The sequence below is a fragment of the Oceanobacillus sp. HCA-5259 genome (genome assembly GCF_037892815.1).
Taxonomy (GTDB): Bacteria; Bacillota; Bacilli; order Bacillales; family Amphibacillaceae; genus Oceanobacillus; species Oceanobacillus indicireducens.
Genome location: NZ_JBBKBV010000013.1, coordinates 1 through 57,671 on the forward strand (window position 1 = coordinate 1; position 57,671 = coordinate 57,671).

50 protein-coding genes and 2 pseudogenes (1 of these 52 running past the window's edge) are annotated in these 57,671 nt (G+C 35.0%); 44 read left to right on the forward strand and 8 right to left on the reverse strand.

Annotated elements, in window-relative coordinates; genetic code table 11:
* The first annotated feature begins 175 nt into the window (after nt 1–175).
* Both istA and WKU33_RS09290 read left to right on the forward strand, forming a co-directional pair.
* A complete protein-coding gene (gene istA / locus WKU33_RS09285) occupies nt 176–1,735 on the forward strand; it encodes an IS21 family transposase (protein WP_340454234.1) in 1,560 nt (519 codons plus the stop codon).
* Nucleotides 1,732–2,475: an ATP-binding protein gene (locus tag WKU33_RS09290; RefSeq protein WP_336253689.1), complete on the forward strand. Its 744-nt coding sequence runs from the start codon at nt 1,732–1,734 to the stop codon at nt 2,473–2,475. The genes istA and WKU33_RS09290 overlap by 4 nt, the downstream gene beginning before the upstream one ends.
* A 272-nt stretch (nt 2,476–2,747) precedes the next feature.
* Here the strand turns inward: WKU33_RS09290 and WKU33_RS09295 are convergent, their stop codons facing one another.
* From WKU33_RS09295 to WKU33_RS09305, 3 genes are all read right to left on the reverse strand, one after another.
* Nucleotides 2,748–4,832 carry a UvrD-helicase domain-containing protein gene (locus WKU33_RS09295; protein ID WP_340454237.1) on the reverse strand — a complete coding sequence of 695 codons (2,085 nt, stop codon included), beginning with the start codon at nt 4,830–4,832 and terminating at the stop codon, nt 2,748–2,750.
* A gap of 15 nt (nt 4,833–4,847) precedes the next feature.
* Nucleotides 4,848–6,953, reverse strand: coding sequence for an AAA family ATPase (locus tag WKU33_RS09300; RefSeq protein WP_340454238.1), 2,106 nt, complete (start codon nt 6,951–6,953; stop codon nt 4,848–4,850).
* Nucleotides 6,954–7,609: 656 nt separating this feature from the next.
* Nucleotides 7,610–8,998, reverse strand: coding sequence for a sigma-54 interaction domain-containing protein (locus WKU33_RS09305; RefSeq protein WP_340454240.1), 1,389 nt, complete (start codon nt 8,996–8,998; stop codon nt 7,610–7,612).
* Between the two features lie 242 nt (nt 8,999–9,240).
* Here WKU33_RS09305 and WKU33_RS09310 point away from each other — a divergent pair, with 242 nt between their 5' ends.
* The 15 genes and pseudogenes from WKU33_RS09310 to WKU33_RS09375 all read left to right on the forward strand — a co-directional run.
* Nucleotides 9,241–10,887 (forward strand): amidohydrolase, encoded by a 1,647-nt coding sequence (locus tag WKU33_RS09310; RefSeq protein WP_340454242.1) that lies wholly within the window; start codon nt 9,241–9,243, stop codon nt 10,885–10,887.
* Nucleotides 10,888–10,983: 96 nt separating this feature from the next.
* The gene (locus WKU33_RS09315) at nt 10,984–12,591 is read left to right on the forward strand and encodes an amidohydrolase (RefSeq protein WP_340454244.1); all 1,608 of its coding nucleotides are present in this window, start codon (nt 10,984–10,986) and stop codon (nt 12,589–12,591) included.
* 84 nt (nt 12,592–12,675) lie between these two features.
* On the forward strand, nt 12,676–14,232 hold the full coding sequence (locus tag WKU33_RS09320; protein WP_340454246.1) for a BCCT family transporter: 1,557 nt from the start codon (nt 12,676–12,678) through the stop codon (nt 14,230–14,232).
* A 1,362-nt stretch (nt 14,233–15,594) separates the two neighbouring features.
* A complete protein-coding gene (locus tag WKU33_RS19080) occupies nt 15,595–15,786 on the forward strand; it encodes a UTRA domain-containing protein (RefSeq protein ID WP_445321691.1) in 192 nt (63 codons plus the stop codon).
* A gap of 602 nt (nt 15,787–16,388) precedes the next feature.
* The gene (locus WKU33_RS09325; RefSeq protein ID WP_340454248.1) at nt 16,389–17,297 is read left to right on the forward strand and encodes an HAD family hydrolase; all 909 of its coding nucleotides are present in this window, start codon (nt 16,389–16,391) and stop codon (nt 17,295–17,297) included.
* 195 nt (nt 17,298–17,492) lie between these two features.
* Entirely contained in the window at nt 17,493–18,260 is a 768-nt protein-coding gene (locus WKU33_RS09330) for a DeoR/GlpR family DNA-binding transcription regulator (protein WP_340454249.1), read from the forward strand.
* A gap of 11 nt (nt 18,261–18,271) precedes the next feature.
* A complete protein-coding gene (lacA, locus tag WKU33_RS09335) occupies nt 18,272–18,700 on the forward strand; it encodes a galactose-6-phosphate isomerase subunit LacA (protein WP_340454250.1) in 429 nt (142 codons plus the stop codon).
* 13 nt (nt 18,701–18,713) lie between these two features.
* Nucleotides 18,714–19,229: a galactose-6-phosphate isomerase subunit LacB gene (lacB, locus tag WKU33_RS09340; protein WP_340454252.1), complete on the forward strand. Its 516-nt coding sequence runs from the start codon at nt 18,714–18,716 to the stop codon at nt 19,227–19,229.
* A gap of 47 nt (nt 19,230–19,276) precedes the next feature.
* Nucleotides 19,277–19,753 (forward strand): PTS sugar transporter subunit IIA, encoded by a 477-nt coding sequence (locus WKU33_RS09345; protein ID WP_340454254.1) that lies wholly within the window; start codon nt 19,277–19,279, stop codon nt 19,751–19,753.
* Nucleotides 19,753–20,055, forward strand: coding sequence for a PTS fructose transporter subunit IIB (locus WKU33_RS09350; protein WP_156854457.1), 303 nt, complete (start codon nt 19,753–19,755; stop codon nt 20,053–20,055). The genes WKU33_RS09345 and WKU33_RS09350 overlap by 1 nt, the downstream gene beginning before the upstream one ends.
* A 28-nt stretch (nt 20,056–20,083) precedes the next feature.
* A complete protein-coding gene (locus WKU33_RS09355; protein ID WP_156854459.1) occupies nt 20,084–21,502 on the forward strand; it encodes a PTS galactitol transporter subunit IIC in 1,419 nt (472 codons plus the stop codon).
* 82 nt (nt 21,503–21,584) lie between these two features.
* Nucleotides 21,585–21,686, forward strand: a complete 102-nt coding sequence (locus WKU33_RS09360) for a class II fructose-bisphosphate aldolase (RefSeq protein WP_255454322.1) — start codon at nt 21,585–21,587, stop codon at nt 21,684–21,686.
* On the forward strand, nt 21,673–21,915 hold the full coding sequence (locus WKU33_RS09365) for a class II fructose-bisphosphate aldolase (protein WP_255454320.1): 243 nt from the start codon (nt 21,673–21,675) through the stop codon (nt 21,913–21,915). Before WKU33_RS09360 ends, WKU33_RS09365 begins: the two co-directional genes overlap by 14 nt.
* A 92-nt stretch (nt 21,916–22,007) precedes the next feature.
* Nucleotides 22,008–22,139, forward strand: a pseudogene (locus WKU33_RS09370) (tagatose-6-phosphate kinase); the annotation flags it as partial.
* 216 nt (nt 22,140–22,355) lie between these two features.
* A pseudogene (locus tag WKU33_RS09375) lies at nt 22,356–22,457 on the forward strand (transposase); the annotation flags it as partial.
* Between the two features lie 557 nt (nt 22,458–23,014).
* Here the strand turns inward: WKU33_RS09375 and WKU33_RS09380 are convergent.
* Nucleotides 23,015–23,587 carry a sigma-70 family RNA polymerase sigma factor gene (locus tag WKU33_RS09380; RefSeq protein ID WP_232334288.1) on the reverse strand — a complete coding sequence of 191 codons (573 nt, stop codon included), beginning with the start codon at nt 23,585–23,587 and terminating at the stop codon, nt 23,015–23,017.
* 647 nt (nt 23,588–24,234) lie between these two features.
* On the opposite strand from WKU33_RS09380, the gene WKU33_RS09385 reads away from it, so the two are divergent.
* From WKU33_RS09385 to WKU33_RS09410, 6 genes are all read left to right on the forward strand, one after another.
* Nucleotides 24,235–24,558: a hypothetical protein gene (locus WKU33_RS09385; RefSeq protein WP_340454259.1), complete on the forward strand. Its 324-nt coding sequence runs from the start codon at nt 24,235–24,237 to the stop codon at nt 24,556–24,558.
* Nucleotides 24,559–24,694: 136 nt separating this feature from the next.
* Nucleotides 24,695–26,197, forward strand: coding sequence for an argininosuccinate lyase (gene argH, locus WKU33_RS09390; protein WP_156854463.1), 1,503 nt, complete (start codon nt 24,695–24,697; stop codon nt 26,195–26,197).
* A gap of 12 nt (nt 26,198–26,209) precedes the next feature.
* Nucleotides 26,210–26,935: a GntR family transcriptional regulator gene (locus WKU33_RS09395; RefSeq protein ID WP_340454262.1), complete on the forward strand. Its 726-nt coding sequence runs from the start codon at nt 26,210–26,212 to the stop codon at nt 26,933–26,935.
* A 16-nt stretch (nt 26,936–26,951) separates the two neighbouring features.
* Nucleotides 26,952–28,016, forward strand: a complete 1,065-nt coding sequence (locus WKU33_RS09400) for a TAXI family TRAP transporter solute-binding subunit (protein WP_340454264.1) — start codon at nt 26,952–26,954, stop codon at nt 28,014–28,016.
* Between the two features lie 35 nt (nt 28,017–28,051).
* Entirely contained in the window at nt 28,052–30,010 is a 1,959-nt protein-coding gene (locus WKU33_RS09405) for a TRAP transporter permease (protein ID WP_340454265.1), read from the forward strand.
* Between the two features lie 29 nt (nt 30,011–30,039).
* Complete coding sequence (locus tag WKU33_RS09410; RefSeq protein ID WP_156854471.1) at nt 30,040–31,104, forward strand: NAD/NADP-dependent octopine/nopaline dehydrogenase family protein; 1,065 nt, start codon at nt 30,040–30,042, stop codon at nt 31,102–31,104.
* A 1,535-nt stretch (nt 31,105–32,639) separates the two neighbouring features.
* Here WKU33_RS09410 and WKU33_RS09415 read toward each other — a convergent pair.
* Both WKU33_RS09415 and WKU33_RS09420 read right to left on the reverse strand, forming a co-directional pair.
* Nucleotides 32,640–33,488, reverse strand: a complete 849-nt coding sequence (locus WKU33_RS09415; RefSeq protein ID WP_156854473.1) for a MurR/RpiR family transcriptional regulator — start codon at nt 33,486–33,488, stop codon at nt 32,640–32,642.
* Nucleotides 33,489–33,633: 145 nt separating this feature from the next.
* Nucleotides 33,634–34,698, reverse strand: coding sequence for an NAD/NADP octopine/nopaline dehydrogenase family protein (locus WKU33_RS09420; protein ID WP_198042549.1), 1,065 nt, complete (start codon nt 34,696–34,698; stop codon nt 33,634–33,636).
* A gap of 174 nt (nt 34,699–34,872) precedes the next feature.
* Here WKU33_RS09420 and WKU33_RS09425 point away from each other — a divergent pair, with 174 nt between their 5' ends.
* Nucleotides 34,873–35,823: a hypothetical protein gene (locus WKU33_RS09425; RefSeq protein ID WP_370459684.1), complete on the forward strand. Its 951-nt coding sequence runs from the start codon at nt 34,873–34,875 to the stop codon at nt 35,821–35,823.
* A 46-nt stretch (nt 35,824–35,869) separates the two neighbouring features.
* Nucleotides 35,870–37,267 (forward strand): sodium/glutamate symporter, encoded by a 1,398-nt coding sequence (locus tag WKU33_RS09430; RefSeq protein WP_340454270.1) that lies wholly within the window; start codon nt 35,870–35,872, stop codon nt 37,265–37,267.
* Nucleotides 37,268–37,782: 515 nt separating this feature from the next.
* Here the strand turns inward: WKU33_RS09430 and WKU33_RS09435 are convergent.
* Nucleotides 37,783–38,175, reverse strand: a complete 393-nt coding sequence (locus tag WKU33_RS09435; RefSeq protein WP_156854479.1) for a helix-turn-helix domain-containing protein — start codon at nt 38,173–38,175, stop codon at nt 37,783–37,785.
* A 367-nt stretch (nt 38,176–38,542) separates the two neighbouring features.
* Between WKU33_RS09435 and WKU33_RS09440 the strand changes: the two genes are divergently transcribed.
* From WKU33_RS09440 to WKU33_RS09475, 8 genes are all read left to right on the forward strand, one after another.
* On the forward strand, nt 38,543–39,517 hold the full coding sequence (locus tag WKU33_RS09440) for a LacI family DNA-binding transcriptional regulator (RefSeq protein ID WP_156854481.1): 975 nt from the start codon (nt 38,543–38,545) through the stop codon (nt 39,515–39,517).
* A 62-nt stretch (nt 39,518–39,579) separates the two neighbouring features.
* On the forward strand, nt 39,580–40,335 hold the full coding sequence (locus tag WKU33_RS09445; protein WP_340454274.1) for an energy-coupling factor transporter transmembrane component T: 756 nt from the start codon (nt 39,580–39,582) through the stop codon (nt 40,333–40,335).
* Nucleotides 40,326–41,177 carry an energy-coupling factor ABC transporter ATP-binding protein gene (locus WKU33_RS09450; RefSeq protein WP_156854485.1) on the forward strand — a complete coding sequence of 284 codons (852 nt, stop codon included), beginning with the start codon at nt 40,326–40,328 and terminating at the stop codon, nt 41,175–41,177. Before WKU33_RS09445 ends, WKU33_RS09450 begins: the two co-directional genes overlap by 10 nt.
* 3 nt (nt 41,178–41,180) lie before the next feature.
* The gene (locus tag WKU33_RS09455) at nt 41,181–42,005 is read left to right on the forward strand and encodes an energy-coupling factor ABC transporter ATP-binding protein (protein WP_156854487.1); all 825 of its coding nucleotides are present in this window, start codon (nt 41,181–41,183) and stop codon (nt 42,003–42,005) included.
* On the forward strand, nt 42,002–42,934 hold the full coding sequence (rbsK, locus tag WKU33_RS09460; protein ID WP_156854489.1) for a ribokinase: 933 nt from the start codon (nt 42,002–42,004) through the stop codon (nt 42,932–42,934). The genes WKU33_RS09455 and rbsK overlap by 4 nt, the downstream gene beginning before the upstream one ends.
* A gap of 48 nt (nt 42,935–42,982) precedes the next feature.
* Nucleotides 42,983–43,594, forward strand: a complete 612-nt coding sequence (locus WKU33_RS09465) for an ECF transporter S component (RefSeq protein WP_156854491.1) — start codon at nt 42,983–42,985, stop codon at nt 43,592–43,594.
* A gap of 33 nt (nt 43,595–43,627) precedes the next feature.
* The gene (locus tag WKU33_RS09470; protein WP_340454279.1) at nt 43,628–44,581 is read left to right on the forward strand and encodes a nucleoside hydrolase; all 954 of its coding nucleotides are present in this window, start codon (nt 43,628–43,630) and stop codon (nt 44,579–44,581) included.
* Nucleotides 44,582–44,584: 3 nt separating this feature from the next.
* Complete coding sequence (locus WKU33_RS09475; protein ID WP_156854495.1) at nt 44,585–45,934, forward strand: amidohydrolase family protein; 1,350 nt, start codon at nt 44,585–44,587, stop codon at nt 45,932–45,934.
* An 84-nt stretch (nt 45,935–46,018) separates the two neighbouring features.
* On the opposite strand, the gene WKU33_RS09480 is transcribed toward WKU33_RS09475, so the two are convergent.
* Nucleotides 46,019–46,147, reverse strand: coding sequence for a hypothetical protein (locus WKU33_RS09480; RefSeq protein ID WP_255454321.1), 129 nt, complete (start codon nt 46,145–46,147; stop codon nt 46,019–46,021).
* Between the two features lie 451 nt (nt 46,148–46,598).
* On the opposite strand from WKU33_RS09480, the gene WKU33_RS09485 reads away from it, so the two are divergent.
* The 11 genes from WKU33_RS09485 to lacD all read left to right on the forward strand — a co-directional run.
* A complete protein-coding gene (locus tag WKU33_RS09485; RefSeq protein ID WP_156854497.1) occupies nt 46,599–47,510 on the forward strand; it encodes an ROK family protein in 912 nt (303 codons plus the stop codon).
* A 78-nt stretch (nt 47,511–47,588) separates the two neighbouring features.
* Nucleotides 47,589–48,839: an ABC transporter substrate-binding protein gene (locus WKU33_RS09490; RefSeq protein ID WP_340454282.1), complete on the forward strand. Its 1,251-nt coding sequence runs from the start codon at nt 47,589–47,591 to the stop codon at nt 48,837–48,839.
* 43 nt (nt 48,840–48,882) lie between these two features.
* Complete coding sequence (locus WKU33_RS09495) at nt 48,883–49,803, forward strand: carbohydrate ABC transporter permease (RefSeq protein WP_340454284.1); 921 nt, start codon at nt 48,883–48,885, stop codon at nt 49,801–49,803.
* An 83-nt stretch (nt 49,804–49,886) separates the two neighbouring features.
* On the forward strand, nt 49,887–50,648 hold the full coding sequence (locus WKU33_RS09500; RefSeq protein ID WP_156854540.1) for a carbohydrate ABC transporter permease: 762 nt from the start codon (nt 49,887–49,889) through the stop codon (nt 50,646–50,648).
* Between the two features lie 49 nt (nt 50,649–50,697).
* The gene (locus WKU33_RS09505) at nt 50,698–51,963 is read left to right on the forward strand and encodes a Gfo/Idh/MocA family protein (protein WP_156854503.1); all 1,266 of its coding nucleotides are present in this window, start codon (nt 50,698–50,700) and stop codon (nt 51,961–51,963) included.
* Nucleotides 51,964–52,189: 226 nt separating this feature from the next.
* Entirely contained in the window at nt 52,190–53,185 is a 996-nt protein-coding gene (locus tag WKU33_RS09510; protein ID WP_156854505.1) for a LacI family DNA-binding transcriptional regulator, read from the forward strand.
* Between the two features lie 396 nt (nt 53,186–53,581).
* Entirely contained in the window at nt 53,582–54,301 is a 720-nt protein-coding gene (locus WKU33_RS09515; protein ID WP_232334289.1) for a GntR family transcriptional regulator, read from the forward strand.
* A gap of 102 nt (nt 54,302–54,403) precedes the next feature.
* Nucleotides 54,404–55,558: an SIS domain-containing protein gene (locus WKU33_RS09520; protein WP_156854509.1), complete on the forward strand. Its 1,155-nt coding sequence runs from the start codon at nt 54,404–54,406 to the stop codon at nt 55,556–55,558.
* A 258-nt stretch (nt 55,559–55,816) separates the two neighbouring features.
* Entirely contained in the window at nt 55,817–56,056 is a 240-nt protein-coding gene (locus WKU33_RS09525; RefSeq protein WP_156854511.1) for an amidohydrolase family protein, read from the forward strand.
* Nucleotides 56,057–56,116: 60 nt separating this feature from the next.
* Nucleotides 56,117–57,052 (forward strand): tagatose-6-phosphate kinase, encoded by a 936-nt coding sequence (gene lacC / locus WKU33_RS09530; RefSeq protein ID WP_156854513.1) that lies wholly within the window; start codon nt 56,117–56,119, stop codon nt 57,050–57,052.
* A gap of 14 nt (nt 57,053–57,066) precedes the next feature.
* Nucleotides 57,067–57,671 carry the 5' portion of a tagatose-bisphosphate aldolase gene (lacD, locus tag WKU33_RS09535; protein ID WP_156857873.1) on the forward strand. The gene runs 367 nt beyond the window's last position, so the window shows 605 of its 972 coding nt (coding positions 1–605); it begins with the start codon at nt 57,067–57,069; its stop codon lies beyond the right edge, outside the window.

The window sequence follows — 57,671 nt, forward strand, 5'->3', positions numbered from 1 at the left end:
CACCAATATCCATGCTGAGTCCACTAATTCATTCGATCGAGTCCACTTCACTTTAAAATAAATACACACATCAAGTCCACTTTTTCACGGTTCAGGTCCACTTCTTGTCCTTCTTTCGGTATATTTAATTTTGGGAGCATTCGCTTTCAAACAATATCCGAAAGGAGACCTTTTTATGGCCAGAAAAATTCCAGCTAAGTTAATTCTCGAATACCGGGCAATGGGACTGTCTCGCAACATGATCGCCAAAACAAAGAATATAGGGAAGAGCTCTGTCAGTGACGTGTTCCACCGTGCAGATGAATTACATTTAGCGTATGAAGACATTAAAAAATTATCAGATGAGGAGGTGTACCGTCGGCTGTTTCCTGAAAGGCATCAGTCAGAATTACTTTATGAAATGCCAGATTACAATGCCATACACCGCGAATTGAAGCGTGTAGGTGTTACCTTAAAATTACTTTGGCAGGAATACAAAGATACTTGTGACCAATCTGGTGCGGTATCAATGGGCTACACCAAATTTTGTAAAGGGTATCAAGATTATATTTTACAATTCAAGCTGACAAACCACTTAAAACATAAGCCTGGTGTAACCGCAGAGGTGGATTGGAGTGGCTCGACTATGCAAATCACAGATCGTGTGACTGGAGAAATCATTACCATCTATTTATTTGTCGGTTCTTTACCTTACAGTCAATATACGTATGTTGAACCAACATTCGATCAAAAAAGTGATACATGGCTTCAGTGTCATGTCAACATGTTTCGTTTCTTTGGAGGATCTGCCGTTCGTTTGGTTTGTGATAATTTAAAGACTGGTGTTATCCACCACCCCAAAGAAGGGGATATTATTCTAAATAGCCAATATGAAGCATTAGGAGATCATTATATGACCGCAATCATGCCAGCACCAGTACGTAAACCGAAAGGAAAAGCATCGGTAGAAAGTGCCGTAGGAAAGATTGCGACAGCGATTATTGCTTCATTGAGAAACCAGCAATTCTTTTCACTCAATGACTTGAAACAAGCGATTGATATCAAGCTATATGATTATAATGATCGACCATTTCAAAAAAGGACAGGCAGTCGAATGGAAGTGTTTGAAAAAGAGGAAGCACCCTCTTTAAGAAAGTTACCAAGTGTCCCTTATGAAATCGCAGATTGGGTATATGGACGAAAGGTAAACTTAGACTGCCATATCCAATATAAGAATAACTATTATTCTTGCCCTTATCAATATGTAAAAAAGTCAGTGAATTTAAAAGTCACGAAAAATACATTAGAAGTCTATCATCAGGATCAACGTATTGCGACACACAAGAAAATGAATGACTACCAGAAGTACCAATGGTCAACGCAGCCGGAACATCTACCTGATCAATTTCATCGTCCAGAATGGGATGATGTTCGCTTAATTCAATGGGCAGAATCTATTGGCCCCTCTATGCATGAAGTAATTAAACGAGTATTTGATAGTGTCAAAATAAAAGAACAAGGTTATCGGTCAGCATTATCTATTTTAAATTTGACGAAAAAGCACGCAAAAGAATCGGTAGAATCAGCATGTAAACTCGCACTTACAAAAGTATATTCACCGCGCTATAAACAACTAAATACGATTCTTTCGTCTGGTGTATTAAATCAACAGAAAGATACTACAAAAAATAAACATGATCAAGCATCATACGGTTACGTGAGAGGTGCATCGTATTATGGAGGAGACGAACAATGATGAATGATGAAACAAAACGCAAATTACGTGAAATGAACTTACCAGAAATGATACAAATGATCGAACAACAAAACCAGGATTCCATCACAGTTTCCATGACTTTTGAGCAACGCTTCCAGCGTATTGTGGATTTTGTTTATCAAGAAAAATATAATAACAAAGTGCAGGGTCTTATTAAACGAGCAAAATTCCGTATCCCAAGCGCAGATATCACAAGCATTTACTACGACCAAAGAAAGATAGATCGGCACGTCATTCAAGAGTTAAGTACTTGTCAGTTCATTCACAGAAATGTAAATGTGATTTTTGCAGGATTTACCGGTTCAGGTAAGACATTTTGTGCATGTGCTTTAGGCAGAGAAGCATGTAAGCAAGGCGTGCGCACACGTTACATTAGAGTTCCTGACTTATTAATCGAAAGAGATGAAGCAACTCTTGTCCCAAAAGGAGTTACTAAATTACTTAATAAATATGCCAACTACGGTCTTCTTATTTTAGATGAGTGGTTATTAGATAGCTTTTCCGAAGAAGAGGTCCACTTCTTATTTGAACTGATAGAACGCCGTTATGATTCTGGTTCAACCATTTTCTGTACACAGTTCGGCAAGAAGGATTGGCATACCCGTCTTGGTGGAGGCGTTCACGCTGACGCAATGATGGACCGTATTGTACACAATGCCGTATGGTTTGAAACGGGCAATGTCAACATGCGTGAACATCTGGCTAAAAATAATTTATAAATCTATGAATCTAACAAAGACCACTTTTTTGTGGTCTTTTCCTATCTGGACTCCAATTGAATATTGGTGGACTCATGTTGAGAATCAGAAGACCCAACTTCATGTATTCATGGACTTATTTGCGTGAAATAATCAAGATATGAAAAGTTAGATCAATTCCTTCCATGGTTACGACCATTCCCGTGGAATGTCGTGTTCCTAATAAATCTAAATAAATCATAACAATAGTCCACATCTAAGGTAGCTATGGACTATTTTAAACTTACTAATATTCAAGAGTACACACGTTTTGTGAGCCCACCAAATTTAAGAGCCCCTCCAAATATCTGTGTTATATTACTCTCTATTTCAGTTATATCATCTAAATAAAGTATCCTCAAATTCTTGATAGCCCTTGAGCAAGCAACATATAATAAATTTTTTGCTTGCTCAAATTCTATTAATTCGTTCTTCCCCAGGTCTTCAATATTATCGTAGTGTTCAAAGTAAAAGTTAAAGAAATTCTGTTGTATACCAAACTTTTTTTCCATTATTATAAGAACATTATTAAACTCTAAGCCTTTAGTGCTGTGATACGTGTGATAATTTACCTTATCTTTTCTTTTACCAATGTCTTTTTGGATATATTGATACCAATTTTCATAGCTACTTATATCAATGGCTAATAATTTAGATATTGATTCTTCAGCCTCCTTGTAACTATCATCTTTTATATCGGGAAATAACTTTACAAGCAAATAGTTATGAAACGATTCGTATGTTATTTTTTCCATACCGAATGTATCATCTATAATCTTTCGTAACTTTGCGTTTTCATTTTCTTTATACACTTTTATGATTGACTGGATATAATCATTTAAGGTAATGCCCTTTATTTGTTTTAATAAATTTATAACAAATTTTAATTCATCAAACGTCATCTCTTTATAAAATTCCATATCATCGTAAATTTGAACTATAGGGGTATCCCCTGACCTAATGTTTTTTATAAACCGTATAATATTGTAGAAGACCCTAGGGATTTCACCTAATTTAGTGAGGTCATTGCTCAACATTTCAGTTGTTAGTTGATTATAGTTCATTTTGTATTTTTTTGTTTGACTAAATTGTTCATAAACATCGCCAAATCCACTATAGTTTGCAGCAGTTTTATGTGTTAGAAAAAAACAATCTAATGGATTATCTTCACTGCAATCCCACTCTTCAAGATACTTGTTAATAAATTCGTTAACATCGTCACGTTCCCCATTATAAAACTGCACACTACCCCCTATGGAATCTTCGTATATAGATTCCTGAATTATATCATCCATTCTAATTTTGTTGGTCACATCTATAATTTCTTTACAAGATCTTCGATTAAATACTTTGACCACTGAGTTTAGGTTTGAATGGATTTCTTCCAAATTTTTACCTACACCATACTCATATATGCTTTGTACTGGGTCTCCGAAATATCCTATGAAAAGTTTACGATTAATCGCATTTGCATATTCATTTAAAGAACGCATCATTTCTATTACGTTCCTACTTGTGTCTTGATATTCATCTATTAGAATATATGGATATTGGTCAATGACGATTTGTTTTACTAAATCATATTTTTGGATAAGGGTTAATCCATATTCAAGTAATGTATCGTGACTAATTTGCATTCTATGGAGTCTGTCCCTGTTATACATTGAATTATAAATAACTTGTTGAAATCCTTTTTGTTTTCTTTCAATCATGTCTAGACAAGTTTTATAATCAGTAATCTTATAGATAGCGCTAACCGTTTGTCTGAATTTACTTTTGTTATTGAGTATATCTGGAATATTGATTAGTATAGGTTTAAATACCTTATCTACTTCTCTGGCTTTAGCGGAATAGACCTTATAGAAATTATCTTTTTGCTCTAGCATGATGCCCTTAAATAGTTCTTTTTCTTCCTCGGTCATTTCTCTATACGCTCTAAATTTATCATCTTCATTTATCTTTTTTTCTAAAGTAGAAATCTCATCAATTAGTTTTTCTTTGTGTATATCAACCAATTGTGATTTATAATCCTTTATTAGATCCCAAATTCTTTCATGTATAGTAGATATTTTTACAAGATGTGAAGCCCCCAGTCTTTCTCTCATTTCATTGGCTGCAACATTCGTATAAGTAATACACAATATCTTTTGACTATGTTTAGAAAGGGACTTACCATATTTATTAATAATGTATTTTAAGCTTTCAACCAATGCATAAGTTTTTCCAGCTCCTGCACCCGATTGAAATACTAAACTTTCCGATAAATCAATACCCAAGTTTATATCAGTCTGGATCTTTTCCTCTTCTTGCTGTTTAGCTGTAGATATTTCAGTGAACATTATTATACTTCCTCCTCACTTAGTAAGCTCTTTAGTCAGCCACTCAAGACCTTTTGTTATATAAATAGGTAATTTAAAATTGTCAATTTCCTCACTGATAATTAACTCACTTAGAATAGTATTAGCAAAATTGCTTTTAGCTTTATCTAATTTTTTTTGAAAATAATAGGAAGAATTTTTAACCTTGTTATAATCAACACCTGTTTCCGTTGCTGTAATGTTATTATAGATCTGTTTCCTGACTTTTTTTAATACACTGTTCATAAGAGGGTTATCATAGTTTGTTAAAATCAAGGCCTCTTCAAAACTGGTTGCATAATACTTTTCTATTTTTTCGCTCTGAAATGCAATATATATATTTTCTGTTTCAAAGAATGGTTCAATGCTATCTAGAGAGTTGGATTCATTATACTTTTCTATTGTTTTATTTGTCGTTACTCTACCCGTTAGTTCTTGTATTTGCTTAAATTCTTTTTTCTCATCTTTCTCACGTTTAATATCTATGTCAGTAATGATTAGTGTAGGTACTTGTAATAATTTTATTAAATCATGATAGACAAGCCCGTGGGAACCATCTATGTTAAAAATGGTAATATAATATTTATTTAACCCTTCATCGTTATCTATAAAATATTTGATGAGAGTTTCTTCTGTAATACCTTCGACAAAAATGATGGCATCAGCAAAAAATAACTCAGATACCTTGTATTTGATGTGCTTCTTCAGGAAATTTAGTTCTTCAAGTCTTGTATTGTCCTCTTTGGTGTCTTCCTTAGAAGCTTTCTTGACCTCATCTTTGTCGTTTTTTCCATTAATTACATTGTCATCATTAAGCTTTATTACTTGTGTATAATGGCCTTTTGTAGTTAAATAATTAATATTGTTAAATGTATTACCGCTATGTATTTTACTGTTAAGAATATGTGACGAGTGAGTTGTAATGATGAGTTGACTATTTATATTCTTCTCTTTACCTTCTAATAAGGATTTGATAGCCTCATTGATGTTTTTAATAAATAGCTCCTGCATCTGTGGGTGCATATAAGTTTCAGGTTCCTCTATTGAGATGATATTGACCATACTATTAAAAGATTTATCTGGATATCTTTCCATATAATCTACTAATTCTGCAATAATCATCATCAGGTTAGTATATCCTAAACCAAATTGATTTTCTGGGATATGTATATTTCCCTCAACATATTCATATTTTATTAGATTATTCATTACACTTTCTAAAGTTAAATCAGCGGTCAGAGAGAAGCTTAATTTTTCTCTTGACTCAATTTTAGATAGAGATTCGATGATGGACTTTGTGTGATGTTTTCTAATGTTATTTGTGAATTGAGTATTGGTGTCATCTAGCAATTTTTCAAAGTCTTCTTTTTCTTTGTCGTCTAAAAGTGATTTATAGCGGTATTTAATAATTTTATTAAAGGCCTTAGTCAGTGAAATATCTGAATCAACAATGTTTGCCTTAACTGCTGTTATGTCAATTAGGTTTTTCAAATTATATTTAACTAGATCACCGTTTTGCCTATAATAGTTAACTTCAAAGTCAGTTTCCCCCAATACTTTTATAAAAGATGTAAATTTCTTTTGATTATTTTCTTTTTCATCATTTTCTTTTTGTAAAAGTTTTATTAATTCCTGGCGAAATAATTCGGTTTCTTTAATTTCAACTTTAATCGTTATTTCAACTTCATTCTCTTTGGTAACGTTATCAATAATTAAAAATGGTGCAAGGTTGCCTAGCAAATCTGTTGTATGATTATCCTCGAAGCCTATCTTAATTATAAATTTTAAATATGGTATCTCTATGTTTTCTAACTCGTATGTTCTAGAAAAAGTTTCTTCATAGCTAACTAAAAGCTTTTTAAGATAGACGAAATTAAAATCATTAACATCGAAATTGTTTTCTTTTATTATTTTTTCTAAAGCTTGAACAATGGTTGTTTTTCCAGTGTTATTTTTTCCAACTATTAAAGTGGTTGTTGGAGCTACATTAATTTCGTTTTCTTCTAGTTCTTTCCGGTGACTAGTACCGTCGACAAACTCTATTGTGTTTTCTGTTGTTCCAAACTTGCGGAAATTATTGATTGTAAGACTTTTTAAGTACATATAAATCCCCCTTTTTTGATATTATTTTGCATAGGACAATTGCCCTGATTGTATTGTAACATGTTTTTATAAAAAAACTGACTTTTTTCTAGGTTGTCTGACAACCTTTGATTAATAGTCACCATTCAAATTAAACTTTAAGCTAAAGTTCTTTACGATATCTAACTCTAACAGAGAAGGTTATTTAGATAGCTAGCTGTAAATCTCCAAATTAAGTCGTATGTCGTCAATACCTTTAAATATCGTGATTCTTAAGAAGGTTTACTCGAAAATCCTTTCTTTTTTGAACCATTCCCGTTATCTTTTGTTTTCTCTACGTTACTTAGTTTTATTTTGGGTGGTTATAAAATAGCAAACTAGTGGCATAAGGCTAAATAAGATAAACCGGCTTGCGAAGGTTGCTTGGGGCTATTTGATTATGATTAAAAGTAAGAAAAAATGTGAGCGCAAAATAGTTTACATCGCACAAACAAAAACGAACGCATTTTTTAACTTGATATTCAGCAAGGATTCCGTATTCTTTAGCTAATAACCGCTATCTTAGACTGCCTTCGAAATATATATTCATTACCATTTTTAATTTTTTTCACTATACTTCGCCATATAAATATACCCCAGAAATTAGATTTTTAACTCTAACTTTTGGGGTGCAATACCTATGTAGTCTTTTTTATACCGTATTTTTGAAGCTTTCGAACAACGGTAGGTTGACTGACTCCTAATTGGCGTGCCATTTCAGTTGTACTTTTGCAGCGTGCGAAAACTTTTTGCAATATCTGAGTTTCCAACTCTTGCATCATCTCCGGCAAGGTTTTTTCCTCTAATACCTGGAATCTGAAGCTGTTTTCTTTTCGATAATTGGAGATAAACTCTTTTGGTATATGCTCTTGCTGTATAAGATTGTCCTCAACGGTTAAAACCAATCTCTCCATTAAATTTGCTAATTCACGGACATTCCCTGGCCATTCGTAATGAAGGAGGTGATCAATAACTGCATGATCCAATACCTTTTCTTGTTGATGTCGTTGATTAAATTTTTGTGTTAACTCGATAATTAGGGACAATAAATCTTCTCGTCTCTCTCGTAAAGAAGGAATCGGAATATGGATGACGGAAAGGCGGAAATAGAGATCTTCTCGGAATTTCCCATCTTCAATCCTTTCTTTTAAATTGACATTGGTAGCAGTGACAAGTCTGAAGTCTAACGATATAGGCGTCGTTTCACCAACACGGATAAACTCTTTCGATTGCGTAAAAGTGAGTAGTTTTGCTTGGAGATTTATCGGCAACTCGCCAATCTCGTCTAAAAATAAGGTACCGCCTTTCGCCTCTTCGACCAGTCCTTTTTTTCCTTTTGGATTAGCCCCGGTAAATGCACCAGCATCATAACCGAATAATTCCGATTCAAGCAGGGACTCAGGGATACTGCTGCAATTAATCGTGACAAACTTGCCCTTTCGCCCGCTTTGGTTATGTAAGTATTCAGCTAGTAACGTCTTCCCAACTCCTGACTCCCCAGTTAAAAGAACGGATGTGTTGGAACGTGCAACACGATTAATTAAACTAACGACATGTTTCATTGGTTCGCTTTTCGCGATAATATGGGGAGCCGCTGACTGCTTGCTTTGTAACTCCTTTAGTTCGCTTTTAATGGTTTCCATTTCACCTTCTATCATTTTTACATACAACTTCATTTTTTCTAATTCGGTGACGTCCTGAGCATAGGTTACAACATATTTGATGTTGTTCTTGTCATTATAAACAATATTTCCTGTAACAAGCAGTTTTTTACCACTTCTGGTTTCTTGAATGAGTGTTTGTTTTTCGCCTGTTTCCAGTACGCGCTTCACAACCGATGGGTAGAACACTCTCTCTTTTTCCAGCTGCATAACGGAAAGCCCAATGATATCGTTTTTCTTAATATTTAACCAAAGCTCGACGGAAGAATTCGAATATACAATGTTTCCTTTGGAGTCTGCTACAATGACATCTGTATTGATACTATCCACGATTTCCTCCCAGTCCCAATATTTATCCAAATTCATTAAAAATTCCCCCTTTAGTCTATCTTAGCAAATGTTATTTAACTCTGTATAGATTATTCACTTTTGTATAGAAATAAAAAAGCTCAATTTGATAGGGTTAATCAAAAAGAGGGGTTATACAGAAATGTATAACTGGTACAAGTCAATTTCTAAAAAGGTTATAAGTAAGGGATACGCTGTCTTGGCATAGTTTTTGCATATAAGTTATATGAGGCATAGCTAAACAACAAGGAGGAGTATCTGTGAAAGAACAATCAATTCTAATTTTTGGTGGAAGCATTTTAACGATGGAAGAAACGGAGCAGGTAGAAGCTATTTCGGTAAAAGGAGATCAAGTTGTTTGTGCCGGTACTGTTGAAGAATGTCGGCTTGCTCTTGAAGGGAGTGAAATTCAAGAAATAAATTTAAACGGTCAATGTTTATTACCAGGTTTTATTGATCCGCATTTACACTTAATGATGTTAGGGATGTGTCATACATGGATTGATATAAGTTATCCAAAGGTAAAAAGTATCAATGATTTAGTTCGGGAACTATCGATTCATACAGACCGATTACGTGATGGAGCGATTATTCGGGGATTCGGCTTTGACCAAAGAAACTTGAAGGAAAAACGTTATCCTACCGCGGATGACCTTGATCGAGTCAGTACCGAATATCCAGTTCAAATTATGCATGCAAGTGGGCACGCGAACGTCGTAAACCATTATTTCCTTGATATGTTGGAGATTGATGAACATACAAAAGATCCGATAGCAGGCGTGATTGGAAGAGACAATAATGGAAAACCGAATGGACAACTCTTTGATAGTGCTAATGATTTTTTTGCTGAAAAATCAGGTGTACTTGTTGGAAATCATGGGCCGAATATACACATGCCAGATACACCGGAAAACTTACAAACTCTTATCCAAGTCGGGCAAGAACAGTGTGTGACAGCTGGAATTACAACGATTAATGATCCACAGGTAACAAAGCAAGAAATGGAATCATTTGATGTAGCTAAAAAGAATGGAAATTTAAAAATGCGTGTCGTTATGTCCTTTTTATCTACTTATTTAGATGAGCTCATTCATCTTGGATTCCGTTCCGGATTTGGCGATAAACAGTTATCAATTGGGTCAATTAAGTTTTACGCAGATGGTTCTTTAAATTCTGGTACCGCTTATCTTTCGACGAACTACGCTGATAATGCGAGAAAGAAAGGATACTTATATCATGAACCCGAAGCTTTCAAAGAAATGTTCATCAAAGCGCACAAGCAAGGATTTCAAACGTTGACACATGCTCAGGGGGATAGTGCTATTCAGCTTGTAATTGGTGGGGTAAGGGAAGCCCTAGCAAATGAATCTTTTGACCGTCGACATCGCATTGAGCACTGCGGATTGCCGGCTCCTTCCCAAATGGATGCTATAAAGGAACTCGGAATTTGGCCGGTACCGCAACCACAGCATGTGTACCAATATGGGGAAGGAGTTATTCGTCAAGTTGGGGAACTAGGACAGAATTATTCGCCATACGGGTGGTTCAAAGAAAAGGGTATTCCAATTGTATTATCATCCGATGCACCAGTATCTCCACCGAATCCTATCCTTGCCATCTATGCGGCCGTAACTCGGAAGACCTTACAGGGGAACCTTGTCGGGGAGGAGCACCAAATCACTCTTACAGAAGCATTGCGTGGATACACGATTGAGGCGGCAAAAGCGGTAAATAAAGAGGACCTGATTGGTTCCATTGCAAAAGGAAAGCTAGCGGACTTTGCTGTTCTATCAAAGAATCCTTACGATGTGCCGGTGGAAGAGATAAAGGACATTGCTGTTACTGAAACTTGGATTGCTGGAAAGAAAGTATTTGAAAAAGAAGCAACCCTGTTAATGGGTAAATAGAGAGTTAGAAAGGTAATTTACCCTTCTTTGGAAAAAGGATATTTAGTGATAGAGCCCTGCAGGTACTTATATTAAAATGGTGAAAAGGTGGTTACTATGACAACGTTAGGAGAGAAGTTGATTACAGACGAAAAACAAATGATCATGGATTGGGTAGATAAAAACCAATCTAAATTTTCTGATTGGAATCAAAAGATATGGAATTATGGGGAAACGGCTTGGAGAGAATATAAATCCTCCAAGTGGTATATCAATCAGTTGCAGAAAGAAGGGTTTACTGTAGAAGAAGCAAGTGGAGGTATGCCTACTGCTTTTTGCGCGACATGGCAGAATGGCGATGGGCCTGTTATTGCCGGGTATGCTGAATATGATGCGGTACCAGGAAATTGCCAAGCAGCAGATACGGTTGAACGTCCAAGAAATGGTTTGAGTAAATACGCAGGCGGACACACGGATCCTCATTCTGCATTGGGTATCGGGTCCTTTGGAGGATTTCTAGCTGCAAAAGCGGTCATGGAGAAATTCGATATTAAAGGAAAACTAAAATTCTTTGGAGAGCCTGCAGAAAAAGTAAGAGGCTCGAAGCCAATTCATGCCGCGAAAGGATATTATGATGACCTTGATGCAGCAATTAGTTTCCATCCATTTTATATGTTGCCATTATGTAACACGACACGATGGAATACACATTGTGCAGTTGCTTACTCCGTTATGTACACGTTTACATGTGATGAACCGGAAACGTGGCTGTCTTCTGGAGATGATTCGCCAATCCCGGCATCTCATGCATCAGTTCGTGCACCGGGGGCGACGGATGCAGTTGTACAGATGTATACATTATCCAAGATGTCTAGGGAACACATGCTACCTCACAACTTGGGGTGGAGTGTGAATGAGACGATATTAAATGCCGGACAAGCAACTGCAGATAATATTCCTGGTCAAATGGCGCAAATCTACTATTTCATTCGGGTTCCAGACATTAAAATGGCGGAAGATGTAGTTAAAGTCCTTGATCAAAATGCGGAAAGTGCCGCTAAATCTGCACATTGTAACTGGAAGAAAGAATGGATAACCAAATCTAGAGCAGGCCTTGAAAACCATACAATGGCAACAGTCACATATGAGAACTTGGAAATTGCTGGTCCTCCGAAGTTTGAAAGGGATGCGATTAAGGTGGCGCAGGAAATTCAAGAAAACCTTGGATTGGAACCAATGGAGGAACCATATTTAGATGAGGTTGAAAATCTCATTCCACCGGAGGAAGCGGAAAAGAAGCTTCGGGAAACAATTCCAGATATCCAACGTCATTTCACTTCGGACGATTATACGGAATATTGCTGGCATACTCCAACAGTACGACTGTATATTGGTAGACCGGCACTAAAGTCACCAAAGCCGGGATATGCTTATCCAGCATGGGTGATGAATGCGTTGGGTGGAATTCGAGAATGTATCGATCCAATGATCGAGAGCGCATCCAAAACAATTGGAATGACGATTATTGATTTATTAACGAAACCGGAAGTATTAAAACAAGCACAGGATGAATTTAACGAAAGAACGGGTGGCGGCATGAAGGGTAATGAATGGCAAGAGCCGCTGTGTGACTATGAACCTCCTATTCACTACCGTTGGCCAGAATATGTAACAACTGCTCGTGGAAAGGATCAGTGGATCATACCAGCGGAAGGGGACAAGTAAGGGGAAGGGAAAGCCTACTAAAATAGTAGTCGGTGTAATCCTTTCTTGGAGTTTCTTATCTATAAAATCTAAAGGGGAATGGGGATGCGGAAAAATTTTGTTGTTATTGCGTCGCTTGCATTTACTGCTTTATTTGTAGGTTTTGGTATTGTTGCACCAGAAAAACTTGGTGATGTTGCTTCGTATATTTTATTTACTTTTATCGGGGAGTATTTTGGTTGGTTTTATATGTTTGTTGCTCTGTTCTTTGTTGTTACTTGTTTATTCGTAGCTTTTTCCAAATACGGGAATATTCGTTTAGGTAAAGATACAGACCGTCCCCAGTTCAATACATTTACTTGGATTGCCATGCTATACAGTTGTGGGCTAGCTATTAGTCTTTTCTTCTGGGGTGTTGCTGAGCCGGTATTAATGTACTTGGAACCACCATATGGTGATGGTGGAACAAAGGAATCTGCGGAAGTTGCGATGCAATATACGTTCTTTCACTGGGGGGTTCATAGCTGGGGAACCTATGCGATTATTGGGTTAATTATGGCCTATTTTCAATATCGGAAAAACACACCACCATTGATCAATCATACCTTACAACCTTTATTAGGGAAGCGGGCATTCGGTGCAATTGGAAAATTCATTAATATTTTAGCAATCTTTGCAGTAATTAGCGGCATTTCAACTTCACTAGGACTTGGCGTAAACCAAATGGGAGCAGGTTTTGAATATCAATATGGTATTGCAAATAACACAGTAAATAATATTATCTTAATTGTTATTCTAACAATTATCTTTACTGCTTCCGCAAGTAGCGGTATAGAGCGGGGGATTAAGTGGTTGTCTAATATTAATATTATAATCGCCTTAATAATTTTAGCAGCGGTTTTTTCCTTTGGTCCGACCGTCAAGGTTTTGGAAATACTATTTACATCAACCGGTAATTACTTAAATAATTTTATAGACATGAGTTTTCATCTAGAACCATTTCTTAATGATTACAGCTGGCAAGCTGGCTGGGATTTCTTCTATTGGGGTTGGGCTATTAGCTTTGGTGTATTTGTAGGACTATTTTTCGCTCGTATATCCAAGGGAAGAACAATTAGGGAATTTATCCTTGGAGCGATGATTGTTCCAACAATTGCCACCATGATTTGGTATGGGACATTTGGTGGAACCGCCCTCTACAACATTATTAACCTTGGAAACACAGAACTTTCCAATCGAATTTTAGAAAATATGGATACAGCCTTGTTTTATTTTCTAGAGTTATTTCCTGCATCACCAATACTCATTCTCATGACTTTTATTTCGTTAATTATTTTCTTCGTTACCTCAGCCGACTCAACTGTTTATGTATTAGGTATGTACAGCGAAGAAAGTACGAATCCGTCAAATAGAAGTAAAATTTTATGGGCAATGGTCATTGCAGGTGTAGCAATTGCATTACATTTAACGGGAGGATTAACACCACTCCAAACTGTCTCAGCCGCCGCAGGGCTTCCATTTTCAATTGTAATACTAGCAATGACGATATCTTTCTTTAAATCATTGCGGAGGGAGACGATGGTTGTCGATCACGTAAGCAAAGAAGAGGTGGCGTATAATAGTGAAGAAAATAAGGCGGAGATAAAGAAGAAGAGTTCTTAAACCAGGATGCATGTTACTTTTTTGTTTGGAAAAAAACTTTCATCTCCTTTCCTTGTTGAATAGACGAGAAAAGGAGATGAAAATTATTGAAACTTTGTTACGTTTCGAAAGCTTGCCCTGCACAATCAGCCTCTCCGATAACTGTCATCTTATGGCAGTTCCTCCCTTGGACTCCTTCGAGTTTACTTACACCTTCAATGCTGTTGTTATTATATTTAAAGGCATGCACCGAATGAATTTATTGACCTAGACCGTTTAAAAACTATAATCAAAAACAATCGCTGCATTTACTTCGGACCGGTGTAAGGTAAGGAGAGTATTGGGGAAGCCGCAATTAGGTAAATAAATGAAATAGAAACAAGATCATAGGATCAAAAAAACAGTTATTCCAGTGAGCTTGTTTTGGTATCTAACTATGATGAAAAAAGAAATTTTTATCTGCGAATCAGCATATTAAGTTGTTGGCGGATAAAAGATATTCATACGTAAAGTAAAGAAGATATAATGCCTTAACCCGCTTCGAAGTGATTTCACGCTAGCAAAGAGTGAGGTGAAATTGCCACAAAGGAGGTTCTATCTAGAGTTGACTCCTGTAAGATATCATTAATTGCTAAATGCATAAAAGGCAGTGCCACTATCTACTATTTTTAGTTGTGTTTGCTATAAACAACTTGCTTAATAACTATTTTTAACATTTGATGTTTTAATCGAAAATGGAGTCACCCGATACCATATTGGCTTTTTTAGTCATAAAATGGCCAATGTACATTATTATATGATTCCAGCTTCTTATCACCTTCTTTTGCTTCATAGATCTTACATACATAATCCTTCCTAACATTTTTAGAATAGAATGTCCTTGTTTAAATCCATAGCAATTTTCATGTGTATGGGCTTTTGAAAGTATATTATGCAGTATCCATCTTTGTATATTTTTTAATTTTGCATTGGGAATATAAATTAATCTCGATCCCCCTATATAGGTTTAAACGGAGCTGGGATGAATACTTTAAATAGAAAGAATGTATCGAACGGAAGTATATAATGGAGTTAAATCATAAAGAAAGTGAATGGATTAGAATTTACTATCCAAGAGATAAGACTCGCCAATAGTATCACTGGAAATATCTTTCTTTAAAAAAGTTTAAAAGAACTTGAAATACAAGAAGAGTCAGTTATAGTACTGTGGCTCTTCTTTCTTTACTTTCGTTCATTATTTTTATATTTAGCAGGTCAGAACCTAATAAATATAATTTAATAACTTTACAATATTAAGATCTTACATTATGCTTTTAATGAGTGGTAATAACCACTTGGGACAATAAGCTACCAAAACTGTAAATGGTATAACCAAGGGTTTTTATTGATAAATATAAGAAAGGAGTCACAAGAGCTACTGAGCATTTTAATGCAACAAAAATACGGCAAGAGAAAGCAGGCCATTTAAAAACACAAGAGGGTCAGCCGGCAATGTTAGTCAAGCGCTTGGCTTATCATGATGACAAGTTAGTGGAGTATACGATAAGTGTTGCTCGTGGTGATAAAATCAGTTGAGTTAACTTAGGTGGAATCATAGGCGAGTATAAGTAAGTTTACAATAACTAACTGGTTATAACGACGTAACCACTTTGGAATAAATAATTGGGAGGTTCAAGAAATGTTTAACATATCATAAAATGAACTTAAAGAGAGAAATGCGCATATTACTGCAACGGAAATTTATCAACAACCAGCCATATAGCCATATGAAAAAATGGTCAGTTCTCTACAATTGGGATTCCGATATGGTCTAAAATCAATTTTTAAATGAGAGGACTGTTGTCGTTGTATTTTTATCTCATGACACGAAAATATGATATGGACAATTTTAAGAGAAATAGCAGCAAAAGACGACAAAATACATGTGATTACTTTGGCAGATAAGGTTAATGAAGAAACAAAAGAGCTTGCTGATTGGGGGAGGTGAATAAAGGGGATCAAACAATCGAAAGTGATTTTGATTTAGCCATGCTATATATTATCTTTGCCAAGCGTTAGCAACTAAGAAGTCGCTCCAACTAGATATTGCACCAGATAACCCAAGTCCATACGTATTAATTGCGTTGTAAAAAGAGTAACGATTTACGAGAGAGAAAAATAGTATTCGTTTCGACTCTTTGAAACTTTTTATAAAAGCTAATGAAGGAGATATAACCAATATGATAATAACAGCGATTGCTCTAGATATGGATGGAACGCTTCTCGATTCAAAAAATCAAATCCAAGAAAATACCATTGAAATATTATCCGAACTACGCAAAAAAGGTATAAAAATATTTTTAGTAACAGGAAGAACAAGGAAAGAAATAGAAGATATCATACCGAATGATTTTCCTTACGACGGTGCAGTAACATCTAATGGAATGGGATGTTATACTCGAGAAAAAGAAGTTATGCAGTATCATTTGGATGATAGATTAGTAAAACATGTAATAGCGCTTGCACAGAAATACAAGGTATATTATGAAGTCCATTCTCAACAATGTGGTAGACACGCTTTAGAAAAAGATAGAAAAATGATGGAAACAGAAATCGAACAATCAGTGCCTGATACTCTAAAAGAAAATGAATATTTTTCAAGACAAAAAGCAATTGAATCAGGTATTAGCTGGGTGGATCAACTAGATTACAAAAATGTTGTAAAGATATATTTTTTTAGTATGTACCTTGAAAAAATTGAGAAGTGGAAAGAAATGCTTGATAACATGAAACAAATCAAACTATTTTCTACATCCTCTTCTACCTTGCATAATGTTGAAATGATGAGAGAGAATGTTTCCAAAGCGACAGGCTTAAACATGTTACTTAGACAATTTAACTTATCCGCAACTGAAGTAATGGCGATTGGTGATGGTGAGAATGATTTGACGATGTTCGAATTGTGTTCGATTTCAATTGCAATGAAGAATGCGCCTGACATTGTAAAAGAAAAAGCGCACTTCGTAACAAAGGAGACTCATGATAACCATGGTTTATACTTATTTCTGAAGGGCTGGAAGGAAAAAGGATATTTTTCAGGTTACTAACAGAAGAGGCTATCTTTAATTTAGATAGCTTCTTTTATTTTTACTAAAATTCATAGTATTTATAAAGTATGATTGTGAAAATTGTTTGAACAAACATTTTATTGCTTGAATAAAACGCTTTCTTAACTTATACTAACATTAGTAAACAAAATCGAACACTTTAAAACAACCTGTACGGATGTAAGGAGGGAAGAGATGCTGAAGAGTAACCGCCAACGACAAATTTTTAATTTAGTTGAAGAAAAGGGATTTTTGAAGGTTTCCGAAGCTTCCGAGTTGCTGGGTGTTGCAGAGATGACGATTAGGCGTGATTTAGTAGAGTTGGAAGATAATGGTTTAATTGTAAGAGTCCATGGGGGCGCGAAGAAACTTCAAAAGCAAAACAGCCAATATATAGAACTGTCGCATATTCAAAAAAAGTCCTTGAACATTGAGGAGAAGAAACATATCGCAAAGATAGCGGCAAGATTGATCAAAGAAGAAGATGTAATTTTTATAGGCGCAGGGACAACTACAGAGTATATATACGATTTTATTAATGTAAATACAGTAAAGGTTATCACAAACTCCATATCAATTTTTAACCGTTTTAAAAGTGATTCCCGATTTGATCTTATATTGATTGGTGGGAAACTTCGTGAAAGAACAGGAAGTTTTATTGGGTATTTTACTAGGAAGATGATTAGAGATATCAAAGTTAATAAGGTTTTTATCGGAGCTAATGGAATCAAAGGTGATTATATTACTACCGCAGAGGAAGAAGAAGGAGTTATACATCAAATTATCCTAAATAACTCAGATGAAAACTATGTTTTAGTTGACAACACAAAATTCGGGATTGAAGCATTTCAAGTATTAAGTAATGTCACTGATGTTACTGCGGTTATTACGGATTGGAAAATTAAACCCCAATATGAAGCTTATTATCGTGGTAAATGTAAAATTATAAAAGAAAAAAGTTAGGAGGAAAGAGGATGAAAATAGCGATTGGCAGTGATACTAAAGGCTTTGAATTAAAAGAGCATCTGAAAGACTACCTCACTGAACATGGATATCATGTTTACGATGAAACATCTGAAAAAGAGGTGGATTTCTTTGAGGCAACGACTAGAGTGATAGATTCAATCAAGGGTAATAAAGCAGATAGGGGAATTGTAATTGATGAATATGGTGTCGGTCCGTCAATGGTAGCGAACAAATACAAAGGAATTATTTGTGCGAATACGACAGACGAACACTCAGCTTTTATGACACGCGGACATAATAATACAAGCATTATTACTATTGGTTCAGGTATTGTCGGGGAGAAACTCGCAGAAAAAATAGCAAAAACATTTATAGAAGCTGATTATGACGGTGGGCGACATCAAATCCGTGTAGATATGTTAAATAAAATGTGTTAGGAGTGAAGTGGAAATGAAGATTTCAATTGGGTGCGACCATATTGTAACAAAAGAGAAAAACCATCTCGTTAAGTACCTAAAGGAAAAAAATCATGAAGTGATAGATAATGGAACGTATGATAAGGAGCGTACCCATTATCCAATATACGGAAAGAAAACAGCGGAAAAAGTTGTTTCTGGGGAAGCAGACCTTGGAATTGTAGTTTGCGGAACTGGAGTAGGTATTTCTGTAAGCGCTAATAAGGTGAAAGGTGCACGTGCTGCACTTGTAGCTGATGTGGAAACAGCAAGATATGCTAGGGAAAACCTTAATGCGAATGTTATTGCTGTAGGTGGCCGTATTGTAGGAATGGGTTTAATAGAGAATATTATAGATGTATTTTTAGAAACAGAATATAACAAAACAGAAGAAAACGAAAGAATGATAGAAAAAATAGATGCTTTGGCTGAAAACACAGAGCAAATGAATAATCAAAAATACTTCGATGAATTCATTGAAAAATGGGATCGCGGTGAGTATCACGATTAGTGAGGAAATAAAAGAACTTCCTCACTTTTTGGGAAGGAGGACTGTCGATGTTAGTTGATACATTGTATGATAGAGAACTTATTTTAAAAAGTGACGCTCAGACACAGGAAGAAGTTTTTAAAGAAATTGGTGCTATTCTATTAAAGAAAGATCTTGTAAATGAACAGTTTACTGATGCAATTATAGAAAGAGAAAAGAATTACCCAACAGGATTAGATTTGGCACCGGTTGCTGAACAATTGCCAAATGTAGCGATACCTCATACGGAGACAGAGTATTGTAAAAGTAAAGCAATCGTATTTGTGAAATTGAATAATCAAATTACGTTTCATAATATGATTACCCCTGATGAGACATTAAGAGTAAAATATCTATTTTTCATCATTAATAATGAAAAAACAAATCAAACAGATGTACTATCAAATATTATGGCTTTTATAACAAATAAAGAGAACATGAGGACATTGGAACAATTGGACACAGCTGAATCTATTTATAAATTTTTAATAGGGAGAGATGAATAATGATTAAAATTTTAGCAGCCTGTGGAGCAGGTATTAATTCAAGCCATCAAATCAAGTCAGCTATCGAGGAGGAAATGAAGAAAAGAGGTTATAAGGTTAAAGTTGACGCAGTTGTAGTAAAAGACATTACGAAGAACATGATCGATGAGTATGATATTTTTACCCCGATTTCAAAAATTAATTTCAGTTTCGAGGTAAAAATACCTACAGTTGAAGCTGGTCCGATATTATATCGTATTCCAGCTATGGCTGACCCTGTTTTTTCCGAAATAGAAAGCGTTATCAAGGAGTTAGGAAAATAATAATCTCTGGAAAGGAGAGCAATAACCAATGGATGCAATAATCAAATTTGCTAATGCTATTTTCCAGCCAATCATTGACCTTGGTGCAGCACCAATGATGTTCATTTTACTTTCCTTACTTGCAATTCTGATGAAAGTAAAGGTAAGTAAAGCCCTCGAGGGTGGTCTGAAACTAGCCATTGCTTTAACAGGAATGGGTGCAGTTATCAATATCCTAACAAGCAACTTTGCCCCCGCTTTAGAAGATTTCGTAAAATCCACTGGGATTGAATTGAACATTACCGATGTGGGTTGGGCCCCTCTTGCAACAATTACTTGGGGCTCTGCATATACCTTGTTCTTCTTAATGATTCTTGTTATTGTGAACCTTGTTTTAATCCTTATGAACAAAACGAATACACTCGATGTTGATATATTTAATTTTTGGCACTTGTCTATTACAGGTTTACTGGTAATGTATTATTCTAACAATCTTTTCATTGCAACTGTACTTGTTGTTGTGCTGGGTGTTATGAAGTTTATCAATGCCGATGTAATGAAACCTACATTTAATGATCTATTGAGTATGCCTAAATCAAACCCGACAACAACAACTCATATGAACTTTCTATTAAACCCATTAATTATGCTGTTTGATAGATTTTTCGATAAAGTCTTACCTTTCCTTGATAAATATGACTTTGATGCAGCTTGGCTTAATGAGAAAATTGGTTTCTGGGGAAGTAAATTTGCAATTGGTATCTATCTAGGCGCGTTTGTTGGTCTCCTAGGACAACAATCAGCAACAGAAATTTTTGCCTTAGCATTTATTGGCGGTACTGCACTTGAGCTATTCTCTATTGTTGGAACATGGTTTATTTCTGCGATGGAACCGATTTCAAAGGGAATTACCGATTTTATGAGTAAACGTCTAAAAGGAAGAACATTCAATATTGGTATTGACTGGCCATTCCTGGCGGCTCGTCCGGAAATGTGGGCTGCGGCTAACGTTTTAGCCCCAATTATGCTAATTATTGCCTTGTTCTTACCCGGCAACGGTATTCTTCCGTTAGGTGGTATCATTGCTATCGGTTTAACTCCAGCATTGCTAGTTGTTTGCCGTGGTAAAATTATTCGTATGATTTTGATCGGTGTAATTATGATTCCAGTATTCCTATGGTCAGGGACAGCAATCGCACCATTCGTTACGGATGTTGCAGCCAATGTTGGCGCAATGCCATCTGGAATAGAAGGCGGGGCACTTATTACGCATTCCACACTTGAAGGCCCTGTTGAGAAGTTTATAGCTATTTTGGTGGGGAAAGCAAGTGATGGATTTGAGTTCAGTTCAGTTCTAGCTGCATTAGCAGCCCTGGCAGCATATATAGGACTTTTCACTTGGTATGTTAAAGAAATGAAAAAACGAAACAAGGAATATGAAAAGAAAGAGCAAAATGAAGTTGCTTAATTAATGAATCGGCAAAAGTTTGAGGGCATATCAGTTTTTATCTTGATATGCCTTTATCCAATTGTAAATAGGAGCAGTAACTATTGGAACAGGGCATGGTGTTTATGAAACGGAGCCTAAAATCGATTTTGAGCGTTTAGAAAAAATTAAAAATTTAATTGATATCCCAATTGTTTCTTCATGAAGCCTCAGGAATTTCTAAAAGTGATGTTCGTAAATGTATTTCATTGGGATGTGCAAAGGTAAATGTATCTACCGAACTGAAAAAACCTTTTACTAAAGCTTTACGTGAGTCTTTAATTGAAAATCCAAACGAAACGGACATACGAAAATACATGTGCCCTGCAAAAGCAGCAATGAAAGAAGCGGTAATCGAGAAAATATTAATTTGTAAAAGTTATGGTAAAGCCTAGGCGGAAAGATTATAAAAAAGCAGGAACAGGGCGTGAAGCACAAAAGCTTTATATTCCCTGTTCTTGCTTTTTCTTAAGGGAGAGGTGTTGGAATGATTTTAACTGTTACATTAAATCCATCGGTTGATATTAGTTATAAGCCCGAACACTTTAAGGTCTGTTCAGGAAACCGCGTTAAAGAAACCTCTAAGACAACTGGTAGAAAAGGTCTTAATGTTAGAAGAGAATGATCCAAAACAACTCATTCCATATGCCTTATCGATGGGAGTTTTGAAAGCGATGGAAGAGAAAACAGGAACATATTAATCCTGAAAAGGTCAATTGGTGTGTGGAACAAATAGAATTAAAAGAGATATTATTGTACGAAGAGTGAGGGGGGATCTCATAGACACGTTTGATTGATACATTGACGGATCAATCTGATCCTATGAATTGCATAGATAACGGAAAATCCGTATCTTCAATACTTTATTGGTCTTTTTGCCTTTCAAGAGGAAACGCCGTTTGATGCATCCCTGATGACTCACTTTCGCAAACACCTGGACGCATCCATCATCAACCAAGTGGAATGTTGTTTTGTTAACGAGGATTTACAGAAGACTGTTTTAATTGAATAGCAATCAACTATTTATAATAAGTATAGCGTTTTTGATTATGGAGACTATATATTTTTAGCTTGGGTTATAAGGAGGGGATTTTAGAGGTAGCTGTTTATTATAAAGCTAATGATAGGACGTTGTATAAAGGATTAATTGAGTTTTTCGGACGGAATTAGCCAGTAAATGCGGGGGATTAATATACAATAAATGTTGATGATTAAGCCAAAGATAATATTTAAATATGGAGATCCGCCACCACTGACTTAACTTTTGTCCGTGTAGAAGATGTGTGTAGGTGAGGTGTAAATCATGCTGCCTTTTTCTTCCTTTTTACTATAGTAACTACTCACTAGCTACACCTAATTGCCCAGAAAATTGACTGCAAAACTTATCCTCATTTTGATGGTAAGCATGTCAAAGAAATCGAGGAAAGCACTAGATTCAATTGCTTCCCTCGTATATGTTTCATTCTATGAATCTACACTCTATACACTACTCTTCTACGTCTCCAGATCATTTAAAATAAATTTCTTCAAACCCGTATCTTTCCTCAGTTTCCTCCTCGCCTCTTTCGCCCAGCCTTTCACTGCTTCAATAGAGGCCTCTTCTTGTTTTGCAATTTCTTTTATTGTCAGGTCCTCAATTACATAATACTTTAGCCATTTCCATTGCTTCTCCGTTAATAAGTCTCTGATGTGTTTCCAAAGATCGGAGTTATGTTTTAAATGTTCGTCTAAACTTGATCCCTCAAGGGTTGCATTGTTTGCCTTATGGAATATTTCTGTATCGAATGCTCCTTCTTCGTCTTTAGAGGCAAGCACTTCTTTTTCTATTCTACGACTTTCTTTTCGAATCGAATCAATTAGGCGATTGCGAATCATGAAGTTGAAATACGTACCTAGCGGACCTTTATTTGGTTGATACTTTTCATAAGCTTTCCACATTCCAATTAAACCTTCTTGGAAAAATTCATGGTGGGGGTCTCGGATGTTTAACTTGTGGAGGTGATAGTGGATGCGGCGTTCGTTCTGTTCAAAGATTTCCTCAAACGTAAACTTCTGTTTCTCCATCATGTTAATATCTCCCTCGTATATGTATTTATACTTATAATCGACTATTAACAGCAAAAAGGGGTGAAGTGAGTCTAAAGGAAGTGGGGTGTTAATTTTTTAGGACTATAAGCATATCCCATTATTTACAATATAGGAAATTATTAGCGGAAAGTAAAGGGAAATTGAAGTATTTCCTCTAAAAATCGTTCGACATTATTCGGTATTGTTAGCGAATATTGTCGATCCTGTTGATGAAAAAATATTATACATGGAGTGATAGAGATAATTGTTAAGCAGATTTGATAGATTGAAACGTTGTGTCTGTGGAATGCGAAGGTGATGAAAAATTGAGATCAGCGGTGGGATAGGCGGAAATTAATTTGATCTGTTGTGTTCATATTTGGAATCTCTTCAAATAAGTATGTAAGATGTATGATGCAACCTACGTCATGGCGCTCACTCCTTAACTAACTCCTAACAGTGCATCATCTATTCATACTGCCTTCCTCTGCTTTGGTCGGACCGTATTTTTGAGTCAGTTAAAACCTTTCTTTTGTTTCGTTAACGGGACTTATTGCGGAAGGGTGCTTTTATTGAATAGTAATCAATTTTTACAATAATCATAACATCATTTAATCCAGAGGAATCAAAAACAAGGGGCATTGGATGTGAATGTCACGGTATTAAAGATAATCTTCACATCTAGGATAGGGAAAAACATAGTAGCTGCTGCACATGGCCTGGAAACGATTGATACACTCACTAGATTTAAGCGTATTAGAGCGTGTATAAAGAGGTTTGAAGTAAGAGGGGGGAGGAGTTTTCTGTTTGACTCTGGTTATTTAATTGGTAAGTTTGTGCGGGATAAGGAAACAGTACAGGCTTGTTTATTGATTGCAGATGTTAACGTTTTATTTCGTTATGTAATGAAGGGGTATGTAATAGCGAAGAAAGAAATTAAAGTCATCAATATTTTTAAAAAATACCGATAATTAAATAAAGTTTTATTATAAAAAGTATTGCGTTTCAATTAAACTCGTGGTAATATTTTTTCAAATACTTTGTACGTACATACTAACATATGTACAAAGGTATTATTTATAAAAATATCATTTGGAGGGGTTAAGAATGAGAGAAAGATTAAAAACAAAGCCGTTAGAGGAAATCGTTGAGAATATTTTCGTTCCAAGTATTCAAAATGATATTAATAATTATTTTATGAACATGATTATTGCGAGTAAGGCGCATCTTATCATGTTAGTTAATGAAAACATCATTAATGAAGAGAAAGGTAAGGTGATACTGGAAGTATTAAACGAAATGGAGGAAACAGGAGATGGAATTTTAGAAATTAATCCAGAACTTGAAGATTTATATTTCAATATCGAGAATTATATCGTAGAAAAATTGGGAATGGAGATTGGTGGAAGTTTACACACTGGCCGAAGTAGGAATGACTTAAATGCAACGGTGTTTAGAATGAATACTAGGGAAAAAGTGTTGGGAATTTTAAATGATTTAAACGAATTACGTAGTGGCCTTATAAATTTGGCGGATGAGAATGTAGATGTTGTAATGTCAGGCTACACACATATGCAACCAGCCGAACCGATAACTTTTGCACATTACATTTCCGGAATATTGTTCTCGTTGGAAAGAGATTTTTCAAGGTTAGAACATGCGTATAAGAATCTTAATTTCAGTCCATTAGGATCCGCAGCAATTGCTTCTACATCGTTTCCAATCGATAGGATTTTTACAGCAGAATTACTAGGTTTCGATAACATTACCTTTAACTCTTTAGATAGTGTAGCTTCTAGAGATTTTGTTTTAGAAATTCTTTCAGCTCTAAATACGACATTAATAACATTAAGTAGGCTCAGCCATGACTTTTATATTTGGACTACTGCAGAATTTTCACTAATAGAACTAGAGGATTCTATAGCTGCTGTTAGCAGCATCATGCCACAGAAAAAGAATCCAATTATTTTAGAACATATTAAAGCTAAATCAGCACATATACAGGGTGCATATGTTTCGGCTTCCAGTTCGTTGAAAAATACGCCATTCGGTCATACAAGAGATAGTAGCGTGGAAAGTATAAAGTTTTTTGAAGATGCATTAGAAGAAGCCAAGAAGGCACTTATCTTAATGAAAGTAACTGTAACATCTATTAAAGTGGACAGAGATTTAGCATATAAACGCTGTGCTTCTAATTTTTCTACAGTTACTGAATTAGCTAATATGTTGGTGAGAGAAGAAGGTTTATCATTTAGAATGGCACATGGTGTTGTTGCTAAATTTGTTAATCAAAAAATTAACTCTAGTGAATTATTAAATGATAATGACCAAGAAATATTACAATATGCTTATAAAAGTGTTGTTGGGGAAGATGGTAGCCTTTCGAAGGGTCTTATTGAATTAGCATTAGAACCTCTTCAAAATGTATCGAAAAAGAAAACACTTGGAGGACCTGCGCCATCTGAGGTGAAACTTCAGTTAAAAAGATTGAAAAATAACTTAGTTGAAGACCAAAAATTATATTTAAATAAGAAAAAACAAGTGGAAAATAGTAAAGACATCTTGGATGAGAAAGTAAGTCGTTTAATTCAATCAGCAAATAAAGTATGAGGGGGTTATTACATGGATGAGAATAACGGAATTCCTTTGTATTACCAATTAAAAGAGTTGATAAAAGAAAATATTAGTAAGGGAGTTTGGAAGCCGGAAGAAAAAATACCAAATGAGATTGAGTTAGCTGAACAATATAATATCAGCAGATCAACTGTTAGGCAGGCAATATTACCATTAGTTAGAGAAGGTTTACTATACCGTAAACAAGGCAGAGGGACATTTGTTTCGAAACCAAAACTTGCCGCAGACTTCATAAATTTCTATTTACCTAGAGAGTTAGGGAATAAACACGTTTTGGTTAAGCTAAAGGAGATTGAAACGTCTGATTTTGTCAGGGAGTCATTAAGAATTGACGCTACACAGAAAGTATATGAATTATCTCGTATCAGATATATTCAATTGTCCAACGAAGAACCAGTAGCAATTGAAAAATCGTATATAGCTTCTGACTTAGTTCCGAATTTTACCGATCATACATTTGATGGGAGGTTACATGATTTACTAGCTGATGAATATGGTATCAAGATTGTTAATGCGGAAAGTTATATAGATCCTGTGATCGTGGATGAATATGAGGCAAGCCAGTTAGATGTAGAACCAGTGACTCCAGCTTTGAAAATAACAAGAATTGCAAAGCAATTTAACGAAGAACCTGTAGTTTTAACAATTAGTATCATTCGAGGAGATAGGTGTCGAATATTCCTGAAATCGGAACAGCCCGTAAATCAAATGTGAAAGGTTGGAGAGTATATTGATTAAAAAAAACTTATTCATTATTACAATTAGTATAATGGTTGTTTTCGTACTTGCTGGCTGTGGCTATGAATTGAATGAAGGTGAAGAAGAAAATGAAGACTTAGAGGTAGATGATGCGGTATCGGTGGCAGTTTCTGACTTTAGTTTAAAAGATGAGGAGAGCAGACTGCTATTAGGTACCTCCAGTCAAGGAGGAACTTATTATGTTTGGGGCGGCGGTTGGGCCAAGATAATGGGTGATAGTATTCCGGGATTAGATATATCTGTCGAAGTAACAGGAGGCCCAGTAACCAATGTACAATTGATTGATCAGGGAGAAATGGACATCGGTTTTGTTACAACTTGGCTCGGTGGCGAGGCTTATGAAGGAATAGGTTGGGCAGATAAAAAATATGATAATTTCGGATCACTTTTCCCTATGTATCCGAGTATTTTATATTTGTATAGCTTACAAGATATTCCAATTGAAACAATTCAAGATATTAATGGGAAACATATTAGCGTTGGTCCCCCAGGATCAACAAGTGATATAGCGGGACGTGCCGTTTTAGACAATTTGGGGATTGAAACGAGAGAAATAAGTGCATTACCAACTAATACTCAAGTAGATAATCTAAAAGATGGTTTAGTAGATGCTAACTTTGCAGTTGCAGGAGCGCCAGGTCCGTTTATGTTGGATTTAGAAGCTACCCATGATGTAAGACATATCGAGTTAAGCGATGAAGAGATAGATAAAATGCTAGAAGACTACCCATATTGGACTACTTATGAGGTTCCATCAGATATGTATAAAGATTTAGATGAAGATATTACACAAATAGCTTTTTGGAACGTGGCGATAGCCTCTCTAGAACTTTCAGAAGAGTTAGTATATGAACTTGTGAAACAAACTTTTGAAAATCATCAACAATTATTAAATGTTGATCCTACTTCTAAGGATACATTAGCCGAAAATGTGATTCATAACGGGATGCCCCTTCATCCGGGAGCATATAAGTATTATAAAGAAATAGGAATTGAAATTTCCGATGAACTTGTCCCTCCCGAGAAGAATGACTAGTAGTATCAATTACTCTGTAAAGGATGTGCCTTATTATGGATGAATTTCAAGGTGATTCTGTTAAGCAAGATAAAGATAATTATAAAGATGTTCAGGAGCTGGATCGCGAGAGTAACACAAGAGATTTAAAAAAAGTGTATCGTTATATCGTCGTATCAATCGCAGTAGCAATGTCTCTTTTTCATATTTACGCTTTGGGGATTAAACCTGTTACTCCTTGGGTTTTATATTCAGTTCATTTAGGAATGGGGGCTGTATTAGTATTATTCTTATATCCAATGAGTAAAAAGAGTAAGAGGGATAGTATTAATCTATTAGATGCAACTTTAATTCTACTAATCATAGGGGCAACTGGCTATTTAATCATTAATGGTGATGAGTTAGTTTATCGTATTGGAATTAACCCGACAAATTGGGATGTAATAGTCGGCACAGGTATTTTATTGGTTGTATTAGAGATAACGAGGCGTACATGTGGATTACTTTTGCCCATAATTGCAGTAATATTCATTATATATGCTAGATTCGGTGAATATGTACCTGGAATTTTAGGGCATAGAGGTTATAGTTGGGATCGCATTATCAGTTATTTAAAGGGGATGGATGCTATATTCAGTGTTCCATTAGCAGCTTCCGCTACCTTCGTATTTTTGTTTATTGTATTTAGTTCATTTGTCCAGGTATCTGGGGCAGGGAAATTCTTTATTGATTTTGCCATGAGTTTGACAGGTAAAACAAGAGGTGGTCCAGCGAAAACTGCTGTTGTAGGAAGTGCGTTATTTGGAACCATAACAGGGAATTCCGTCGCAAACGTTGTATCATCTGGGGCCTTTACTATTCCACTAATGAAGCAAACAGGATATAAAGCGAGATTTGCAGCAGCAGTAGAAGCAGTAGCGTCTACCGGTGGACAAATTATGCCACCTATATTAGGATCTGCTGCCTTTATCATGGCTATGTTAGTTGGCGTGCCCTATTCAACCATTGTTATAGCATCAATTATTCCAGCATTATTGTATTTCGCATCGATATTAATTATGGTTGATTTTGAAGCAGCTAAGAAGGGACTTAAAGGATTACCCGCTTCTAAATTACCTAAACTTGCTGAAGTTATGAAGAGATTTCATTTAATCATTCCTTTACTTGTTTTAATTTTTATCTTGGTTATTCTACAGTTCAGCCCGATAAGAGCTGCACTCTGGGCAATTGCTACATGTATTATCGTTTCGTTATTTAGAAAAGATACAAGAATGAACTTAAAGAAAATTGTGGAAGCGCTTTCGAGTGGAGCTCAAAATGCTCTACAAATGATTGCAGCATGTGCAACAGCTGGAATTATTATTGGAGTCTTAAATCTGACAGGTAGTGGTTTAAAATTTGCTAGTGTAATTATTTCATTAGCTGGAGATATGTTGCCGGTTGCCTTAGTTCTAACAATGATAGCTACGATTATCTTGGGTATGGGATTACCCACTACGGCAGCATATTTGATTACAGCAGCAGTTATTACACCTGCCCTCGTTGAACTAGGAGTTGATCTGCTACTAGCTCATATGTTTGTATTTTACTTTGCATGTCTATCTGCAATTACTCCACCTATTGCTTTGGCATCGTACGCAGGTGCGGGAATAGCGAAAGCAAAGCCTTTAGAGGTTTCATTTACATCTGTAAAACTAGGCTTGGTTGCTTTTATCATCCCTTACATGTTCGTATATGGTCCATCGTTATTAGGGATTGGTTCACCGACTGCAATAGCGTTATCAATAGCTACATCTTTAATAGGTGTCTTCGTGTTAGGATGTGCTTTACAAGGCTGGTTCTGGGGGAAACAAGCAAATATGGTGTTACGGGGTCTATTGTTCATTGCCTCCATAGTATTAATTTACCCAGGTGTTATTAGTGATTTAATAGGGTTTTCTCTAATTTTAGTTTCTTTTATCTTAAGATATAGCGTTTACAAGTATCAAACCGTAAAAGGTGAAAAAATAGCATAATGTTTATTAAATAAGGAGGAGTTAAAAAGATGAATATTGCAATTATTGGAGCGGGAAATGGTGGTCAAACAATGGCAGCTCACCTTACATTAGAAGGTCATAAGGTGAAACTATACGATATAAATGAAAACTTAATTTCAGAATTAAATAATGTAGGAGGAATTCATTGTGATGGTATGATTAAAGGGTTTGCACCTGTTGAGGCTACTACTAATCTTATAGAAACACTAGAAGATGCGGAAGTTATCATGTGTACGACCAATGCAAACTCCCATTCCAAGGTTGCTGAATCTGTTGCACCTTACGTTCAAGACGGTCAAGTTATTCTAATTTTTCCTGGTTACTGGGGAGCATTGGAGTTCTCCGAAGTGCTAGATAGAGCGGGGAATAATAAGCGAGTTTACGTTGCGGAAACAGAGTCTTTAATCTATGCATGTAGGTATAATAAGCCTGGTTATGTCACAGTAAGAGGGGTTAAAGAAAAATTAGAGTTTGCCACTTATCCATCCGAAGACGTGGGGCAAGTGAAATCAAAATTGGAAAAAATATATCCACAATTATTACCGAAAAAAAGTGTGATTCGAACATCCTTAAATAATGTGAATCCGATATTTCATACCCCTATAACTCTTATGAATGTAGGTTGGATTGAATCTGAAAAAGACTTTTACTTTTATCCAGAGGGTGCTTCACCATCCGTTGTAAGAGTGATGGAGAAATTAGAAGCGGAACGTTTAGCCCTCGGTAAAACAATTGGTGTTGAATTATCCTCCTCCTTAGAATTACTTCATCGTTTTTATGGTGTGAAAGAAAATACATTATATGAGGCAATTAATAAAAACAAAGCTTATCAGACAGGAAAAGCTCCTACAACCTTAAAATACCGTTATATATATGAAGACATTCCATATGGCCTTGTCCCTATCTCTGAATTGGGAACAGCATTAGATGTACTAACACCATGTACAGATTTGCTTATTGACTTAGCAGAAATAGCTGTTGGTGAAGACTTAAGGGAAAGTGGAGTTAAATTAGAAAGGTTCGGGTTAAAGGATATGACAAAAGGTGAAATTATTGAACTATTGAATTATTGAATTACTAAGTAGAATATATAGATAGTTTCAAAAGAAGTGATAAAAATAGGATCTCCTAAAGTTGAAGAAAATGAAAAAATTAAAAGTAGCGATATGCACAATGGTATGTGCCATATTGCTACTTTTTCCTTTGTTGCAGCAACCATGCTCTTCCTTTTTTTGTTTGACTGAGTCGATTTCACTTCAATTTGTAAGAAGTAGTATCATCGAAATTCACAATGGCTCGTGTATGTAATAGACTATTTCAATGTTTTCGAACTATAGATGAAATTTACAGTAAAAGTGATAAAATATTTAATAGGTACTTAGTTAGTGATTATTGCATTCAATTTGTACCACCTTTGCAGTTCTTTTTACCAATGTTTGCGGAGGAGTTTACCATACTTTGCGGAACCGATTACCATTAGCTCCCCTTTATTCCGGTAACAACATCGGATTAACACAGTTGTGCAATTTTTTAATTCTATTGTGATAAAAGAATGAACCAGTACACTCACTTGAATAAAACACTATTTTAACCACAGCTTTAGCTGCTTGCCCTTGACCGCCGTGCCACTTCTTAGTGATCGCTGGAAGGGGTCGGGGCCCCGCCAGCGGAACTTAGAAGTGATTGTCCGTGGTAAGCTATTGATGCGAATGGGCCGTAAAGGCTTTATTTCTGCCATTCGCCATCAAATCCACTACCACGGACACAAACAAGGTCAAGGGTGGTGGTATTGTTGCTAAATACTAGAGCGTGTATACTGGTTTTTCATTCGGCAATGGTGGATTGAAATTGTGTCCTGAGTGTTTAAAAACATGGGAAAAAGAGGGCTATGCTATGTCTTTCGTAATCATTGGTAAACTCTTCCGCAAAGACTGGTACATTTCATCGCAAAGCATGGTAAAAAGAACCGCACAGCTGGTAAAAATCGTCCGCAATACTCAGTTAGGAATGGAGAGGTGATTTCTTTGTTAAAAGATGAAATACTAAATCATTTGGAGCAGCTAACAGCTAACATACACCTTATCAGAAAATAGTGACTTAAAAATGTTTACGGCTGCCTCGGTAAGTAGTAAGTAGGTATTTTAACTTAAAAAGAAATACAATTAGTCATTATTTAAATCTGCTATATGAAGAGGAGCAGTTAATAAAAATTAATACCAGACCGGTTTACTTTTTTCATCGATCAGTAATAGAGAATAAGTACTTTCCTTTTGAAAAAACAAAATTTAACCAGGCGATGAAATGTTTCGGTATATATCTTTATCCATGAGTGAAGAAAAAGATTTATTTAGTTCGTTAATAGGTAGGGGGTTAAACAACAAATAGAAGCTAACCAGGGAGTTATCTTTTTGAATGAGGTACATCGGTTTTTGCTTCGCAGTTTATTTTACACTTCAGAGTATCCTTTTAATCCCCGCCGATAATTGATTAAACATTAATTATCGGCGGGGATCTGATCAGGCTGGAACACCATTCTTTACCTATGCATTTTCACTTTTAACTGATCAAAATGAATGTTTTTTAAAAGCATCAGTATGATTACACATTATTAATCTGTAATACCAAATCGCTCGTTAAGTAGTTTAGTATCTTCAATGTACTTTAGTAGTTCGGCTTTATTTTCTAGAGTAAATAAATATATAAGTATATCAATAATAAATACTGTTCCTATATGTGAATTGGAATAAGAATGAGAATCCACACTCGTTAAGAGCAAAACTTCAGCATTTTTACCTATATTATTACTATGTGAGTTTGTTATTGCAACTTGTGGAATACCTTTTTCATTTAAATAATCACTATACAATCTCATTCTTTTTGAATAGGATGGAATTGAAATGAAAAGCACTAGATCTTTGTCATTTAACTTTCGAATATAATCTAATGATTCAACTGATTCTCCATCCATAATTTTTGAATTACCAAAGAGTTCATTTAAGTGTACGTTTAATGTATAGGCCGGCCCATAAGAGTTTTGTCTAGCTAATATAAGAACTCTTGCTGCATCTTTAATTTTATTTATAAATTTAACAAACATATTAATGGAATTATTTTTAAATACATCATCTATATTTTCTAATGATTTATTATAGACATTGAGTAGATCTGCGTTTATATTTTTAAAGTCTTTAGATGCACTTATCTGCTCGTTAGCAGGATAAGCTAATCTAGATTTTAATATTTTTTGTAGTTCTTTTTGAAAATCTGGAAATCCAGAAAACCCTAAGTCCTGCGAAAACCTAACAACAACAGATTCACTAGCTTTAGCATTTTTTGCCACTTTTGATGCTGGTAAGAAAGCTGCTTCTAACCAATTATCTAAAACATAGTAAGCTACTCTTTTTTTTGCCTCACTAAGTGTCTCCAACGATACTTGAATCTTCTCAAATAATGACATAGCTACCTCTCCAGTATACTTTATTCATTAATTCTATCCTAACATAGTTAAATCAACAGTGTTACAAAATATAAAAAATCAATGGGATTAATAAATTATTATCTAATGTGATACTAATGATTTTACTATGAATCGAAAAATATAATTATTTATTGATATTAGGAAGAGCGGGGAACATTGGCTCAATTTCCATGTGTTCTATCCTTCTTCCATTTTTTATAAAGTCAAAGTTGTATAATTTTGAGGCTAGATTAATTATAGAATTTATTATTGGGGTTTCTAAATCAATTATCTGTGCTAATTCTTTCATCGGTACAAGCCCCATAGGAATATCTTCCATAATATACCTTGAGTTTATCTCGGTGGGAGCTAGGATGTCTTTATAGATATTGTTCATTTGTATTGATTCGTACAGAGTTTTTCCAGCAACTCCATAATTAAAATTAACCCATTCCCTTGCAGAAGGTATTTGTAATCCAAAGGCTTGAGCTATTGATAGCCTTTCCTTGTCTAATGACTCTAATAAATTAGCAATTGATGGACTGATACCTTCATGATAATATTTGAAGCTTTCTTTGTTATCGATTCTGGTTAAGTTAAATAAAAAAGGGATGGGATGAAAAACGGCTCCAATATTGCTTAAGCTGGTAGATATCACATCAATACTATTATGGAAGTGTGGTAAAAGTTTATTTAATTTATTGCTTATTTCCTGGGAAGCGTGTTTAGGAAGTGAGGCTATACCTACACTTTTTTTGATTCCATGAATTACTATTTCAGTTGAACTGTTTTTTCTAGCAGCAAATAACATGGTTTCCGCTTCGGCTATAATGTTCTTTTTTCCTACTGAGTTAAATATTTTTTTGAATTCCATTGCCCCACCAGTTCTTCCCGGATGTAATACTACAACTTGATTCTCCTTTATAACTTTTGATAAATCAATTGCAACAGATCTATGTGCGTAAGCTGGAACTACTATAAATATATAATCAACATTATTAATACCTCTTTGCAGATTATTTGTAGCCAAATTAAATTTTACTTGTTTAGAAACTCCATTAGAAATGATTGTTATCTTCTTATTGTTTTTCTTAATTGGCTGGACAACACTCTCTTGGTTGTCAAATAAATTAACTTTAAACCCCCTTTCAATAAGCATTCCTCCAAATGCTAGACCACCATTACCAGCCCCTATAATGAGAATCTCCAATTTATTTCCTCCTAAACAATAATTATTGTTGCTTTGCAAGAATAATTGTGATAAATTAAATTATATACTAATTCTGAAAAGGGGGAAAGTAATTTGTTTTCAAATGTATTGTTTTTAAACCAAGAGGATGTAAAAAAGTGTGGGGGAGAGGATATGTCTCTTGCTATTGAAGTAATGGAGAGCGTTTTTTCATTGCATCAAAAAGAAGATTATGTACTACCCAATAAAAGTGTATTGCGTTGGGGAGACATAGATTCAGAAACCACACGTGGGAGAGTAAATTCAATGCCAGCTTCTATTGGAGGTGAATTTCAATCGGTTGGTATAAAGTGGATTTCCAGTTCTCCCACTAATCCCGATAAATATGGATTACCAAGGGCTTCGGGGATTATTATATTAAATGATTATGAAACCCTGTTTCCTAAAGCGATAATGGATGGTATGTTATTAAGCGCGATGCGAACTGGAGCAAATTCAGGTGTCGCTGCTAAATATCTAGCGAGAGAAGATTCTAAAGTTTTGGGATTGATTGGTGCAGGTGCGCAAAATAAAACACAATTAATGGCTATGAAGAGTGTTTTGAAAAACTTAACCGAAGTGAAAATAAATGACCTTAATAAAGAACGTGCCCATCTATTTGCAGAAGAAATGAACGAGAAAGTAAATTTACCAATAAAAGTAGTTGATACAGCTGAGGAAGCAGTAAGAGGATCTGATGTTTTCATTACTGCAACAGTTTCTAAAACTCCAATAGTAAAATATGAATGGATTGATAAGGGATCCCTATATTTACATGTTGGAAGTCATGAATGTGAATATGAAGTCATCGAAAAAGCAGATAAAATCGTAGTTGATGATTGGGAGGAACTAAAACATAGAGGTGTCGAAACTATTTCTTTGATGTATGCTGAAGGGGAATTTAATGAAAGTAGGATTGATGCTCAACTCGGTGAAATAGTCAATAATATTAAACATGGAAGAATGAACAACGATGAGTTTATATATTTTAATAGTGTAGGAATGGGGATTCAAGATGTTGCATTAGCATCGGTTGTTTATGAAAAAGCAGTGGAGAAAAAAATTGGTAAACAATTAAATATGTGGGGAAATCCGACTTTTGCTTAATGTGTTGTAAGTGCTTACAAAGATGCTAATATAAGGAGGGGAAGGCATGATACCAACAGAGGCAATAACATCAGGAACGCTTAATAGCCTATTATTTTACTTTTCAGTTATGGGGTTACTTTTAGTCTTTGCTACGTTTTTAAGATTAAAGATAAAAGTATTGAAGAAGTATTTTATTCCAGCATCGTTGTTAGCTGGATTTATAGGTTTACTCTTAGGCCCATACGGAGTCAAACTTTTTTCTGAAGAAATGGTTAATACTTGGGGAGCGTTAGCAGGAATATTAATATCAATTGTGTTCGCTCCCATGCTTATGGGAATGAAGAACGAAAAACAAAGTGGTACTGGGAAGTTAGTAGGTAGGCATTTGTTATATAGCTATACTGGTAGTCTGCTACAATTGTCAATACCGCTTATTATTGCATCTTTGATTTTAATACCATTATTTAATTTAAATGAAATGTTTGCTTCTATTATTGAAGTGGGCTGGGCAGGTGGACACGGAACTGCAGCCGGTATGATTGAGGTTTATAATAACCTGAATTGGTCTGATGGTGCCTCACTGGGTGTTACATCTGCTACTTTTGGAATAGTGATTGGAATAATTTCCGGAATTATAATGATAAACCACGGTGTTAAAAAAGGATATACGTCAGTTATAAAAAAACCGGAAGAAATGAAAAATAAAGATAGCGATGTCATTCCGTTAAACAACCAAAAATCAAGTTCAGTGAACACATTAAATCCAGATTTAGTAGAAGGTTTTGCTTTCCACGCTGGTCTTATCTCGATTGCGATACTTCTTGGTTGGTTTATGCAACAAGCAATCGCAGTATTTGTTCCGGGAATACCACTTTTCCCAATGGCTATGATTGGTGGATATATTATTAATATGATTATATCGAGAACAAAGTATTTTGAAATGATAGACGTAAACACAATGAACCGTATTCAAGGGATTGCATTAGACTTTCTTGTACTGGGGGCAGTAGCATCGATACAAATTCCTATTGTTGTTGAATATGCACTTCCATTAATAATTCTATCTGGTATTACACTAGGCATGATGATTTGGTACTTTTATTATCTGGGAAGACGATTCTTCCCAGAGGATTGGTTTGAACATTCAATCGTACATTATGGAGCTTATACAGGAGTGACTGCTATAGGGCTAATGTTATTGCGAACCGTAGATCCAGAAATGAAAACAGATTCTGGTAAGGGTTTTGCATTAAGAGCACCATTTTATAGTCCTTTTTTGGGTGGTGGATTAATAACAGCTATGGTACCAGTTCTAATGTTAAGCAGCAGTTCTTTAATAGTAGGCATATCATCCTTAGCTATACTGATTGTATTATTAATAATTGGTAAGTTACTTGGTTTAATTCAAAAACCACAAGAAGATAAAAAAGACGTGCCTTCCTCAAATCGAAATGTAGTTTAAAGTTAAAAGGGTAAATAATGAGGAATTAAGTCATTGTACGAAGAAAATAAATCCGTTAATAAATTAGAATATCACGAATATCCCGAAGAAACTTACCTATAAGAAAGAGGGATAGAGATAAAGATACTTTTGCGAAGTGATATTTCTTTTCCAAATAAGCAAACATTATAGATAAGCATCCAACAAACCCACACATGTGCCTTCGTGTGGGTTTGTTTAATCCCCCCTACTTATTGATCACTCACAAGTAACAGGTACAGTTTCTGCATTTGTTTATTCTTCTGGGGAACTGTCTAGCTCTGATTCGAGACGGGCTACTTAATCAGTAAGTGTTGAATTACTTTCATTTAATTCATCTATCTCATCTTTAAGAGATTCTTTTTCTTTTTTCTGGTGAGTACATATTGCTTTCTGAATAAGTTTTCGATTTATACAAGAGAAACTTGTGTCTATTGAAAATGAAAAGCGATATGACACATACCATTGTGTATATCGCTACTTTTTATTTTGAATTGCTAATCCTTCTCTAATGCCAATTCATTCTTTATAAATTCCCAATAACGGTGTAATCGTCCGACATTTCTATCTGGATCTTTTCCAAGCTCTTCAAGAAGATTTAACTCTTTTATTTTATTGATCACATCTAGCTCCGATTCATTTAGTGTTAGCTTTTCAGTGAGGAGATGAGTGGTAGCATGATTAGGGGTATCAATCTTTCCTAGTAAATAATCAATGGATACATTAAAGAAACAGGCAATTTTATAAAGTGTTTCCAAAGAAGGCTGATTTCTACCTTGCTCATAGTAACCATAAGCACTTGTTGTAACATTTAGCTCTTTAGCTACTTCTTCTTGCTTGTACCCATATTCAATCCGAAGGTCTATTAGTCTTTCGTTAAACACTTCCATGCTTAAGTTCCCCCTTCTAACTTACAACGAAATTATACCTTTAGAAAGGAGTTTTTTTATTTTTTACAACAAAATATTGGTCTATCTATTTACAAACAACTAAATGTTGTATATAATGATTATCAAATAGTCAGAAGAGTCTATTTTGCAGGTGGTGCACGTCATAATGGACTGTTCGGATACTTTATAAAGAAACGATTTCACGCATACTCTGACCAGGACATTGCAGAAGTTATCAATTGCATAAATACATTTACCCGAAAATCATTAAACTACTAGACCTAGACCTCGGAGGAATATTCATTTGGGAGGAGATAAACTTGGTATAAATTCAAAAGGGTATATCGACCTATTAAAGGAGGCGGAGATGGCAACGATTAAAGATGTTTCTAAATACTCTGGTGTGTCAGTTGCAACGGTTTCCAGAGTACTTAATAATTCTAATAAAGTAAAGCCTGCAACGAAAGAAAGAGTTTTACAAGCAATTAATGAATTAAATTATAAACCGAATGCAGTTGCTAAGACGCTTTTTAAGAAGCAATCATATAGTATAGGGTTAATTATTCCCGACATAAGTAACCCTTTTTTTCCTCAAGTTGCAAGAGCTGTAGAAGATACCGCTAGACAGTATGGATATAGAGTTATTTTATGTAATTCGGACGGGAATAAGGAAAAGGAAAAAGATTATATTGAGACTTTATCCCAAAACCATGTAGACGGATTGCTTGTTACTACTATATCTGGTAATAGCGATAATTTTAAAAGATTTCATCTGCCTGTTGTTGCGTTGGATAGAAGTATGGATAAAGAGATACCTTGTGTTTATGTAGATAATTATGAAGGGGGGAAATTAGCAGCTCAAACTCTTTTTGAAAATGGAGGGAAAGTGTTCGGTGAAATTAGTGGACCAACTAATCTTATAACTGCTAAAGAAAGATCAAGGGGGTTTCGTGATTTTCTTAAAAAGAAAGGAATCACAGCTATAACATATGAAGGTGAATTTGATTTTAAGCGTTCTTTTATAACCGCTGGACAACTCTTAGATGAAAATCCTGAGATAGACTCAGTATTTGTTGGAAATGACCAAATCGGTGTTGCTTTGGTAAAAGAAGCGATGTTAAGAGGAATGAGCATTCCAGACGACTTGCAAATAATTGGTTTTGATGGGATTGATATTGGAGAATTAATAAGCCCTTCTCTAAGTACTATAGAGCAACCAATATATGAATTAGGTAAAGAGGCTACAAAACTATTATTAGATCTAGCAAACAAGAAACATGTTAATCAAAGGTCCATATGTATGCCAATAAATTATGTTAGAAGGAATACAACTAGTGGTTAAGTATTCTTATAAAGGAAACCCAAAAATGTAACCCGTTACAATCCAAGAAGGAGGTAAATATCTTGCCAAATAAGGGAAATTTTATTCTTAATTTATATCCATCAACTAAATTTATGCTACCCCTATTTGTTACTATTTCAATCTTTTTAGTACCTAGTTATCTCTATGCTTATATGATGTTACCTTTATGTATTGTAATTGCTTTAAACGCAGGAGTAGCAAAGCAATTTCTAAATTTAATAATTAAAGGTTTATTGTTACTAGTTCTATTCATCTTTATTATACAATCGGTTATTGCTCCTGGAGAGGAGGTACTTTGGAGTTGGGGGATTATTTCAATTAAAGAGGAGGGAGTTATGCTCAGTCTCACTCTGACTTCTAGAATAGTAGCAATTACATCTGCTTTTCTTTTATTTTTTAGAATTACTTCTATCCGAGATATTAGTCAAGCACTTGAAAAGATAGGAATGTCACCTAAATTTTCTTATGCTATCCTCGCTACTTTTCAATTTATACCTGAAATTAGTAAACGATCTAAAGTTATTATGGACGCTCAAAAGGCAAGAGGGGTAGAGACTGAAGGTTCACTTCTAACTAGAACAAAAGCATTTGTACCTGTCTTAGGTCCACTAGTGTTAAGTTCTATTGCTAATACAGAAGAAAGAGCAATTACATTAGAAACTAGAGCATTCTCAACAAAAGGGAAGAAGACGAGTCTTCACGAACTTCATAAAACAAAGATAGATATGTCGATTCAAATTCTAGTAATTATATTCATCATTTTTCTAGCTGCGGGGAGGATACTGATTTGGAACTGATACGTGCTAAAAATATAAATTATAAATATCCAATTAATGATGGTCAATCTACTCTAAAGAATATAAACTTTTCAATTCAACGAGGTGAACTTTATTCCTTTATAGGGAAGAATGGGGCTGGGAAAACGACCTTATGTAATGTCATTCGCGGGTTTATCCCTCATTTCCATAGAGGTGAACTGAATGGAGAACTTCTAATTGAAGGGAAAGATATTCGAGAATGGAGTATGAGTGATTTAGCTAGTAAGGTTGGATTTATCTTCCAAAATCCATTTACGCAAATAAGTGGGGTAAAAGATACCGTATTTGATGAAATTGCTTATGGTTTAGAAAACCTGGGGATCGAAATTTATGAAATAAAAAAAAGAGTAGAACAGATCATTGATTTATTAGGAATAAGTGATTTGGTAGACAAAAATCCATACGAGCTGTCAGGTGGGCAAAAACAGAGAGTGGCTTTTGCTGCTGTTATTGTAATGAATCCAGATATTTTAGTAATTGATGAACCAACTTCTCAGCTTGACCCAAAGGGAACAAAAGATATTTTTGAGATTATTAAACTTTTAAAAGAACAGGGAAAAACTATCATTTTGGTGGAACATAAGCTTGAATTAATTGCAGAGCACTCAGACTATGTTTTTGTTATGAATAATGGCGAAATTATGTTAGATGGAAAAACGGCTGATGTCCTGTCGATGCCAAAAGTACTCGAATATGATGCAGGTCTTCCTCAATACGCTTTATTAGGTATAGAAATGAATAAAAGAGATCCAAGTTTTTCTCAAATTCCCATAAATAAGATACAGGCAGAAATTGAGATTAGAAAATGGGGAGGTATATAAACGGTGAGTTTAATTCAAATAAAGGATGTAAGTTTTATCTATCCAAATGGATTTACAGCTGTTGAAAAAGTTTCCGTAACGATAGACAAGGGAGAAAAATTAGCCATTATCGGTCAAAATGGAGCGGGGAAAACTACTGCTGTTAAGATGATGAATGGACTACTGAAACCGACAATAGGAGATGTAGTGATAGATGGATTAAACACGAAAGATTATACGACTGCACAGATATCCAGACACGCCGGTTATGTTTTTCAGAACCCTGATGATCAGCTTTTCCATAGTGACGTATATAGTGAGATTGCTTATGGACCTAGAACAATGGGACTTTCAGAAGATGAAATTTCAAGTAGAGTCCACAAGGTTGCAGAGTTAGTCGGAATTGGTGAGTTCCTCGATGAGAATCCTTATAATTTACCTTTCTCAACTAGAAAATTTGTGACGATTGCTTGTGTCTTAGTAATGGATGTAGATATTGTGATTTTAGATGAGCCGACTGCCGGACAAGATCATGTTGGCATGGTGCAAATATCTAAATTAATTGACCATTTGCATGAAAAAAAGAAAACCGTTATTACCATCACTCATGATATGGAATTTGTAGTCAACAATTTTGAACGTATTATCGTAATGGCAAACAAGAAAATCATTGCAGATAAAAATAAAAAAGAGATTTTTTGGGATAAAAGTGTGATTGAACAGTCCAATATTAAACAACCTTATATTAGTGAATTAGCAAATGACATGAATATAGGGAATAATATTTTATCAATTGATGAGTTTGTTGATTATGTTTTTAGTTATAAAAAAGAAGGAGCTATTGTATGAAGAAAATTACGGTTGTAGGAAGTTTGAATATAGATTTTGTCTCAAGTGTTTTTGACTTTCCCAAAGTTGGTGAGACCATACGAGCATCGGATTTTCATATATCTTCCGGTGGCAAAGGAGCTAATCAAGCTATTGCAGCAGCAAAATTGGGAGGATGTGTCGAAATGGTGGGAAAAGTAGGGAAGGACAAATATGGTGATTTATTAATAGAGAATTTAAATAAACAAGGCGTTAAAACACAAAGAATAAAAAAGGAGGGTGAAACTGGGAGAACATTTATCAATGTAAACCATAAAGGTGATAATACAATAACCTATGTACCTGGCGCAAATGAGGAAATAACAAAAGAGGATATTAATGCTTGTATTCCCGTTTTGAAAGGTAGTTCTTATTTATTATTACAGCAAGAGATTAAAGAGGAGATTTTAGAATACGTGATAGATATAGCATCGGATTTAAATGGATGTAAAGTAATTTTAAACGCGGCTCCGGCTAGATATATAAATGATAAAGTGATAAGTGGAGTTCATACACTTATTGTAAATGAGGTTGAACTAGAATATCTAAGTGAAAATAATATTAATGAAGAACATGAATTGATTAGCAAGGTTAACTATTTGCTTAATAAAGGCATTGAAAAGATTATTATCACGCTAGGAGATAAAGGAGCAGTTTTTGCGAGTAATTCCGTATACAAACATATCCCTTCTCTAAAGGTTTCTGCAATCGATACAACCGGTGCTGGTGATACATTTATCGGAGCATACACTGTTGCAAAATCGGAGGACTTAAATGATATAGAGGCAATTGAATTTGCAATAAAAGCTTCTGCTATAGCAGTAACAAGACGCGGTGTACAATCAGCTATTCCTACCAGAAAGGAATTTGAGGAATTTTACAATGCAGTAGAAGAAAATAACTTTAATTAATAATACGATTAAATGTAAAACAAATTAAAAAATGAGGAGGAACAAGTTTTGAAAAGAGGTTTGATGCAAGATTTTACGTTACTAGCTATTTTATTAATTCCGGTAGGTGTTGCGCTTAACTTTGTAAGTAGCCAGATAGTACAGTTATTAAAGCTACCAATTCATTTCGATGTAATTGGAACTGTAGTAGTAGCAATGATTGCTGGTCCTTGGGTAGGAGCTACAACTGGTTTGGCTACAAACCTGATAACATCTCTTACGAACCCTACAAGTTTATTTTTTGCGCCGGTATCGATATCAATCGGGTTAATCATTGGATATTTATCTAGGTTTGGTATGTTTAAGAGATTGTGGACGACTATTGTTTCAGGTGTGGTGATTACGTTAACAGCCGTAGTTGTAGGTTCTCCAATTTCTGTTATGGTTTTCGGAGGAGCTACAGGTAAATCAATTGATACGGTTACCGGTGTTTTCTTAGCTTCCACGCAGGATATTTGGACTTCTGTTTTCTCTAGTTCTATTTTAATAAACAGTGTTGATAAGATTTTATCTATATTAATTGCTTATTTTATTGTTAAGAAAATGTCTGATCGATACCTATCTAAAATGAATTATGGAGACAGTTTTATAAAGGAAAAAAGAAATAAGTATGTATCTTAAGCAGACTGCCAAAAAAATATTTGAGGTGATTAAATGAAAAAGGTTATTTTAGATGTAGATACTGGAATAGATGATGCTCTAGCCATATCATATGCTGTTGCACAGCCTAATATTGAAATATTGGGAATCACTACTACTTATGGTATGGCTCCAGTGGAATATACATGTAGAAACACGAAATATATACTAAAAGTTTTAAATAAAGATGTGCCTGTTTATGAAGGCGCTACCACTCCAGAAAAAAGAATCCGAGTTTATAACGGTAGAATTCATGGGAACGATGGTCTTGGAAATACATTAGGTCATGTTGAAAAAATAGAAAAAAGCACATTAGAAGCAGTTGAATTTATAATTGATAGTACTAAAAAATATAATCGTGATTTAACCATTATTACTACTGGACCTTTAACTAATTTAGCTAGAGCAGTCAATCGTGCACCTGAAATTATGCATTCTATAGGAAAGATTGTTACAATGGGTGGCGCAGTTGCTACACCTGGAAATGTCAGTAAATTTGCAGAAGCGAATATACTAATAGACCCTGAATCAGCAGATTTTGTATTTAAATCTAATCTTCCTATCACTTTAGTTGGCCTTGATGTTACAAGAAAAACATTATTAACTCAAGACAACATAGAAAAATGGAAACAATTGGGAACCCCGTCAGCGAGATTTTTCACAAAATTCGCCCAATATTACTTAGATGCGTATGGGGAAATGCACCCTCACTTAAAGGGATGTGCGCTACACGACCCATTAGCAGTTGGGGTAGGTTTATATCCTGAACTTGTACAAACTGTACCTATGCGTATTGAAGTAGATTTAAGTGAAGAGGCTCTAGGAAGAACGGTCGAGGATTTAAACATAGCCGAAGAGGAAAAGCCTAATGTCTCTGTTTGTTTACAAGTTGATTCAAACGCATTTATGGAAGATTTCTTTACTAAAGTAAATCATATGCTGTCTATAGACACTTCAGAAAGGGTGTAAAAATTGGAGATCAATCTTTTAATAGAAAACTGTAGCTATATAAACTCGGATTTTGAGATTATTAAAAATCAATCTATAGCCATAGACCAAACAGAGATTATTGAAGTGGGTGATGTATCACGTATAAAAGAGAAATACACCCCCAAAAGTATCATTAATGGGAAAGGGAAACTTTGTATGCCTGGTCTAATTGATGCTCATACGCATACTTGCCAGCAATTATTAAAAGGGCGAACAATGGATGAATACCCAATGATTTGGTCTCGTATATTGGTTCCATTTGAAGGGAATTTAAATGAGGAAGATGTTTATATTAGTGCTCAAATGAGTTGTTTAGAAATGATAAAATCTGGTACCACTGCTTTTGCCGATGCTGGTGGTGTTCATATGCATAAAGTTGCAGAAGCAGCTATTGAATCAGGAATGCGAGCTGCGATTACAAAGTCTTCTATAGATACTGGTGACTTCCTGCCCGATTCTATGAAACAGCCGCCAGAGACAATACTTGAGGATATTGAAGACCTTTATAAAGAATATAACGGTGCTGGAGATGACCGCATTCATATTTGGTTTGGGATTAGACAAGTTATGTCGTGTTCCCCGGAATTAATCAAGCAAGCTGCTGAACTAGCTAAAAAATATAATACAGGATTACATGCCCATCTTGCTGAACATCGGGATGAGGTAAGATATTGTTTAGAGAACTATAAAATGCGACCAGTTGAATTTTTAGATTCCTTGGGGGCTCTCGGGCCAAATTTACTAACAGCACATAATGTTATTTATTCGGAAAATGAATTGGAAATTTTAAATGAAAGAAATGTAAAAGTTGTACACTGTCCAAGAGTAAACTTTTCATCACACGGTTTTCCGAAAACACCTAGGATGATTCAAATGGACATGCCAATTGGAATCGGAAGTGATGGCGCTTCTTCGTCTAATTTAAGTTTATTTGATGAAATTAGAGTGTTTCGTTCAGGGCTTCATGCTTACTGGGGATTGCCAGTTTTTGATCCAGTCGTTTTACCAGCAGTAGAACTAATTAAAATGATTACCGTTGGGGGAGCAAAAGCATTACAGTTTGAAAAGGTAAAAGGGGAATTATCTGTTGGTAATAAAGCTGATTTAACCCTAATTGATATTGATCAACCACATATAACACCTACCAACAATCTTATTGGTACGATTGTTGAATCTGCAACTAGCAAAGATGTAGAAGATGTTATAATCAACGGGAAAATTGTTATGAAAGATAGAGAGATTCTTACATTGGACGAAGAACGTATTATGTATGAAAGTAAGCTAAGAATGGAATCTACTATTCAAAAAGCTGGAATAGCGGAACGTATGTAAAATCTGACTATGAGACGCGGGAGCAACAGGTAAAAACCCCTAAAAAAGATGCATTTTAGTGTTCTACTTGTTGTTCCCTCTAAATTAATAGCTTATCAAAACCACCAAGATTATTTCGATAATATATTTTGTTAATTGGTAAGCCATCACCCCCATATTTGTAAGTGTCAAATCATCCTCACCTGGTTTCTGTTGGATTCCGTCTTGCGGCATAAAAAGGCCCCTGTAAAAACAACAAAAAAGATACAATCCTTTTTCATCATGAGGAATATGTTCCGACTAATTGAATGAATCATAAATCATCAAACTTGTTCGCGAAACAATATTACCCGGGGATCATGTTGAGAAAATAAGGAGTTACAATTGGAGTAGGTTGAACAATTTTCGTTACCTCAACATGTATAATTTCCACAAAATTTAATGGTTCCAAAAAACTGACTGAACCCAAAGAGAGTACTAACATTTCCAATTCTGGAAGTAAAGTTGAACATTGTTGCATAGATTTTTTTAGAAAAGCATTTATTGAACATATCTTCTTACTAGACAATATATTATCTGAATGATATGATATTGACTAATCAGTAAATTCTTTACTAAAAGATTTATCATTATTTAGTTAATTATCAATCAATAATTTTGGAAGCGCAAACATGGAGGGGTGGAAATGAGTTACTCATTAGGGGTAGATATAGGGGGTACAAAAGTTGCTGCAGTGATTATTGATCAGAGTGGTGTCATCCATAATAGACACGAGGTATTAAGTGAACCTCATGATCAGGAACTGATGTTTTCCAGGGTTTTAGCTTGTATTAATCAGGTTGTTAGTAAATCAACTATTACTTTTGATAAAATCATTGGAATGGGAGTAGGTATCCCCGGAAAGGTAGATAGAAAAAAGGGGGTAGCTATTTATCAAAGTAATATAAATTGGAGGAACTTCCCAATTGTTGATCGGCTTAAAGAAGAGATTCCGTTAGAAAATATTGTGATTGACAATGATGTTCGAGTGGCTACCTTTGCTGAATACAGAGCCCATCATTCAGCAAGAGAGGATACATTTGTCTATGTAACTATTAGCACTGGTATCGCATGTTCCATCATAGATAATGGCAAATTCGTTAGGGGAAATGGTTTTTCAGGTGAAATTGGGTTATTACCCATAAGATCAACTGCATCTAAAAAAGAATGGGTAACAATAGAAGAAACGGCATCAGGTCCTGCAATTCAGAAGCTAATTAGTAATCATTATGGACAACCGAATCTTGCAATTAATACGTTCTTTGAAAAATATTATAAGCAGGATTCAAGTTCAGAGGTACTTTTGCAGGAGGTAATCCAAGCCTTAGCACAAGGACTCTATTCTATTATTTGTTTATTAGACCCTCAATATATCGTTTTAGGGGGTGGTGTCGTAATTAATAATCCGGTTTTACTAGATTTAGTAAAAGAAGAATTAAAGAATTACTTAATCCCAGAACAACTAGAAAGTTTAAACTTCATAACTTTAAGTAATTATAAAGGGGATTCCGGTGCTATTGGAGCAGGTCTCTTGGCTTTGTCTAGTAAAAATAAATGAAAAATAGATTATCACTAGTTATTATCTAGTTTCATTTGTTGTTTAAAAAATTACTATTATGATTAGGGGATGAATTTTATGAAGAAAGCTTTACTGGTTTTAAGTGTATTAATATTAGGAGTCTTAGCAGCATGTTCTTCTAACTCAAGTGAAGATGGGGATAATGCCACGATAAAATATGCTTATTGGGATAAGAATCAGGAACAAATGCTAAAGGATCTTGTAGAAGAATTTAATAAGGAGTATCCAGATATTAAAGTAAACTTAGAATTAACGCCATATGATCAATATTTTACGAAGTTGGATGCCGCAGCTACAGGGGATGGACTACCCGACGTATTCTGGATGAACGGACCGAACTTTGTTAAATATGCTTCAAATAATATGATTGAGCCTATTGATGAAAGGATTAAGGAAGATTCAGTAGATTTAGCTCCTTATCCAGAAGGATTGCTTGGTTTGTATCAGTATGATGGCAAGTCATATGCTCTTCCAAAAGACTATGATACTATTGGACTTTGGTATAATAAAGCACTCTTTGATGAAGCTGATCTTGAATACCCAAATGATACTTGGACATGGGATGACTTATTAGAAGCAGCAAAGGCGCTAACTGATGAAGAGAAGGGTGTCCATGGTATCGCTGCATATATTCAGGACGCTCAAGCATCTTATTATAATACTATTCTAGCAAATGATGGTTTTATTATTTCGGAGGATAAAAAAGAATCCGGTTTCGATGATCCAAAAACTATTGAAGGATTGCAGTTATATCATGATTTAATTCATGTGCATGGAGTATCACCAACACATGCCCAAATGGAAACAACTACTGCAACTAGTATGTTTGAGTCCGGGAAGGTAGCTATGATGTTCCAAGCGTCCTATATGATTCCACAGTTTAAATCTAACGAATATACATTAGAAAACGTAGATGTTACAGTTCTTCCGATAATGAATAAACGTTCGAATGTTATTCACGGTCTAGGGAATGTTATCGCATCAAATTCAGATAATAAGGACGCTGCATGGAAATTTGTCAAATTTTTAAGTTCTGAAAAAGCAGCAACTATGCAAGCTGAAGCAGGCATTATACCGGCTTATGAAGGCACACAAAAAGCATGGGTTGAGGCAACACCTGAGTTTAATCTTCAAGCATTTTTAGATATGGCCGAGGTTTCTGAACCTTATCCAGTTTCTAAGGATACTTCAAAGTGGGCAACAATTATTCAAGATAATATTGCAAAGGCATGGACCGGACAACTTACTGTTGAAGAAGCAAGTGAGATTATAAATGAGGAGATGGAAAGAATTTTGGCGAATGAATAGGAAATCTATGCATAATTGCTGAACTTACTAGAGGTGATTATAGTTGAAGGACAAAAAAAGCAAGCGACATACTTCGAAAATAAGTAGTAAGCATAGCAAAGACATATTTTGGGGGTACCTATTCATTGCCCCAACCTTGATAGGGTTATTAATCTTTTATATACTTCCAGTTTTTCAAACATTATTCTATAGTTTTAATGACTGGGGAGACTTTGGTAATTATTCTTGGACAGGCATAGATAATTATAAAGAGACGGTAAATGACCCAGAAGTATGGCAGACCTTTAAAAATACGATAATTTATGCTTTTACTATGGTTCCACTCAGTATAGCTGTATCTATTGTAGTTGCCGTGTTGTTAAATCAAAAAATAAAGGGATTAACATTTTATAGAACATTATATTTCTTACCTGTAGTTACAATGCCAGCTGCAATCGGTATGATTTGGATGTGGTTGTATAACTCTGATTACGGTATTATCAATCACATGTTATCCAAGTTCTCCATCAATGGACCTGATTGGTTAACAGATCCAAATTGGGTATTAATTTCAATTATTATAGTTGGTGTTTGGACTTCCATTGGAACGAATATGGTAATTTTATTATCTGGATTACAAGGGATACCTAAATCACTATATGAAGCGGCATCACTTGATGGTGCAGGACCTCTATACACCTTTTTTCGTATTACAGTTCCACTATTAAGTCCAACTATTTTCTTTGTGGCGGTTATTTCCTTTATTTCGGCATTCCAGGTGTTTGATGTTATTTTCATGATGATTAGTCCAACCAACCCTGCTATTGATAATGCTCAATCTGTTATTTACTTGTTCTATCATTACGCTTTTGTTATTGGTGAGAAAGGATATGCTGCAGCAATAGCAATGGTTCTATTTATCCTCATATTGGTACTTACTATTATTCAGTTTAGATTACAAAATAAGTGGGTCCACTATGAATAGAAAAAAGGTGATACAAATTGGAGATTAATAATCGTAGTAGAAAACTAATTATACACCTTATTTTAATTTTGGGAGCTGCGGTGATGGTCGGACCGTTTCTATGGATGATCTTAACCTCCTTGAAAACGGTAGGAGAAGCATCGTTAGTTCCTCCTAAAATATTCCCTGATGTTGCACAATGGGGAAATTATAAAGAGATATTTGATTCGTTTCCGTTTGCGGGATTCTACTGGAATACATTTATTACAACGGTATTAAAAACAGTAGGACAACTATTTTTATGCTCGTTAGCGGCATATGCGTTTGCTAGAATTAAATTTCCAGGTAGAAACTTTTTCTTTATACTGTATCTTTCGGTTTTAATGATACCACCGCAAGCTTTCCTAATACCGCAGTATCAAATTATTGCAAATTTAGGATTGCTAAACACTTTAACGGCGTTAGTGCTACCCGGATTATTTAGTGCGTTTGGTACGTTTTTATTAAGACAATTTTTCATGACAATACCAGATGAATTAGAAGAAGCGGCAAAGTTAGATGGATGTAATCACTTTCAAATTTATTGGAAAATCATGCTTCCACTTGCTAAACCAGGCTTAATTGCCTTAGCAATATTCACTGTACTTTGGGCTTGGAATGATTTCTTATGGCCGCTAATTGTTAATAGTTCACCAGAAAAAATGCCATTATCTGCAGGATTAGCATCATTACAGGGGCAATATAGTACGAACTATCCTTTATTGATGGCAGGTACATTCTTGGCATCTTGGCCATTAATCGTCATATTTATTTTCTTCCAAAAGTCATTTGTAGAAGGTATTGCTTTAAGTGGTAGGAAGGGATAAAATATCCCACCTTATTAAATTAAATCTACGAAACTGAGGAGATGTATGTATGCAACCAAAAACTGCAGTTATTATTGGGGCTGGAGATCGTGGCGCAAGAGCATATGCTCCTTATGCGTTAGACTATCCTAATGAATTGAAAATTGTAGCTGTCGCAGAACCTAATAAGGAGAGGAGGGAGAGGGTGTGTCAATCACATCTAATCTCACCTGAAAATTCCTTTTCAAATTGGGATAACTTATTAGAAAAAGATAAGCTGGCAGATATCGCGATTATTTGTACAATGGACCAAGAACATTTTAAACCAACGATGAAAGCATTAGAATTAGGGTATCACGTATTATTAGAGAAACCCATGTCCCCAGAACCATTAGAGTGTGTTGAGATGGAGCGGGCTGCTAAAAAATATAATCGTCAGTTAACGATTTGTCATGTTTTACGATATACAGAATTTTGGTCCACTATAAAGAAGGTAATTGATGAAGGAATGATAGGGGATATTGCATCAATTCAGTTAAATGAAAATGTGGAGATTATGCATATGTCCCATAGTTTTGTACGTGGGAACTGGCGTAATAAAGAATTATCCAGCCCGATGATTTTACAGAAATCTTGTCATGACATGGATATCATTAGTTATGTGTTAGGAGAGAAATGTGAGCGTATCAGTTCTTACGGTTCCTTAATGCATTTCAAAAAAGAGAATGCTCCTATTGGTGCACCTGAAAGATGCTTAGATGGTTGTCCTGCTGAATTAGAATGTCCATTCCATGCTGGTCGTTATTATTTAGGTGAAGGTCGAGGATGGGCAAGAAAATTTACGGAAGATGACTCTAATGAAGGGATTATAAATGCTCTTCATACTACTAACTATGGAAAATGTGTATATCAATTGGATAATAACGTTGTTGACCACCAAGTTGTGAACATGGAATTTGAGAGTGGTGCCACTGCCACATTTAGTATGTCAGGATTTACCCGCGAACAAACTAGAATCGTTCAAATCATGGGAACAAAAGGTGAGATTCGAGGAAATATGGAGGAAAATAGCATTTCTATCTTTGATTTTCTTACTAGACATGAATCAATCGTTAAGTTCGACAAACCGGTTGGCGGCCATGGTGGTGGTGATAGAGCCATTGTTCGCACCTTTTTAAAGGATATTGATAAGGAACAACATGAAAGTAAATCATCAGCTAGTGATTCGTTAAGAAGTCATCTTATGGCATTTGCTGCAGAGGAATCTAGATTGCAAAAGGGTCGCTCTGTTAATCTAAACGAGTATTATGATAGTCTTGCTAAAACTGGACAGTGAGTAAAAATTCCTATAATGGTAAGAGGCCAATCAATCATCTTCAAACTCAGGTATTCTTACTTTAAACGAATTATTTGAGTTATGGTTAAATGTGGGTTTCGCTGGAGAAAATAGATTTACGTATATGAATAAATTGCTATATTGGGTTGTTTTTTGAATATCCCGGTATGAGCTTTTCACTGTCTAGTACTGAAGAACTGAAAAAAATTTTGAGGAGCTATATATTGTGGCGACGATAAAGGATATAGCGAAAAAAGCTAACGTGTCACCTGCAACTGTATCTAGGGTTCTAAATTACGATAAAACACTATCCGTTACTGATGAAACAAAAAGAAGGATATTTGAAATTGCAGAGGATCTTTCCTATAGAAAAAAGCCTATAAAGAAACATAGTGGGAAGAAGATTGCCATCATACACTGGTATACAGAGACAGAGGAATTAAATGACTTATATTATTTGTCTATTCGATTAGGTATTGAACATAGGTGCAAGGAAATTAATATAGAGCCTGTGTTATACTTTTTTGACAATCTGAATGAAATTAACCCGATGGATATTGAAGGCATTATTGCCGTTGGTAAATTCAGTGGTCAACAGATTACAGAAATGATTGGTATTAATCAAAATATATTATTTGTAGATTATTGTCCGGATGAGGAAAAATATGATTCAGTAGTTATTGATTTTGTGAGGGCAACAAAAAAAATTATTGATTTCTTTATAGAAACCGGACATAAAAATATTGGCTTTGTTGGGGGTAGAGAAATACTACAGGGAGAGAGTAAGCCTTTATTGGATTTACGAGAAAAAACATTTATAAATTATATGAAAGAAAAGAAATTGTTTAAGGATGAGTTCGTGTATATAAGTGACTTTTCTGTAGATGAAGGATATGAATTAATGAAAAAGGCAATCGAAGAGTTAGGAGAAAATCTACCAACTGCTTTTTTTGTTAGTAGTGATGTAATGGCAATTGGTAGTTTAAGAGCACTCCATGAGGGAAATATAAAAATTCCTGAGAGGGTAAGTATTATTGGTATTAATGATATATCTGTATCTAAATACATGTATCCACCTTTAAGTACTGTAAAAGTATATACAGAATTAATGGGTGAAACAGCTGTAAATACTTTGATGGAACGATTAGAGGGGAGAACTATTGCTAAAAAAATATTTATATCTACTAAGCTAGTAATCCGAAAAAGTGTCCTTATGAAATAAGAAAATAATCCCCCACGCTATTTAATGTTTAATCTAAAATCCCATATAACTGTCAATAGTGAAGAGCCGACAATAATTACAAACCTATGAGACTTATCTTAAGGGTTCCTAATTGGGAAAAATATTTAATACTAAGATTCTAGGGCTAGGTCGCACTTGCATTTTGCGGCCCTTTTTAATATTTAACAATTGGTAATGACCACTTTGTTGTAAAGTGAATTAATAAATGTAGAAACAAGTGCTTGAAATAGAAAAACAACTACGTTCAACATTTTTTGCTAGAATATGATTATAAGTGAGTTAGAAAAAATATAAAGGGAACCTTTACATTTGTGTTTTTGTGTTTTATACTTGATTTAAGTGGTAATGACCACGCTGGAGGTGACAACTGATAAAGTGGATAAAACAAGTAAGGTTCCATTATATTTACAATTAATGGAGGAAATCATAAAGAAAATTGAAAACAAGGTATATCATGTTGAACAAAAGCTACCACCTGAACGCGAACTGTGTGATATCTATGGCCTAAGCAGAATTACTGTTAGACAAGCTTTGCAGGAGCTTGAGCGTGAAGGTTATATCTATAAACTTCATGGTAAAGGAACTTTTGTAGCATCGAAAACCTATAACCAAAACCTTGTTAATCTCTATAGTTTTACAGAAGAAATGAAAAAGATGGGAAAAGAACCATCTACTAAGGTACTATCATTTTCGGAAATCGAAATAGAAGAGCATTTAGCAAATCAGTTGAATTTAGAGACAAATGAGGAAGTGTTCCAAGTTACTCGGCTACGTTTGGCTGATGATGAACCGTTAATGTATGAAACCACTTACCTTCCTAAAAAACATTTTCCGGATCTTACAGCAACTGATTTAGTTGAACAACCGATGTATGATGTTTTTAAGGAAAATTACCAGATTGTCGTCTCTAGGGCAGTTGAAACATTTTCAGCTACTTTAATAAGAGAAAAGGAAGCCAAACTATTAAATACTAAAAAAAATCAAGCTGCTATCCTATTAAAACGATATGCTTATTTTAATGATAAGCTAATTGAGTACACGGTTAGTGTTGCTCGAGGCGATAAATTCGCCTACACAGTTGAATTAAATGATTAAAAACTCTATTAATCTCTAATTTCTATGTTTACATTAATAGAGTTTACTTAATATCAAAATGGTTATGATGACATAACCAAAGATAAGAGAGGATGGTATTTCTTGTTTAATTTAAATGAAGAAGCATTACATGAATTGAAAGCGGCTCACACTTCGAAAGAAATTTATCAACAACCTGTTGTTTGGAAGGGATTTGTTGAAAGTTTGACAGAAAGAAAGGATGAACTAAGAGGATTTGTTCAATCCATTTATGATAAGCATGGGCAAGTTCGAGTGATTTTTACAGGAGCAGGAACTTCGGCTTTTGCTGGAGATACGTTGGTTCCGATTTTAAGGGATCAACATAAAGAGAGGATTCTTTTTGAGGCTATTGCCACAACGGATATCGTTTCTAATCCAGAGCAATTTTTATTTAAAGAATTTCCTACTATTCTAGTATCTTTTGCGCGTTCAGGTAACAGTCCAGAAAGTATGGCAGCAGTTAAGCTAGGGGAACAAATAGTTAAGGACTTCTATCAGGTAAATATTACTTGTAATAAAGATGGACAATTAGCTCAGAACAGTAAAAATAATGCTAACAGCCTAGTTATTCTTACTCCAGAAGAAGCTCATGATCGAGGATTTGCGATGACAAGTAGTTATACTAGTATGATGATTGCTGCATATATCCTATTTGCTAATGAAGAGTTTGATTCCAAGGTTGTAGGAAATGCCGAAAACTTTGTTAATCATGTTACCGCTACAGTTGAACAGATTATAGATTTTGATTTCGATAGAATTGTTTATCTTGGTTCTGGTTCTCTTGGTCAATTAGCTCATGAAGCTGCGCTAAAAATGCTTGAATTAACAGCGGGTAAAGTTGTTGCCATTCATGAATCATCTCTAGGATTCCGACATGGTCCAAAATCAATTTTAACGGATAAATCAGTAGTGACTTTATTTATGTCATCTGATCCTTACACCCGCAAATATGATTTTGATATTTTACAAGAATTAGTTACGGACGGAAAAGTTAAAGTAGTAGCACTTACTGAATCAAAAGATGAAGAAGTAGAAAAGTTAGCTGACTGGACTATTTCAGTAAATGAAACCAGTGACAAATTTACAAATGATTTTTCACTAGCATTACTTTATGTTATCTTCGCACAAGTATTATCCCTTAAAAAGTCTATTCAGTTAGGGATTACACCGGATAATCCTAGTCCAGATGGATTGGTTAACCGAGTAGTTAAGGGAGTAACAATTTACGAAAAATAGTAAATGAAATTATAAAGATAGACAGTCAAAAGTTTTTATAGCAATTTGTTGATGTTTAAAATAATCGAAAACTAGCAATTTGTTGATATCCTAAAGGTTTGTGAAAAAACTGAATGCAGAATCAAAAATGACTAATTGGGTTATATGAACAGTATATCTTTTTTCTAGTGATTGACCAAATTAGGCTAAAATTTTTTGATTCTATTTTATATAATTTTGATACCAGATTCCCGAGACAATTTAGGGGAGTTTCCTGTAGTGGTGAAGGATGGCATGGCCAGAACGGAGACCGGTTCTAATACCTTACAATTAATTAATGGTGTTAAGAATTTAATGGGTTGGTCGGATGATCCACTTTATAAAGTATGGCACCGTGCTTCTTTATCACCTGCTGAGAGCCTTGGAAAAGCAGATAAACTTGGTAGCATTGAAACTAATAAACTGGCAGATTATGTCGTGTTAGACAGTAATTTGGATGTAACAGCTACTGCAAGTTAATGGTGTAATTAAATATCAAAAAGAAGATTGATTCATCGCTTTAAAAGAGGAGAATAATAGATGATATTAAGTGTAACTTTAAACCCATCGGTGGATATTTCATATGAAATACCAAGCTTTAAATTGGATGAATCCAATCGAACAAATGAAGTTCGGAAGACAGCTGGAGGCAAAGGATTAAACGTCACTCGGGTTTCCCATCTTTTAGGAGCCGAAGTACAGGCAACTGGGATATTAGGAGGAACCATTGGTCAGTTTATTGAAAATCAGCTAAATCAACATTCTATAAAACATAACTTTTATAAAATTGATCAAGAATCTCGTAATTGTATAGCAATTTTACATGATGGGAATCAAACTGAAGTCTTGGAGCCAGGTCCAACTCTTACTACTGAAATAGCGGAAGGCTTTGAGACTCATTTTTCACGGTTGTTAGAACTAGGTACTAATGTAGTAACAATATCGGGAAGTTTGCCAAAGGGAATAAGTACGGACTATTATGCGGGACTCATTGCCCGTGCAAATCGATTTGGCATTCCTGTTGTTTTAGATACAAGTGGTCAGGCTTTACATGCTGTATTGAGCAATTCAGCGCGACCTACAATAATCAAGCCAAATCTATCAGAACTCAAACAATTATTAGCAGAATCAGTAACTACAGATGTAGATGTATTAAAAAAGGCATTAGCGAATCCTTTATTCCATGATATAGAAACGATTGTAGTTACATTAGGAAAAGACGGGGCATTTGTGAAGCATCAAGGAGACTATTATACAGTTTCTATCCCAGTGGTTAAAGCAGTTAATCCAGTTGGTTCTGGTGATGCAACAGTAGCCGGAATGGCCAAAGCCTTAAGTGAGAAACATTCTATTGAAAGTATTGTAAAAAGTGGTATGGCTGCAGGGGTATTAAATGCAATGGAAAAACAAACTGGTTATGTTCAAGCTTCTAATTTTGATCAATATTATAGCATGATTACGATGACTAAACATTAAAGGAGTTTTTAAACATGACAAAACTAACGGCAAGGAAAACAGAACTGCTTAAGAAACTATCAAATTCTAATGGAGTTATTAGTGCACTTGCAATTGATCAAAGAGGTTCATTGAAAAAAATGATGGCTAATTCTGATATAGAAAATGTAGAAGAAGCACTTACAGCGTTTAAAGTTCATATCTCAAAAGAGTTAACTCCATATTCTTCTTCTATTTTACTAGATCCAGAGTATGGTTGGGACGCCGCTGCAGTGCGCGATGAGGATACGGGTCTTTTAGTTGCTTATGAAGAAACCGGATATGATGCAACAGAACGTGGACGTTTACCCGATTTATTACCTCTATGGTCAGTAAAACGTCTAAAGGAAAAAGGTGCAGACGCTGTTAAGTTTCTACTTTACTATGATGTTGATGAATCTTCAGAGATTAATGAGCAGAAACATGCATTTGTTGAAAGAATTGGTTCAGAATGTGTTGCTGAAGAAATACCATTTTTCCTGGAAATCTTATCTTACGATGCTGAAGTTAGCGATGTTAAAGGTGAGGCTTATGCAAAAGTAAAACCACGAAAAGTAAATGAGGCGATGAAGGTGTTTTCGGATGATCGCTTTAATGTGGA

What these genes read in the sequence shown, in the direction of transcription:
- WKU33_RS09485 (WP_156854497.1), top strand. Translation starts at nt 46,599, where the DNA reads ATGAGTTACTCATTAGGGGTAGATATAGGGGGTACAAAAGTTGCTGCA.
- WKU33_RS09320 (WP_340454246.1), top strand. Translation starts at nt 12,676, where the DNA reads ATGCGGAAAAATTTTGTTGTTATTGCGTCGCTTGCATTTACTGCTTTA.
- WKU33_RS09395 (WP_340454262.1), top strand. Translation starts at nt 26,210, where the DNA reads ATGGATGAGAATAACGGAATTCCTTTGTATTACCAATTAAAAGAGTTG.
- WKU33_RS09330 (WP_340454249.1), top strand. Translation starts at nt 17,493, where the DNA reads ATGCTGAAGAGTAACCGCCAACGACAAATTTTTAATTTAGTTGAAGAA.
- WKU33_RS09410 (WP_156854471.1), top strand. Translation starts at nt 30,040, where the DNA reads ATGAATATTGCAATTATTGGAGCGGGAAATGGTGGTCAAACAATGGCA.
- WKU33_RS09505 (WP_156854503.1), top strand. Translation starts at nt 50,698, where the DNA reads ATGCAACCAAAAACTGCAGTTATTATTGGGGCTGGAGATCGTGGCGCA.
- WKU33_RS09350 (WP_156854457.1), top strand. Translation starts at nt 19,753, where the DNA reads ATGATTAAAATTTTAGCAGCCTGTGGAGCAGGTATTAATTCAAGCCAT.
- lacB (WP_340454252.1), top strand. Translation starts at nt 18,714, where the DNA reads ATGAAGATTTCAATTGGGTGCGACCATATTGTAACAAAAGAGAAAAAC.
- argH (WP_156854463.1), top strand. Translation starts at nt 24,695, where the DNA reads ATGAGAGAAAGATTAAAAACAAAGCCGTTAGAGGAAATCGTTGAGAAT.
- WKU33_RS09470 (WP_340454279.1), top strand. Translation starts at nt 43,628, where the DNA reads ATGAAAAAGGTTATTTTAGATGTAGATACTGGAATAGATGATGCTCTA.
- rbsK (WP_156854489.1), top strand. Translation starts at nt 42,002, where the DNA reads ATGAAGAAAATTACGGTTGTAGGAAGTTTGAATATAGATTTTGTCTCA.
- WKU33_RS09305 (WP_340454240.1), bottom strand. Translation starts at nt 8,998, where the DNA reads ATGAATTTGGATAAATATTGGGACTGGGAGGAAATCGTGGATAGTATC.
- WKU33_RS09435 (WP_156854479.1), bottom strand. Translation starts at nt 38,175, where the DNA reads ATGGAAGTGTTTAACGAAAGACTAATAGACCTTCGGATTGAATATGGG.
- WKU33_RS09290 (WP_336253689.1), top strand. Translation starts at nt 1,732, where the DNA reads ATGATGAATGATGAAACAAAACGCAAATTACGTGAAATGAACTTACCA.
- WKU33_RS09430 (WP_340454270.1), top strand. Translation starts at nt 35,870, where the DNA reads ATGATACCAACAGAGGCAATAACATCAGGAACGCTTAATAGCCTATTA.
- WKU33_RS09490 (WP_340454282.1), top strand. Translation starts at nt 47,589, where the DNA reads ATGAAGAAAGCTTTACTGGTTTTAAGTGTATTAATATTAGGAGTCTTA.
- WKU33_RS09295 (WP_340454237.1), bottom strand. Translation starts at nt 4,832, where the DNA reads ATGTTCACTGAAATATCTACAGCTAAACAGCAAGAAGAGGAAAAGATC.
- WKU33_RS09415 (WP_156854473.1), bottom strand. Translation starts at nt 33,488, where the DNA reads ATGTCATTATTTGAGAAGATTCAAGTATCGTTGGAGACACTTAGTGAG.
- WKU33_RS09380 (WP_232334288.1), bottom strand. Translation starts at nt 23,587, where the DNA reads ATGATGGAGAAACAGAAGTTTACGTTTGAGGAAATCTTTGAACAGAAC.
- WKU33_RS09480 (WP_255454321.1), bottom strand. Translation starts at nt 46,147, where the DNA reads ATGCCGCAAGACGGAATCCAACAGAAACCAGGTGAGGATGATTTGACA.
- WKU33_RS09345 (WP_340454254.1), top strand. Translation starts at nt 19,277, where the DNA reads ATGTTAGTTGATACATTGTATGATAGAGAACTTATTTTAAAAAGTGAC.
- istA (WP_340454234.1), top strand. Translation starts at nt 176, where the DNA reads ATGGCCAGAAAAATTCCAGCTAAGTTAATTCTCGAATACCGGGCAATG.
- WKU33_RS09315 (WP_340454244.1), top strand. Translation starts at nt 10,984, where the DNA reads ATGACAACGTTAGGAGAGAAGTTGATTACAGACGAAAAACAAATGATC.
- WKU33_RS09300 (WP_340454238.1), bottom strand. Translation starts at nt 6,953, where the DNA reads ATGTACTTAAAAAGTCTTACAATCAATAATTTCCGCAAGTTTGGAACA.
- WKU33_RS09355 (WP_156854459.1), top strand. Translation starts at nt 20,084, where the DNA reads ATGGATGCAATAATCAAATTTGCTAATGCTATTTTCCAGCCAATCATT.
- lacC (WP_156854513.1), top strand. Translation starts at nt 56,117, where the DNA reads ATGATATTAAGTGTAACTTTAAACCCATCGGTGGATATTTCATATGAA.
- WKU33_RS09440 (WP_156854481.1), top strand. Translation starts at nt 38,543, where the DNA reads ATGGCAACGATTAAAGATGTTTCTAAATACTCTGGTGTGTCAGTTGCA.
- lacA (WP_340454250.1), top strand. Translation starts at nt 18,272, where the DNA reads ATGAAAATAGCGATTGGCAGTGATACTAAAGGCTTTGAATTAAAAGAG.
- WKU33_RS09500 (WP_156854540.1), top strand. Translation starts at nt 49,887, where the DNA reads ATGGTCGGACCGTTTCTATGGATGATCTTAACCTCCTTGAAAACGGTA.
- WKU33_RS09405 (WP_340454265.1), top strand. Translation starts at nt 28,052, where the DNA reads ATGGATGAATTTCAAGGTGATTCTGTTAAGCAAGATAAAGATAATTAT.
- WKU33_RS09425 (WP_370459684.1), top strand. Translation starts at nt 34,873, where the DNA reads ATGGAGAGCGTTTTTTCATTGCATCAAAAAGAAGATTATGTACTACCC.